Source organism: Candidatus Neomarinimicrobiota bacterium, from assembly GCA_012964825.1.
GTDB lineage: Bacteria > Fidelibacterota > Marinisomatia > Marinisomatales > S15-B10 > UBA2125.
This window is the reverse complement of the sequence record DTTI01000076.1, coordinates 1-57,671: the sequence shown is the minus strand read 5'-3', so window position 1 is coordinate 57,671 and position 57,671 is coordinate 1. Positions and strand designations below refer to the sequence as shown.

Genomic DNA, 57,671 nt, shown 5'->3' with positions numbered 1-57,671 from the left:
GAAGTGGAAGCGCTTTTGACAGAGGCAAATCTTATAAAGGAGCAGATGCCTCATTACAATGTTCTCTTGAGAGATGACAAGTCATTTCCATATATCAGAATTACTAATGAGCCATATCCACAGGTTTTCATTACCAGAAAACTTATTCATGACAGTTCGAAATACTTTGGCCCCTTTACCGATGTTAGAGACCTCCGTCGGACCTTAAAAGTTCTTCACAAGATATTTCCCATTCGGAGTTGCGACTATAAACTAAACAGCGCAACAATCTTAGCGAAACGGTATTCGATCTGCCTCGACTACCATATCAAGAAATGCCAAGGTCCATGTGAAGGGCTGGTAACTGAAGAAGCCTATCAGGAGATGATCTGCAACGTTATCCGGTTCCTGCACGGTCAGACGTCTGGCATACGAAAAAGCCTGAAAGAGCGGATGGATTTGGCGGCCAGCAATAGGCGTTACGAAGAGGCGGCCGTTTACAGGGATCAGTTGCAATCGATAGAGGCTTATACAAAACGGCAGAACAAGGCGACCGCTTCCTTTGAGGACCGGGATGTAATAGCTATTGCCGATGAAGGTAATGACGCCTGCGGTGTGGTTGTCCGCATTCGCGGCGGCAGGATTGTGGGACGGGAAAAAGTATTTCTCATGGGTGTGGATGATGAGACCATGGAGCGGATGGTTTCCGATTTTATCCGACAATTCTACCTCATCACCCATTTCGTCCCCGGTGAGATCGTGGTGCCGGCCAGGCCGGAAGACGAGGAGACTCTCACTAGCTGGCTCGAATCGAAACGGGAAAAGCGATTAAAATTTGTTGTGCCTCAAAGGGGTGAAAAAGCGAGGCTACTAAGAATTACTCGTCAGAACGCTGACCTACTACTTAGCGAACAACTTAGAAAACGAAAACGTCGAAGGGAGTTAATTCCGAAAATGGTGAGCCAGTTGCAGGAAGACCTCCATCTTGCTGTGCCTCCGCGGAAAATTGAGGCATTTGACATTTCAAACATTCAGGGGAAGCATCCGGTGGGGAGTATGGTCAGTTTTGTGGATGGGAACCCAAAAAAGAGTGATTACCGAAAGTTCAAGATCAAAACTATTGAAGGTGTTGACGACTTCGCCATGATGCGGGAAGTGGTCCACCGGCGCTACTCACGGCTAAAGAGTGAGCAAACTGCTTTTCCGGATCTTATTCTAATCGACGGTGGGAAGGGGCAACTTAGTATGGCTGTGAGTGCACTAAAGGAACTGGGTCTAAGCTACATACCGGTGGCTGCTTTGGCGAAACGGCTGGAAGAGGTGTTCCTGCCGGACTATTCTGACCCTCAGTCCGTTTCGAAGGCCTCACCGGGACTTATTCTACTAAGGCGAATTCGTGATGAGGCACACCGGTTCGCTGTCTCTTTTCATCGACAGCGGCGTTCAAAATCGGCTACCAAATCACTATTTGACGATGTAAAAGGGGTGGGTCCGATCACCCGAAAAAAGCTTTACGACAAGTTTCAGGATCTGGAAACAATAGCTCAGGCTTCACCCTCAGAAATCAAGAACAAAATAGGCGTGGCACTGCCATTGGCAACAAAGATCATCAAGACAGCTCGACGAGAAATGGCGATTGAATTATAGATCATGACGCAAAGAAAATTCCCCAGATATCTGTACCAACATCTGAGGACGACCCTAGGCAGAGAGCCTTCTGATGAGGAGCAGTCACTGCTTCTAAGGTGGGCCGAATTTGATAGGCAGCGAAGATTTGCTCAGATTCTGACCACAAGCGAAGAGATCGGTGCGCCAATCTCTTTTTCCAACTTATTCAGGTCGAAAGGTTCAGTCACTCTTAATGCCTTAGAAGAGGTCATGGGCCGAGCTGTCAATGATCTGATTGCATCGGGAGTAACTCCACATATGACATCACTTCTCTGCCGTACCCCAAGGCCAGAGAAGCGTGGCGTTAGGACAACCGTAAGTCGTACTGCGAAGGCAGTGGGAAATGAACCGGTATCCTTTGAGTTTACCGATAATGCTTCTGGTTCAGTCATCGTGGCTGCTTCCAGCGGTGATCAAGTTCCGGAAGAGCCCTCCAAAGGAGCTACCGATGGTGACGCTGTGATTCTATTAGACTCTCCCTCTGGCGAGCGTCTGTTGACTCCCTTGCTTCAGGAGTTAGGAGATGTTGAAGAATGTATTGTCACGGTTCGGGTTGAAGAGGCTGATCTGCCAACGCAAGCTATCAGGCTGGCAAAGCTTTTCCTGATGGGGGTGCACCTCAACAGAAAATCTTCAAAAGTGGTTGGACAAATAGCTTTCATGGTGGTCTTCCGAAATGGTTCTGAAAACAAGATCAGGAAAATGGCACGAAAGCACAATGTTTCGGCATCACTTGTGGGAAGAATATCCGAGGGTAACGTCTTCAGAGTTGCCGGAGCTGACATTTCTTTACCTGTATCCTGTTTCAGTCTGTTTGACAGTGAGGAAGCAGTCCCGTCCGACATCCGAACACCGGATGAGTTGATGCATCAATCCGGTATTACCTTGAATAAGATTAAACAGTCGAAATCTTTCAACTCGGCCCTATTGGTTATCTTAGCTACTGAGGAATGCGTGGTAGCTTCACGACTTGCTGCCGAAGTTCCGGGCAGTTTTATAAGCATATCAGCCAATGATCACTTGGTTTGGCTCGATCCAAAAAGAGGCGCTCAGGCAGCCGTTGCTGCAGCGGTCCGGAGAATTGTGAGTGGGGGTGTAGCTCCCATGCATGCTGCCGTTTCCGTACATCTCCCGGGAAGATTGACTGAGAATGAACAATACCGTTTCCGGGAGATAGCTGAAGGGGTTAGTACAGCTGCAGCCGCTTTTCAGCTGAATGTCAATTCAGCCAGGGTGTGGTTTTCGGAGAATGTTGCCTTACCTCTGTTGACGGTGGCTGTGTCCGGTTGGTCTGATTCGGCAGCGTCGGAACTGACAGCAGGTTTCAAGGACGCCGGTGATTTTATTTTGATGCTCGGAAGTCACCGAGGGGAACTGGGGTGTTCTGTTTACGCTAGACTCAAATTGGGTTCAGCTAATGGGCCGGTGCCTATGGTGGATCTTGCCACGGAGAGACAAATGAGGGAAATTGTTCTGGTGGGTAATAAAGTTGGGCTTATAAAGTCAATAATCCACCTGTCGGCGGGTGGTCTTGCTGCTACGGTTGCTCACGGATTGATCTGTGGTGGGGCGGGCCTCGGCGCAAGGATTCATATGAGTTCCAAGATCAGGAATGATGAACTCCTTTTCGGTGAAACAGAGGGCCTGACAATCATTTCAGTGGCTGAAGAGTCCATCATCGAGATTGAACGGCTATGTATGAATTCCGGTGTGCCATGCACCGCCATCGGGCGGGTTACCGATAACGGAATATTTACGTTTAATGACCTCCTGAAAGTGAAAGTTGAAAAGTTGTTTGAGAGTCAGAAGGAGGGTAGAAAAAAGATTTTTGGCTAGCGTTTCAGTTGATCCTGCATGGCGCTGTGGATGTGGCCGTTTGAAGCCAGCACTTCGCGATTGAACAGCGCAAAGTCACTTCCGTCCGTTTTAGTCACAGAACCACCTGCTTCTTGAACGATGAGTGCCCCCGCCGCCATATCCCACGGGTTCAGCTCATATTCCCAAAAACCGTCCAGCCAACCCCGGGCAACGTGACAGAAGTCCAGAGAGGCGGCTCCCGCTCGGCGGACACCTTGTGTAAGGTCAGTGAAGTTTCTGAACAGGTCCATATTTCGGGACCAGATTTTGTCATGCTCATAGGCGAAACCCGTGGCTAAAAGGCCCCTTTTCAGGGAATCAGTGGTGGAGACAGTAATGGGATCACCATTACAGAAAGCACCTCCGCCGGCTGTGGCACTGTAGACGTCGCCGAAGTGAACATGGTTAATCACCCCGGCAATCGGTTTTTCTTCTTCACAGACTGCAACGGAGACGGCGTAAAAGGGGTAGCCATGAACAAAGTTGGTAGTGCCATCAATGGGATCGATTACCCAGAGAAAACCTGATCCGGTTGGGGTGCCGCCGGCTTCTTCTGTGAGAATCTGATGGTCAGGAAACTCCGCTCTGATGGTTTCAATAATAATCTTTTCTGAAGCGACATCTGCATTTGTTACCAGATCAGTGGTTCCTTTATAGTCGATCTTAAGCGTCTTGTTGGCTTGTTCAGAAATAAAAGAGGCCGCTTTATCAGCGGCCTCTAGTGCTACTTCCAGAAACTTATCTTTATCACTCACCCTTCTTTGTCCTGAAGTGCTAGGTGTTCCTTGTAGGTGAGATGTTTTTTCGAAAAGTATTCCTTGGTCATCTTCCTCAGTGAGGTAGAAAGAATGATGATAGATATCAAATTCGGGAATGTCATAATCCCAAGTGCTGCATCACCGAATGCCCAGATTGCCTCCAATTCAGCGATTGCGCCGATAAAGAAAAATAGTATAAAAAACCATTTATATATTTTCAGAGAGCGACTTCCGAACAGATAATTGGCACTCCGATCCCCGTAATACGACCAACTGATAGCCGTAGATATGGCAAAAAGTAACACCGCCAAGGTGACGATTTTGTCCCCGTATGGGAAAAGCCAGCTTAAACCTTCCTTGAAGGCGAAAGATGTAAGAAGACTACTGTTGAGAAGTTTGTGTCCGTTATATATTCCACTTTCAAGAATCAGCCTGATCGTTTCAGGATCGGATTCAGTCATTCTTACGAAATAGGCTGTATACTTCCATGCTCCTGTTGTTATGATGACCATTCCAGTCAAAGTGCAGATTATCAGGGTGTCGATGAATGGTCCAAGCATTGCTACCGCTCCTTCCCTGATCGGGTATTTCGTCTTTGCGGTAGAGTGTGCGATTGCGGCGCTGCCTTGTCCGGCTTCGTTTGAATAAAGACCTCGCTTAATACCCCACAACATTGTCATCAGAACACCTCCACCTACACCCGCGATTCCAGCAGGTGGATTAAACGCCATGGAGACCACCATTCCAAATCCCTTACCTATCTCTGAGAAGTTCGTAATAAGGATAGCTATGGCAGCCGTGACATAAATAGCAGCCATGATAGGTGCGAGGTAACCGGTTACATTTCCGATACGGCGAATTCCACCAACGATAACCAGACCTATGATGGATGAAAGAACCAGACCGTTGATTACTTGCATTATAGACAATTCAAATCCTGTCCATACTGTGTGTTTCAATGTCAAGAAGTGGGTTTCACCAAGTACTGTTGCCACTTCGGAGTAGATTTGGTCAGAAACAGTAAAAGATTGAATGGCGTTTCCGGTAGCGAAGGAACAAATTACAGCAAAACTGGCGAAAGCTACCGCTAACCACCGCCATTGACGCCCCATTCCGTTCTCAATGGTATACATGGGACCTCCGGCCGTAAGGCCGTCATCTCCAATCTGCCTGTATTTCAGTGCCAGGGAGCATTCCGCGAATTTCAGTGTAGTTCCAAAGAACGCCGTGACCCACATCCAGAAAAGGGCGCCAGGACCTCCGTAGTAGAGAGCAGTTGCAACCCCTGCAATATTTCCGATCCCAACTGTGGCTGATAGGGCTGTTGTGAGGGCTCGGAAATGATTCAGATCACCCTCATCATTGGGGTTGTCATAAACACCACCTGTAACTTTTACGCCATGCCACAAATGTTTGATTTGGGGAAATCCGAGCCAAACAGTAATAAATATTCCGGTGCCTACTAACATAAGTACCATTAGGGGGATGGGTGAAAAAGAGGGAAAAGACCAGACCGCGTCGAACAGCTGAACACCAAAAAAAGCCAGGAGAAAAATAATGATTGAAAATGATATTAATCCCGCTCTCGCTTTTGTCATAGATGATCCCCCGTTCGGTCCGAAACAACAGTTAAATAGATGGCGATGAGTTTACGATACCGTGTGGATTATGGCAAAGGGGAAAGGGGTAGAGAGCTGAGGACGCGAACAACGCGTGTAGCTTACAGATTTTAATTTTCTCTTAGTCTCGTCTTTTGGTGTCTTAGTAACATACAGGTAAATTCGCCGTCGTGAAATCAAACTATATTCGAAATTTCTGTATCATAGCCCATATTGACCATGGCAAGTCAACACTGGCAGACCGCTTTCTGGAAATGACAAACACGCTCTCGAGGCGGGACATGAAAGATCAGGTCTTAGATGACATGGAGTTGGAGAGGGAGCGGGGCATTACCATCAAAAGCCATCCCATTCAAATACATTACCATAATTCGGACAGCCAGGAATATATATTTAATCTCATTGACACACCGGGGCATGTCGATTTCTCCTACGAAGTTTCCCGCTCATTGGCGGCCTGCGAAGGAGCAATTCTGCTAGTGGACGCGGCCCAGGGTGTGGAGGCGCAAACAGTGAGTCACGCTAACAGTGCCATGGAAAATAATCTGGAGCTTATCCCTGTTTTGAATAAAATAGATCTCCCAACATCTAGGCCTGACGAGGTGAAACAGCAACTAATGGATCTCATCGGTTGTTCTGAAGATGAGATTCTCAATGTTAGTGCCAAGACCGGCGAAAATGTGGGTGATCTCTTTACAGCTATTGTTGATAGAATTCCACCGCCTGCTGAAGCCGAAGGAAACGCACCGCGGGCCCTCATTTTTGATTCAAATTTTGATTCCTACCGTGGCGCAATTCCCTATATACGCATGTTTAGTGGTGTTATTGAACCGGGGATGACTGCCCAGTTCATGTCCACAGGAAAACTGAGGGAGATCACTGAGGTGGGTCACTTTGTGCTGAAACGGGTCCCAGCCAAGAAGCTAAAGGCAGGAGACGTTGGTTACATCGTGGCTGGTTTGAAAGAAATTAAGGAATTGCAAGTCGGGGATACCATCACTACCAAAGAGAATCCTGCTGATAAGGCGTTGCCTGGTTACCAGAAAATGAAGTCGATGATATTTTCCGGGCTCTTCCCAATAGTCAGTGACGATTATGAACGGCTTCGTGACTCCATTGAAAAACTTCAACTCAATGACGCTTCACTGGCCTATGAGCCCGAAACATCCACGGCACTGGGGTACGGCTTCCGGTGCGGTTTCCTGGGGATGCTCCACATGGACATTGTTCGGGAGCGGTTGGAACGGGAGTTCGATCTCAGTCTCATTACTACCGTGCCCAATGTGAAGTATGAAATTCTTAAAAACAATGGTGATATTATCGAAATTGACAATCCCACAAAACTTCCGACACCAGGTGAAGTAGAGGAGATCCATGAACCGTATGTGGCGGCGGAGATCATTTCTCCGTCCGAATACATGGGTGGCCTTATGAAGCTTTGCCAGAATAAGCGGGGAACATTTGTGAACACTCATTATTTCTCCGAGCAGCGTGTGCAACTGAAGTATGAACTTCCCCTGTCGGAAATCGTCTTCGATTTCTACGATAAACTAAAATCGGTTTCCCGGGGATATGCTTCGTTCGACTATGAACATATTGGCTTCCGGCCGGGACCTCTGAAGAAACTGGATATTCTCATCAGCGGCGATACGGTGGATGCGCTCTCCATAATTACTGATCGTGATTCAGCTTACAGCAAGGGAAGAGAGTTGTGTAAGAGTTTGAAAGAGGTTATACCCAGACAGATGTTCGAAGTGGTAATTCAGGCGGCCATCGGTTCAAAGATCATTGCCCGAGAGACTGTACGGCCTTTCAAGAAAAATGTGACAGCCAAGTGTTATGGAGGTGATATTACCCGAAAGAGGAAGCTGTGGGCCAAACAGAAGGAGGGTAAGAAGCGGATGAAGCAGATCGGTAAGGTGGAGGTTCCTCAGGAGGCGTTTCTTGCTCTGTTCAAGGTTGACCAGGGAAAGTGAGCGCCATTTATCTATAATTCCGGGCTTCCATCTCACTCATTGATGAAAAATAGCCTCTCTTACTGGTCGCTATCGAGCTCTCCATACTATAGTTTCATTTTTGTTCTGCCTTTCTTCGCCATTTATGAGGTAATGGTACTGTTCTTGAGTCGGGATGAAATGGTGACCCTACGTAACGGTGCCGATGTACTTCTGAGGCAGTTTCTGGCCATGTTCGGCGACTGGGGATTCTATATATTGAGCATTTCTTTCATTGTCATTTTTCTTGTTGTATTCCTCCTCCAGAAAAAAAATTGGCATATCACAGTGGTGAAAAGCGACTATCTCCTCTGCATGCTGGCTGAGGGAATATTCTGGGGATTTATGCTCTACCTGCTCATGCGGTATGTACCGGCACTCTTAATGTTCCCATCAGGGAAAGACCTTATACGGCAGGTGGTACTAGCCATCGGTGCCGGGCTCTATGAAGAATTCGTTTTCCGCGTCGTAGCCATCACAGCCGTATCGCAGCTTTTTAAACTCATATTCATGTGGAAGAAGAATTGGCGGCTAGTCATGTCTGTTATCACCTGCGCCGCCCTCTTTTCAGGGTTTCATTTTGTCGGTCCCTACGGTGATATGTTCGATGTTTCGGTCTTTCTATACCGTCTTTTCGCCGGAACCTTGCTCGGCTCACTATATGTTGTGAGAGGTTTCGGAATTGTTGCATACACCCATATGATTTATGACTTCGTCGTCATATTCGGTTTGACGGTCACAGTGCCATAATTGCTCCCAGTTGGACTGTGCCCCAAGTGGAGGAACTCTCCTTTGCCTTTTCCGTTGATAATCCGTGACAGTGAACCTAAACTCCAACGGATGTGAAAACGCGCTCTAGAACGGTTTTCCTTCTCCTTGCGGGACTTCTTTCGGCATCACAAGCCCAAGACAGTCCCTTTAAAAGTTTCATCGCCGCCATTTGGCCGGAGTACGATCGACCCGGCGTGCTGGTGATCCTGACGGGTGAGATCGCGAATGAGAGATTACCCCTGAATTTAAAATTTCCTTTGCCGGAGGGGGCGGAAGTGGCTATGGCTATTGGTCAAAGCGATACATCTTCCAATCTTTCACCGTTACCAGAGATTCGAGAATCGGGAAGGCGGTGGATCGATACCAGAATTGTTAAACAGGAATTTCAGATTGAGTTCTATTACAATCCATTCAGTGAAGGAGATCGAAGAGAGGGAGAATACATTCTCCAACTGAATTATCCGCTGGAGGAATACCACGTCGCAATTCAGCAACCGCTGGGTGGCGAAAATTTTAGATTCTCGGAAACGGGACTTGACAGCATCAGTGATGACCATGGTCTTTCTTATATGAGGAAGCACATATCACAGCTCCTCCCAGCAGGCACGCCGAAAACGTTCTCATTCTCTTACATCAACAGGACAGGAAGACTGACTGTTGACATCTTACAGGACATGCTGGAAAGGATGCCGCCTCAGAATTTACAGTCAGACACCCCCCAGTCCGGAGTTGTGAATCGGTACAGTCTTCCCACCTACGAACCGTATGCAATTCTCTGCATTGTTGTAGTTCTTATTGGTGTAGTCTTTTGGCAATCAGAAAAAAAGCAAAAAATGTCTACGATTGACATGGGGGAAAATTTCTGCCCCAACTGTGGAGTGAAGATTGACGGCACTACAAATTTCTGTTCAAATTGTGGAAACAAACTGGCATGATACCTTATATCATTGAAATCGGCCCTGTCAAAATCCCGTCCTATGGATTTATGCTCATGGTGGCTTTCATGGTTGATTATTACCTTCTCACAAAGGAATTGAAGCGCCTCGGAAAAGATCCCGAAATGGCCGGGGACGCTGTTTTCTGGGCTGCCATTGGTGGGATTGTCGGTTCCAAGATTTATTATATGGCTGAGAATTTTCGTGCTTTTTCCGCCGATCCCTTGGGAATGATCTTCAGCGGATCTGGCCTTGTATTTTTTGGAGGACTTGCCGGGGGGATGCTGGCGGTGACTCTTTATATAAAGAAAAAGAATGAACCATGGTTAGCATGGGCAGACATGGTTGCTCCACTTTTGATACTGGGATATGCTACAGGTAGAATCGGTTGCCTACTTGTGGGAGACGATTACGGTGTTGCCACTGATTTGCCGTGGGGAATGACTTTCCCGAAAGGTGCACCGCCCACACTGGTGCCTGTTCATCCTACTCAAGTTTATGAAACCCTCATGGGATTTGGCATCTTTGCCATCCTCTGGAAATTGAGAACAGTGTCGTGGCCCCATGGGAGACGGTTTGCACTGTACCTCATGTTGGCGGGAACGGAACGGTTTTTGATTGAGTTTATACGTACTAACAACGAATATCTTTTAGGCCTATCCGGTGCACAAATTATTTCCATATGTATGTTCATTATCGGAATCACTCTCATCAATAAACTGGGAAAAGCCTCGCATGATGATTCCGCCGCGGGAGCGGAAACTTAGACAAAAAAGAATAACAGGTCTCCCCATCAGACAACTCTTTCTGATGCTGCTTGCTACGGCTTCAATGCAAGGTCAGGTGACGCTTAGCAATTGGACGCAAATTCAGATTCCGCCAGAGCTCACCGGCAATCAGTTTTCGCCTACGCGGATGGCGGTGAACTCTTTCGGTGATCTCTATCTACTGGATGAAGAAAGGTCGCTTATTGCTCGGTTGCCGGCTGATGGTGACAATGCCCGAATAGCAGGAGGTTGGGGTGAGACAGATGAACTATTCACCAGCGGCAGCGATCTCACCGCCGCACCGGGACTTGATGTTCTTATTGTGGACAGCGATACTCACCGGCTTCTCAAGTTTGACAGGCAACTGAACTTTTTGGAAGAGCTGGATCTTCTTTCAACAGACAAACCGGTGGAGTTTCCTTCAGCGGTTGCCCGCAATCACGCCGGTGAAGTATTGGTAGCAAGTGACTCCGAAGCCGACCTTACACTTATGAATATAGGTGGAACTGTCATTTCGGTTATGGGTGGAGAGAACTATGGCACAGACAGATTTGTTGATATTAATTCAGTGGCAATCAACTCCACCAATGAGATCGGCCTCATAGATAGTGACAACCGGTTCCTGGTACTGAGTAGGAATGGCCGGATGCTCTGGCGCAGGTCACTGAATATGGAGTTAAAATTTATCGAAACCACCGGAAACGAATGGCTTGTGGGAACTGTCAAGGGTGAATTCTTTATTGTAGGTCAGGATAGTCAAGCTGAAGTAATGCAGGAAAGTTTAACACAGTGGGCCGTCTCCGACATGGCTTTGGCAAATGGAACTGTCTATATTCTTGAAGAGGGTTCAGGCCACATCTTTCAAGCCCAATTGATATATGCTGAATAGAGTACTTTCGTTACTGCTGCTCACTTCACTATCCTTGGGGAGAGCCGATGACAACCGATTAGTCGCTGTTGAGCATTTCATCGAAACGATTACTATTGCTGAAGGTGACTCAACGATTACTTTTTACCAACGGTTTGTCATTGAGGGATCTGTATCAGTCGTGGGCGATTCCATTTCTCTTCCCGACTTCCGACTAGACAGTGTAAACGGAATGTTGATTCTAGAAGGAACTCTTCGGCAAGGTGGTGTTGTAAAGGTTTCCTACGACTATCTCAGGGGCAATATTCCCGTAGCGGTAGAACCTGCAGTCAGTCGGTTGCCTTTACTGGGTATGACTCCTATTAGATCAGCCAAAACCGCTACAATGAACAACACCGCAAAATTTCCCCGTTTACCTCTAGTTGTGGACGGCACCATTTTCCGATCCGTCGGCATTTCCTCGAATTCGGGAACTATTATGAACGGCGGGCTTCAGTTGAACCTTCAAGGAAAACTGAGCGAAGAGATGACCATCAACGGAGTCCTTTCCGATCAAAACACGCCGATTCAGCCGGAAGGTGACACCAGAACCCTTAGTGAGATTGATAAAGTATTTATTGAAGTAAAACACCCAACTGTAATAATTAAAGCTGGTGATATAGATCTAAAACTCCGGAATGGCCGGTATCAGCGACACGATCGCCGCCTTGAAGGGGTGAATTTCTCATCAGGGGGTAAGGAGAGAAATACGTCCGTAGTCGTCGGTTCGGTCCGAGGAAAATTTCGCACAATGGCGTTCAGAGGCGAGGATCAGAACCAAGGACCGTATCGCCTCACCGGAAAGGAAGGCGGTAGACGAATCATGATCACTGCCGGTTCGGAGAAAGTCTGGTTGAATGGTGACAGGTTGAATCGCGGAGAATCTGCTGATTATACCATCGATTATGGTCAGTCTGAACTAACCTTCACACCAAGGCACCTAATCGATAGTAACAGCCGCGTCAACGTGGAGTTTGAGTACGCCGATTTCGGCTTCCAACGGCAAGTGGCCTCCGCTGGAGCCAGCAAGAAATGGGGTGGTGAAAAGGTTGCGGTGGCAATAAGCTGGGTCAGAGAAGCTGACAACATTTCTGGAAACACTTTTTTTCCTCTCACATCTGAGGATCGAACATTGCTTGCTACTTCCGGAGGTTCGTTAATCGTCCGGTCGCTGGCTGTCCCTGATTCATCGGGAGAATATGTTCGTACTGTAAATCCAGATAATCCGGATGATTCTATTTTTATTTACAGTATTACAGGATTTGATGAACAGACGTATAGTGTTGGGTTTCACAATGCGGGTGCTGACGGTCTTTACGCCCGGCGAGTAACAGCGGAAGGACGACTCTATTTTGAGTATATCCCGGAATCAGAACGAAAGCAACATACCGATCTCTACGTGCCGTGGAAAATGCTGTCAGCGCCGCAAATGCAACAGGTGGCAAACATTACAGCAGCCTTCAAATTGGCGGATCAAACAGATTTATCAATTGAAATGGCCGGTTCGGGGCTGAACCCTAACAGACTGGCTCAGGGTGTCACTTCCTCAGGCGGAGTAGCGGGAGAGATATCTATTTCACACAAATCCGAACTTCCGGCACAACTCGGCGCCATTGCCATTAATGCTGAAACACGGGGCGCTGGGAGCGGCTTTATGTCGCTTCAGCGGGAGTCGCCGGTGGAGTTCTGGCGAGAATGGAACCTCCAGAAAAAAAGCTGGGATTCGGCAGTGGCGGGCGGGTTGAAACGGCAAACGACCCAAATCACGTTGTCTCACGATCTTCCGGAAAGGGCCACCACCAGTTTCAGTTTGGGAAGATATGGAGATGTGACTCAAAGGTCAAACAGATGGCAGGTTCGGTCCAGTTACAGTGCCCGGTACTTGAACAAATTGTCTGTCGATTTCACTGATGTTCAGCGAGAAACGGTGGGACTGCCAATTTCCCAATGGTGGCGCGGTCGCATTTATACCAGTCTGTTACCGGGCGACATACATCCTTACTTTCGGCGGGAAGAGGAAATGCGAACTGCTGACATGAAGTTTGACGAATCGTCGGCTGGTATCCAGGTGGAAAAGGGGCGGTTCCACGGAAATCTTGGCATTGTCCAGCGGAACGATTTTCGCGGTGAACTCACCTCTCCAACTTGGCTAGATGAAGGAGAAAGCTGGCTCGGAGAGATAGATTTAAAAGGACGATCTGGAAAAGGTTTAAACACTACCCTTGTCTTGAAGCAGAGGCTAAAGAGCTTCAATGATGGGCGGGATGACCTGAACTACAGACTGGCAAGAGGTTCTGTGAAATACAGTCCGAAAAGAGGAGACACCCAGGGAAGTTTTGATTTCCGGCTGGAAAGGAACCTTTATGAAGAAAAGATTATGGTTTACGATTCGGTGGCGTACGGCATGGGTCAGTTCCGTTACGACAGCGCTACCGGGCTCTATATTGAAGATCCGGCAGGCCACTATGTGGTGTTTCACTTGCCATCGGGGATCAGGACACCTGCCACGCACCTGGTAACGGGGATTCGACTAAGCAAGAAATTCCGAAACTCTCCTAATGCCCTATTGAAAGATGTTACTTGGCGATTTCTGGGATCCACCGATTTCACTGGACAGGAAGCCACAGCTACTGCTGTGTTAACACCCTCACTCAGTGGTGCGGGAATTAACCGTTCCCGGCTCACAGCGCAGACTGATCTCCGCTATGTGCCGAGAAAAACGCGCAGGAGAGTAAGTTTAAAAGCGGCGGGTCAGAGAGAGGTGGTGGCACAGTCCATCCAGGAATTGCGGGACAGGCAAAAGCAGGAGCTGACTTTAAATTGGGAAGAGCCGCTTGGGGAGCTGTTCACTTTGGTTTTGGATATATCGGGACACTTCATAGATCACAACTCATCTATTTTAAGCAGAAAGCGAATGACGGAGGGATGGATCTCTGAGACAGGTGTTAGGTGGCGACGTGACCAGGCGTTGCAGTTGGGGGGTGACTTGATTATTGGGAAGAATATAGGAGAGAGTGCGTCCAAATCGCACGATCTTACCATTACAGGTGTTCAGCTAGAGACACTCATGTTTCCAGGACGTCGTGGCCGCATTGACGGCTCTCTGGGCATGTTTAATGTTTTTCAGAACGGTGAGACACTCTCTTCCCTTCCGCCGGAAGCAGCCCGAGGGATGCAGCTGGGACTGAACCTAAGATCGACCGTCACTGCCGTTTTGAATCTGACAGAGGAACTGACCCTAAATCTCAATACTACCTATCTCCATGATGCCGTCCACCAAAACTTCCTCATGTTTACGGGAGAGGTCCGTGCTTCGTTTTAAACACATCATTGCAGGTCTGTTGTCGTTAATGAAGTTGCTTCATGCCGGAGACAGTCTAATAGTGGAAATAGACAGCAATAAATATGACGTTGCACAACGGATACAAGAAAGTGTTAAATGGTGGGAAGAGAGTGCAGTCACAGAAGGCCGGCTTCAGGCTAGCCTCCATTTGCAATCCATCAGACGAAACGATATTTCAGGATCAATACATCTTGTCTGGAGTAACAGCTATAGTGAAACAGTTTCCATCGATTCTGTAGTTTTTGCCGGCACCGATCAGCTTTCGAATGGAATCCTTGGGAAGATCGGTTCACCGTTTGTTGAGCGTCCGGCATCTGCCACCACTTTGGCTGAGGTCCACTCAAGGCTGACGAATTACTCTTTTCTTGAACTGACTGATACTCCAAGCTACTGGCGGTATGGGGATAAAAAGATAGCCCTTGTTGTACCGGTCCGTTCACGCTTCAACAATAGTTTTTCCGGTATTGTTGGATACCGACCCGATGGTGACGGGAAAGGAAGATTAACTGGGGATCTTTCCATCAGATTAGGCAATCTTTTCGGCTCGGCAACAACTACTGAACTGAATTGGAACAGGAAAGACGAGCGTTCTCAGGATCTGGCGCTTAAAGAGGTAATCCCCTTTTTAGGATCCATCGATTTTGGTGCTCAGTTCGGTTTTTCTCAGTCACTGCAGGACGGTCTTTTTCTAAGACGGCAGGCGGATGTGGCCGTTACCTCGGTCCGATCACGTTTTGGTAACCTATCAGCGGGAATATCTAAAGCCGTTACCACAGCAACGGATCTTGGCGTTGAGAGCGGAATTGAGGGATACAGCATCCGTGCAATTACTCTTCGACAGAAACTGGACAGAAGAAATCATTCCTATTTATCAACCAGTGGTTTTTTACTAGACTCCAGACTGGATATAGGTGATTTACGCAGTGAAGACAACAAGAGTAAACTACTGGCCGTGGTCTCAGCCAAAGGTGAGTGGATAAAGCCTCTAATTGGTTCATGGAGCGGCTCTTTGACAACCTCTGTTGGACGGTCAGCTATTGTTGGCGGTGGGTTGACTCCGGAGGGGGAGCAGTTCCGTTACGGTGGTGCAGCCACTTTACGTGGCTACCGGGAGAAAATGTTCAGATCGGACTGGATGGTGATTCAGCAGTTTGAATTGAGATATCAACAGGGTAACACAGTTTGGCTGTACAGCTTTTTAGACGGAGCGCAACATTCATTCCCGGGGCGGCCACTGGCGGTCGGCATTGGTCTCAGGCAGACCACAGTCTTGGGGCTTCTTACCGTAGAGTATGCCGTAAATAAGGAGAGTAGACCTTCTGAAGGAAAGATTCACATCAGGATTTCGGGCGAGATCAAATGAAAAAAAAGATTCTTGACACTCTCCGGAAGCATTTGGGGAAAACTTTTCGCAAGCGGGAACTGGCCCGGAGCATGGGCGTCAGTAATAATAACTACCGAACTTTTAGTCGTGCCGTGAATGAGCTTCTGAACGATGGGTCTCTCATCAGAGTAAGAGGAGGTGCTCTTGTACTGGCATCTACCGGGGAAAGGCTTCGTGGTACTTTGGCACTTACCAGCCACGGCTACGGCTTTGTCTCAACCGATGAAAGATCAGAGGACATTTTTGTGGGCCGGAAAAACCTTAAAGGAGCTCTGAACGGTGACACCGTTGAGGTGATTGTCCTCCCCGCCACACGACACCACCGGAGTGGAGGAATTATACATCGGGTCGTTGCCAGAAAGGCGGACCAGTTTGTCGGGACGGTGGTGGGTAACAGAGGACATTTTAAGCTTTTGATTGAACCTGTCTCCCCACGAAGGGGAATCGTGCTGGAGACTAAGAAAAGTGACTCAATCTCTGATGGTGATATTGTTCTTGCTAAGGTGACTGACTGGGGTAGCCCACATTCCCCCGTTGTCACCAAACTTGTTGAACGGGTCGGCTCTGTTGAAAATGCTGAAGACGATATGGCCGTAGTTTGTTACAAGTATGATTTAACATCTGAATTTCCCAACCGGGTTGTGAAAGAGAGCAGCAAATGGACAGACCAGGATATAAAGAATGAGATTCCGAACCGGACTGATCTGAGGGATCTGGTAACCCTAACCATTGATCCCTGGGACGCCAGGGATGTGGATGACGCCGTTTCAGTACAGCGGAACGAGAACGGAAATTTTGTCGCCGGTGTGCACATTGCCGATGTCAGTTTTTTTGTATACGAAGGTTCTGAACTGGACCGGGAAGCGCGAAAGCGGGGAAACACCGTCTATTTTGCTGAGGGGACGGTAAGGATGCTCCCGGACAACCTTTCCGCAGAACTGTGCTCACTGCTACCGGATGTAGATAGACTTGCCATGTCTGTTCTTATGGAGCTGGACGGTTCTTTCAACGTAGTGTCAATCAGAGTGGAGAAGTCAGTCATCCAAAGCAAACACCGTTTTACTTACCGGGAAGTGCAAAAAGTGCTGGACGGTGAAAATGCTCCTTTTGCTGAAGAGCTGAGAGAGTTAAATAAAATTGCTAGGAGATTATCCCAAAAACGCCACCAGGCTGGTAGTATCGATTTTGACATACCGGAGCCCATTTTCAAGTTTGTCGGCGGCGGGAAACCCCACGAGATCACACCCAGTGAACGTCTGGAAAGTCACCGCCTTGTGGAAGAATTCATGCTGCTTGCGAACCGGGAGGTTTCAAAAAAGGTCATCAAACGTCGCAAGAGAAAAGATGAATTCATATTTCGGATCCACGATGAGCCTCCGGAGGATGATATGGAACGGTTCGTTGGCGTATTACGTCGTCTCAGTTTGGGGAAAAACATACCTCAGCGCCTAAAGCCTGCCGATTTCAGGGACATCTTGGAAATGGTAGAGGTATCACCTTACCGAGATTTGATAGAGAAACTTGCCCTCCGCACCATGTCCAAAGCGATCTACAGTATCCACAACCGGGGTCATTTCGGTTTGGCTTTTCAAACTTATACTCACTTCACATCTCCTATAAGAAGATACTCGGATATTTTGGTCCACCGTTATCTTAAAAAAAATATTCTAAGAGACAATAGCATTAAAGGAATTTCCAGAGAAACTGCCAGCGCCATAGCCAAAGAGGTTACCGAAGCGGAAATCAAATCAGTAGAAGCAGAGAGGGAATATATTAAACTGAAGCAAATCCGTTGGCTTTCACAGCACATTGGGGAGAAATTCGACTCCATTATTTCTGGAGTAATTTCAGTTGGATTCTTTGTTGAACTGGAAAACACTATGGTGGAAGGTTTTGTGAGCATCGACTCGTTGCAGGATGACACCTACTTTTATGATGAACTGGAATTTGCCATTATTGGTAAGCGTTACGAAGAGAAGTATCAGCTTGGGCGCAATGTGAGGATTCGCGTTCGAAGCGTCAGCCTAGAAAAGCGCCGTGCCGATTTTGACCTCGTAAATTGATGAAGGAGAAGATTATTTTAATAAGGACAGCATTGGCGTTGGCGTTTGTTCTCTCTGGTTGCGATTACAAACCACGGGCGGGCGGTGTTGAGAATCAGCTTCATGTTGTGGTTTCTTTCGAGGATCGGCCTCACGTGAAGGCCGTTATCGACTCCGTTTTTGGCAGGGCTTTTTATACCCCTGCTCCGGAAACCTATTTTGATATCACTTACATCGACCCTTTCGAGTTCAGTTCTGTGAAGCGAAGTCACAATCTGCTGGTGATCTCGGTACTGGGAATCCCTGATACCACCGCCGATAGGATCGCCAGGTCAATGCTTCCCTCAGCTCAGCTAGACCTCGCCGCCGGCGGGAATAATCAGGTCTTCTCCACTCGGGATTATTTTGCCCGCGGCCAGGTTTTTTCACTGGTTGTTGGCAAAGATCCAAATGATCTGATTCGCGGATTACGCGACAGAGGAACGTGGCTTTTTCAACAGTATGACAAGGCTTTCTTAGAGAGACAGAAAGAACACGTTTTCAAACGGCGAGAGGAGAAACAACTTTCCGCTGAACTTTGGGAAAAATACCACTGGCGTCTTCGTATTCAACATGATTATGTCGTGATCAGGGAGGAACCTGAACGGAATTTCGTTTGGATCGGGAGATCATTCCCATACAGGTGGTTCTCTGTAAACTGGATAGATAAACCAAGGTCTAAGGAACTTGATCAGCTGATGGTAACTGAACTGGTAAACGATTTCCCCATGGCTTATTATGATAAGATTCGATTTACCGATGTCTATCAACGAGCTGAGCCTATTGATTTAGGCGAGTGGAAAGCGTGGAGGGTAGAGGGTCTCTGGGAGCATAATGAAGAGGTAAAAGGTGGACCATTTATCTCATATGTCTTTTATGACGGAAAGTCCGATCGGCTGTTTCACATCAATCTTCTTGTTCACAGTCCTGGCCAGAAAAAAATTATATCGCTGCGCCAGATGGAGATCATGGTGCACACATTCTCCACTGAGGCCGGCTGATCCGGCCTGATCCCGTTGTACGTCATGTTCATTGGAGAGGGTACAGCACCGCCCTAAATTTCAATTTGCATGGATCACTGAGGTCCTGGACGAAATAAAAACACAATTATGTCGAAACGTGTTCTCATAACAGGTGCTTTTGGTCAACTGGGTGAAGCTGTCATCCTCGAGCTTCAACCTCATTTTGAACTTTGTGCCACGGGCCGCGTTCTGCCTGATGACGGTTTTCAGTTCTGTCAATATGGTGTCATGAATGTAACGAATAAGGGTCAGGTCAGGGAATTTCTTCAAAATTTTAACCCTGATGTGGTCGTCCATCTTGCTTCCATAACAGATGTTGATGGCTGTGAATTGAACAAGGAAAAAGCGTGGAATGTGAATGTTGGCGGTACTGAAAATATTCTTAATAGTATGCGTGGCTCCGATACCAAAATGGTGTTTATTTCCACAGACTATGTTTTCGAAGGTACTGACGGACCGTATTCAGAAGAAGATATACCTAAGCCTGTCAATTATTACGGCAAGTCGAAGCTGGCAGCGGAAAACAGTCTCCGGGGCGGAGCACAGCCGTGGGTTATTCTCAGGACCAACGTTCTTTATGGAAACTCTTCCCGGACATCGGCCAGCTTTGTCAATTGGGTCGTTAATTCACTTAAGGAAGAAAAAGAGATTAAAGTTGTGAACGATCAGCGGGGAAATCCCACCTGGACGGCTGGCTTGGCGGAGGCCATCAAGCTTTCCATTATTATGAATATTCAGGAGATTCTCAACTATGGCGGGGCGGAATTCATGACGAGATTTGAGTTCGCACTGAGGATTGCCGAGGTCTTTAATCTTGATCCGCTGCTCATTTCTCCCATTTCAACGTCTGAACTGAATCAGCCGGCTTCGCGGCCACTTAACTCAGGACTCTCCACGGTCAAGATCGAGGAAGTGCTGGGGCTTCGCACCTATGGGGTAGACTATTGTCTTCGGAAGGTGAAGGAAGGTATTGTGGTGTGAAAACACTTATTGTGACACCGACATATAACGAGCGGAAAAACATTCGCGAACTTGTGTCTACATTGTTTGTGCTGAATCCCGATTATCACATTCTCGTTGTTGATGACAGTTCTCCAGATGGTACAGCTGAGATTGTGGAGAAATTGCAGGCCGACTATGACACTCTACACCTATTATCGAGAGATGAGAAAGGTGGTCTTGGATCGGCTTATATTGCCGGATTCAACTATGCCTTGGAGCGTGATTACGAAGCTGTTGTACAGATGGATGCAGATATGTCTCACGATCCTAAAGATGTGCCGTTGCTTATTGAGGCCATTGAGAATGCGGACCTCGCAATCGGTAGCAGGTACATATCAGGTATCAATGTGGTCAATTGGCCCCTACATAGGCTCATTATCAGCTACGGGGCAAACATTTACACACGACTCGTTACAAGACTTCCAGTGAGGGATGCCACCGGCGGGTTCAAATGCTGGCGACGGGAAGCGCTGGAAGGCATTGATCTCAACGGCATTCGCTCTCAGGGTTACTCCTTTCAGATTGAGATGACCTACCGAGCTTGGCTCAAAGGTTTTCGGATTACGGAAATCCCTATTATTTTTGTAGACCGCACCATTGGAGAATCGAAAATGACACGTTCCATCATGTTGGAAGCTGCCGTCATGATTCCACGGTTGCGGATCTGGAAACTGTTCGGATGGCACAAATAGGCATATCCCAATGAATCTCACCGTCTCAGTCATAATTGTCAATTACAACGTGAAGGATTACCTGGCGAACTGCCTCAATTCAATCCAAAACTCGAATTATGGCGGTCATGTTGAAATTATCGTCATAGATAACAGTTCCTACGACGGCTCGGTCGCTATGGTAAGAGAAAGATTTCCTGCGGTCAGGCTCATTGAGCATAATTCGAACATGGGCTTTGCCAACGGGGTCAACAGCGGTCTAAAGGAAGCTACGGGAGATTTCATTCTCCTGCTCAATCCGGACACGGTTATTGAAGAAAAAACCCTTTCGGTACTCACCGATTATATGAACTCCCATCCAGAGGTAGGTATTTGCGGCCCTAAAATCCTGAATGCGGACGGTTCTCTTCAGTTGGCATGCAAGCGGAGCTTTCCGATGCCTTGGGTAGCTCTTCCCAAACTCCTTGGTTTGAGCCGATTATTTCCTAAAGGAAAATGGACAGGGCGCTACAACCTTACTTATCTCGATCCTGGCCAATATCATTCTGTTGAAGCTGTGAGCGGTTCTTTCATGATTATGACAAGAGATGTCTTGGAAACGGTGGGTGAACTGGATGAACGATTTTTCATGTTCGGTGAAGATCTTGATTATTGTTACAGAACTATTCAGGCCGGATATGAAATCCATTATGTGCCGGACACACAGATTATACACTATAAGGGAGAAAGTGTGAAAAGCGCCCCCTACGACAGTGTAGGGTGGTTCTACGAAGCCATGGATCTTTTTGTGAACAAACATTTTTCCAAGACGGCGTCACTTCTTACTAGAATTGTCCTAAAGATAGGCATCACCTCCAGGAAAGTCTCCACGCTGTTATCCTCGTCATTGGCACAGATTCTACCGGTGATCCTGGATGTCTGTATGGTGGGGCTGGCGTTTGTGATCGCGATTCCGGTGCGCTTTGGCTCATTGGCGCCAGCTATTGACGCCTATCTTCCAGTGGTGGCTACATACGCAATTTTCTGGGTAGTAGTGGGTGGACTTTTTCAGACCTACTCCCGGTTTGTTCTTGCCTACAATAGAGCTATGCTCTCATCGATTCTAGGTTTCTTACTCAGTGTTGCTTTCACTTATTTTTTCAAACAGATCGCCTATTCCAGGGCCGTACTGCTGGGGGCTTCTGTTTTGATCACACTTTTTATTCCCGGTTGGCGGCTGGTGGCTCATGTTCTGAAATCCCGCGGCTTCCTCAGAAATGTTATGGTAGGGAATTCACCCATTTTTTCTCGGCCGGCGGTGATCGTTGGTGCCGGAGATGAGGGGATAAGAATTGCTCGACGCATAAGCCGCCGTCCGGATACCGGTATCTATATTGTGGGATTTGCCGATCCTAGACCGAAGGAGGTCAGCACATTAAGTAGCTGGGAAAGTACAACGGCCTCCATGGTGGGTTCCACGGATGATCTGGAGTCAATTGTGCAAGCTCAGGGCGTCAGGGAGCTCATCTTTACCTCAGACCGCCTCGATAATGAGAGTATCGTTGCCATGATGGACAGCACGAAGCACTTGCGGCTCACTTACAAGGTGGTTCCGCGGGAACAGGATATTTTGCTGGGCAAGGCATCTGTGGAGGATGTGAGTGATTTTCCTTTCGTCAGTATCGAGTACACCCTTTATCACCGGCTGAATGTAATCTCCAAACGAATCTTCGATGTCGTCTTTTCCGGAATAATGCTGGTTCTTTTCTCACCATTTTTCCTGGCACTTCTCCTGAGATATTTCCGGTGGGAGAAAAAAGAATTCTGGGGTCGGGAAGGGTCCCGATTCACTGCTTGGATGACACCCGCAAAAAACAGGTTTTTCAGAGAGCTACCGCTGCTTCTTAAAATTCTCTCTGGTGAAATGAGCTTTGTGGGCAGTGCTGTGATTCCAACAGTGGGAGACGTCATACACCTGATCTGCAAGCCGGGACTCACGGGGCTAGATCGCATCCGGAAGCTTCACTTAGACAGTGACGAGCGAGCTATTTATGATCACTACTATGTACAAAACCAATCCATGGCTTTTGACGTGGAGATTCTCATAAGAAGCGTCTTTGCACTCTGAATCGATGGCTGGTTTCTATCTCGATTTTGAAAAACCGATCGTTGATCTCGATCAGAAGATTGATGAGATGATTGAAATGAATTCCAAAGACGGAACTGACCTTTCATCAGAAATTGTTCGCTTGAAAGAAAAGCGGAAAAAGCTTATGAAAAAGGTTTATTCCAACCTGAGTCGGTGGCAGAGGGTTCAGCTGGCGAGATACCCCAAAAGGCCCTACACCCTCGATTATATAGAGCGCCTTTCTCCCGGTTTTGTGGAGCTTCATGGCGACAGGTACTTTGCCGATGATCACGCCGTAGTGACAGGAATTGGTAAGATTGATGATTATCACGTGGTTTATGTGGGTCAGCAGAAGGGAAAGAACACGAAAGAGAACCTCGAGAGAAATTTTGGGATGTCCCGGCCGGAGGGTTACCGGAAAGCTCTCCGGATCATGAAATTGGCAGCAAAGTTCAATAGACCAGTCATATGCCTCATTGATACACCTGGAGCCTACCCCGGTATAGGTGCTGAGGAACGGGGCCAGGCGGAAGCTATTGCGAAAAATCTAATGGAGATGGCAGTCCTTCCAGTTCCCATCCTTGTCATTGTCATCGGTGAAGGTGCTAGCGGTGGTGCACTGGGGATGGGTGTGGGAGACAGGCTTATTATGCTGGAAAACACCTGGTTTTCTGTTATTAGTCCTGAAGGTTGCGCCTCTATCCTGTGGCGTGATGCCAGCAAGGCGGAAATGGCAGCCGACGCCATGAAAGTGACCGCCCAGGACCTTCACGAAATGGGCATATGTGATGAGATCATCCCCGAACCAATGGGAGGCGCACACAAAGATTATGATCTCATGGCACAACGGGTGAAAGATGTACTCAAGAAAGAGCTGGATGAACTGACGCAACTGGAAACCTCAGAACTGATCGACAGGCGAATCACAAAGTATGACCGCATCGGGATATGGGAAGAATGATTTCCATCGATCATAAAGTGAGAGTCATTTACGGCCACACCGACATGATGGGGCGTGTTTACTATGGTCGATTCTTTGAATATTTTGAATCTGCCCGGTCACATTTTCTCAGGGAGCTGGGCTTGCCCTACATGGAGATCGAACAATCAGGTGTCTTCATACCCGTCATTGAAAGTCATTGCGAGTACAGATACCCCGCCACCTATGATGACGTTCTGACGGTGAGGACAATCCTGAAAGAAGCACCCCGAGCGACAATGAAAATTCAATATGAAGTATTACTGGACAAAAATGATGAACTCATAGCCATTGGTCACACGGTCCACTCTTTCATGAACGGGAAAGGAAAACCTGTTCGGCCCCCAAAGGCGTTACTTTCCGTTGTGGAGAAAAAACTAAGAAAAAATGAGTAACGAGCTGATCTTTATCCTGCAGACAGGAGTGGGGCTCACCTTCACGCTGGTTGCGTTTCGAATGGGTCTATCTTGGCTTTACGGATACATCGCCGTTTGTATTGTGCTGGCCAATATTTTTGTGACTAAACAGATCACTCTTTTCGGCATCGCAGCCACGGGTGGGAATGTGGTCTACGGCGCAGTTTTTCTGGCCACCGACCTACTTGCGGAACATTACGGGAAGAAAGAAGCAAGACAGGCGGTATTTATCGGATTCTTTTCTGCTGTTTTTTATACCATCATGTCACAAATGATTTTGTATCTGGAAGCAAGTGCCGACGACTGGGGTGCCGCCGCCGGCATGGCTGATATTTTCACCTCGGCGCCAGCCATTATTCTGGCAAGCATGGTGGCCTATCTTATTTCTCAGTTGCACGACATCTGGGCCTTTCACGCCATCAGGGAAAAAACGGCAGGGAAATTCCTTTGGCTGCGGAACAACGGCAGTACCTGGATCAGTCAGCTTATCGATTCTATAGTCTTCTCTCTGTTGGCGTTTTTGGTGTTTCCAGTACTGATGGGCTCTGAAAATGCCTTACCTGTTAACGTGGTAATGGAGATTGTGATCTCCACCTATATGTTGAAAATTCTTGTGGCGGCAATTGATACACCTTTCATCTATTTCAGTTATTCCGTAAAACCGATGGAAATGGCCGCCTCAGCCTGAAACTGATGCCTATAGTGGGAACCAAAAAATCGAAGTGGCCCAAAGGGGCTGAAAAGAACGAAGCTTATATGACGAAACTCTTGGCGCGGTATCATGAGGAGGAGACAGTCCTGAAACTGGGCGGTGGCAAAAAAAATATCGGAAGCCAGCACAAGAAGGGGCGTAAGACTGTCCGGGAGCGGTTAGAGCTTCTTGTTGACAAGGGTAGTCCTGTTTTGGAGTTGGGTATCTACGCCGGTTGGGAGATGTATGGGGAGGTTGGTTCACCCGCTTCTGCAGGGTTGGTACTGGCCATCGGAAAAGTTTCAGGCCGGGAGTGCGTTATCATTGCCAACGATGCTACGGTGAAAGCAGGGGCTTATTTTGAAGTGACCTTGAAGAAGCACCTTCGAGGCCAGAAGATTGCTCTGGAAAACAACCTACCTGTCATTTATCTCGTGGACTCAGCTGGTGTCTTCCTGCCATTGCAGGAAAAAGTTTTTCCCGATGAAGAGCACTTTGGACGGATATTTTATAACAACGCCCGCCTTTCAGCTTTGGGTGTCCCCCAGATCGCCGTCGTCATGGGCCCCTGTGTGGCTGGTGGCGCATATCTGCCGGTCATGTGTGATAAGTTTGTTATGACGGAGGGTTCCAACATGTTTGTGGCCGGACCGGCACTGGTGAAGGCAGCTATCGGTCAGGAAATTGACAAGGAAACACTTGGCGGCGCAACCACCCACAATGCCATCAGTGGATCAGCCGACTATCATGCTAAGAATGATGAAGATGCCATTGAGATCACACGGCGCCTTGTGAAGAATCTTCCGTACTTGGAAATGGGGAAGTTTAATCGGGCGGAACCGGCAGAGCCTCTTCTGCAGGCTGAGGATCTGAACGCCATCGTCCCCGAGATCGGCGGCCCTTATGACATGGAAGAGATTGTAGCCCGGGTGGTGGACGGCAGTGAGTTCGAACCTTACAAGAGTGAGTACGGGAAAACAGTTCTTTGTGGCAATGCGAGGATCGGCGGTTATTCCGTGGGTATTGTGGCCAATCAGAAAACCATAGTTACTTCCGGTACCGGCGAGATGCAGATGGGGGGTGTTCTGTACAGCGATTCTTCTGACAAAGCGGCGAGGTTTATCATGAACTGCAACCAGGACAAGATTCCCCTCATCTTTCTTCAAGATGTTAACGGTTTCATGGTGGGGAAGAAAGCTGAGTGGGGCGGCATTTTGAAGGATGGGGCGAAGATGGTTCAGGCGGTCTCTAACTCAGTGGTGCCGAAGATCACCTTGATCATAGGCGGGAGTTACGGTGCAGGTTATTACGCCATGAGCGGCCGGGCCTACTCTCCAAGGTTCATGTACCTATGGCCTTCTGCCAGTCTGGCCGTCATGGGCGGCAACCAGGCGGCGGAAACGCTGGTGGAAATTCAGTTCTCCAAGCGGAAGGAAGTGGGTGATGAGGAGCGGAACAAACTCATCAATGAAATCAAGGAACGGTACCGGCGCCAGAGCGATCCACGCTACGCTGCCGCCCGGATGTGGACTGACGCCATCATCAAGCCGGCTGATACCAGGCGCGTCCTAATCCATTCTCTGGAATTATGTGAACATCAGTCAAAAATGCCGGCGCCTATGTTCGGTGTGCTTCAGGTGTGATGCGTGACCATCAGCCTACCACTTAATTTTCAAAACATAAATGTCTGACCTGATCCTCATTCTTATCGGTCAAGGTTTTGGGGTGACTCTGTAAACGCCCCTATCAATCAGCTTTGTGGTGCTATCTTTGAACTGGAGAATCACGTCCCCCCGGACCTTCCTGTGGTTAATTTGTGTTTAAGTAGCAGGGCCACAAACCAATAAAAAGTGGCCCGGTTATCTAAAGAGATAGAACAGGTGGTCACCAACGGCCCACCGGGAATAACCGGTTACACCGCTGGTTACCCCAAACCGCAGAAAATTATGGCCAATTGGCTTAAACTGATTCCAAAGGAAGCTGAGGAAGTTACTGTTAGGGTGGAGTAGGTTTGATTACGGCAGCACTCGATCTTTCTTTATCTGTTGCATTTGTGACAGGGGGCAACCGTGGAATTGGGAAGGCGGTTTGCGAAGGTCTTGCCGAAAAGGGAATCCATGTTATGGTCGGATCACGTAGCACATCGGCTGGAGAGAAGACGGTCAATGCTATACGAAATAAGGGAGGTTCAGCAAAAGTTGTAGAGATCGACATACAATCGGTAGAGAGCGTTAATGCCGCGGCACATAAAATTTCTGAGTCCCATAGCACACTGAACATTCTTGTGAACAATGCTGGAATCCTTGCGAGGGAAGACAGGAAGTCTAGGTTTGGCTTCCTGCCTGAAAAGGTACTTAAAAAAACCATGGATGTAAATCTCTTTGGGCCGTTCAGGGTGTGCCAGGCATTCCTGCCGCTCTTACAGCAAGCAGTTTGGGGTCGAATTGTGAATGTGACGAGTGGGATGGGAAATCTGTCCGATCCCATGACAGGCGGTTATACAGCGTACCGTGTCTCAAAATCCGCCTTGAATGCACTGACGGCCAATCTCGCCGCTGAAGTGGAGAACTCAAATATCCTCGTTAACTGTGTGCATCCCGGGTGGGTCCGCACAAGAATGGGCACCATGATCGCTCCGTTAAGTCCTAAGAAGGGAGCGGATAGTATTATCTACGCCGCTACCCTGCCAAGCGGAGGCCCACACGGCAAGTACATCGTGAAACGTCAAGTCCAACCGTTCTGAAGAGGAAAGATGAAAATTAAAGTGAGAAAGCCGACATCAGAAGAGATCCAAACCTTTGGCGATTACCCGGTCTGGGAGTGTGAACCGTCAGAATTTCCGTGGTCCTACAGTTCCACGGAGCAGTGCCTAGTCATTGAGGGGGAAGTGACTGTTGTTACTGAAGAGTGAGAAATAACTTTCGGCCCTGGCGATCTGGTTACTTTCCCGGCAGGGCTCTCCTGTACTTGGACTGTGGCCAAGGCGGTAAAGAAACACTATACCTTCAAAGATTGATTTGAAAACGTGGGTCAGAACCTTCTGCGGATGGAGGTGGATGTGCTGAAAGAGCTGTTGAAATAGAAAATCAATATTAGCTGATTTCCCGACACGATGTGGCTTTGTTCTGATAGCGCCATACAGTTCGTATCAATTCTTTAAATTACTAGATTTCTTTTCATGTTAAGGCTTTACGAAATTGATTTCCTGGTGAAATGTGTATTTGAATTGATGGTTGCCTCCAATGAAGGTACATTGTGGAAAAGTGAGAAGGACGTAGGTCATGGACCAGAAAGTATATAATCTTACTGTCGCTCTTATTTTCACATTGGTAGCGCTCATACATCTCTATCGGTTTGTGACCGGTACAGAACTGATCATGGCCAGCTATTCGTTGCCGCTAACCGCAAGCCTTGGGGCTTTTATTGTGCTAGGTTTTCTCGCGTTCAGGGGCTTCCAGCTAGCAAAATCATGACCCTTCAGTGCGTCTCCTAGCAGAATCTGGTTAACTTCCCAATCATGTCTATGATTAAATCAAAGCTGGATCAGAGGGGCCTCCTCACTATCTCTCTGGACAATCCCCCCGTTAATGCTCTTTCCCATGCTCTGGTTGATGAACTCAACAAGCTGAGCGACGATATTCAGGATGAGAAAGTGAGAATGGTTGTAATTACAGCTGTCGGAGAAAACTTTTGTGCCGGAGCCGATCTTAAAGAGAGAGAAAAGATGGATGAGCAGGAAGTGGAAACATTCGTTGAATATCTGTCTGACACCTTCCAGAGAATTGCCGAGATTCGGGTACCTACACTGGCAGCCATTAACGGAAACTGTCTAGGTGGGGGCATGGAGCTAGCGCTGGCGTGCGATTTGCGGATCATAGCAGAAAATAGCTTCATTGGAATGAAGGAGACATCCGTAGGCGTCATGCCCGGCGCCGGGGGAACCGTGCGACTTCCTAGACTCATAGGAGAAAGCAAGGCGAAACGGTGGATTTTCACAGCCCAATCATTTACGCCGGAAGAGGCACTGGCAGACGGTGTTGTAGACTGGCTGGTTGAAATAGACGAGCTGGAAGATGTGGTTCAGGAGATTTTCGGTCAGATTACTGCTAATGCACCTCTCGCCATTTATGCGGCTAAAAAGTCAATTAATGAAGGGTTAGATCAGTCAGTTAAACTGGCACTTAAAGTAGAACAAAAAGCTTACAAATCCATTATCGATAGTGAGGACAGGCGAGAGGCTCTGAAGGCTTTCAGTGAAAAGCGACGCCCCAAATGGAAAGGGAAATAGGGATTAGAAGTAGTACTTCCTGTTATCGACAATGTCGGCCTTTTCTCTCAATTCCGTGACCCAGGCTCCGAGAGCTTCATTCTCTCTCTGACTTAGGAGAGATTTCCGTAATACATCTTTTTTCACTTCCCAGTCTACCTCGTCCACATCATTCCGGTATTCTAGTTTCAGGATGACGAACGCCCTGGTTGTTTCCACAGGAGGGAGAATCTGTCCCACATCTGCCACAAGCAGGGCGCCGATAACTGACTCGTGGCGGCCAATTTTCTGAAATGAACTACCCAGATTAGCAGAGACAGGGCCAACAAGTTCAATTTTTTCATTTGAGTCGGCGGCTTTTTCGAAAACCAATGTGTTTTCCGATAACTGACTGTTCAGTTCCTCCGCCAGTGATTTAGCAGCGGCCATCTGTTTATCCGTTCTGAGTGTAGTACGTATCTGGCTTTGGACAGTCCCATACTCTTTGGTCCCTTCGGCGATGACGGAGTCGAGTCGCAAGACGGTGAAAAGTTGATCTGATTCAATGAAGTCGCTTACGGTGCCTAATTCATTTGCGAATGCGAATTTTGCCGGTTCCGGGAAATAGCCGATGGGCGGTATGAAAATCCCCTCTTCTGTGAGAGGCTGCATTTTTCGGAGTTCATAATTGTTTCTTTCCACCGCCAGTTCAAAACCATAATCCTCTACATCAAACAAAAACTGTATGGCCGAATTCCTGATTTTTTCCCGAGTTGTGGGTCCCATATCAATCTTGAGAAGGATATGACTTGCCAGTACTTGCTCTTCTTCATTTTCGACCCGGCGGTCTCTCACCTGAATGACGTGTATACCGAAATCGGTTTCCACGGGTCCAACGATATCGCCAGCTTGGGCGGCAAACGTCGCTTCTTCGAATGGTGCCACCATCTGGCCTTTGCCGAACCACCCCAGGTCACCGTCGCGGCTTGTTCCCTCTGATGTGCGGTTGCCGGGATCTTCAGAGAATTCATTGGCCAGTTCGGCAAAGTCATCGCCAGCCTTCAGGCGAGAGAGAATATCCTGAGCGGTCTCTTTTGCCAGCAGAGTATCTTCTGATGATGGAACCTTATTCCATTCCACATAGCTGAGAACACGCTGCTCGTTCTGATGGAACTTATCAGGATTGAGGAAATAGTAATTTTCCATCTCATCGTCTGTGGGGTTGAATTCAGGCTGGTTGAAGCGGCTTGTCCGGACAATGAGGGCGCTTATGGTGTACTCTACATTCTGCAGTATGTATTCATTACGGACATCGCTCTCGGCGACGTGTACGCTTGCCCGGATCTCGTTGAACAGTTTTTGCCGCGGCAGATTTTGTCTCACAAAGTTCTCGATAGGGCGCCATTCGTCACCCTGGGGGTTCTGAAGAGCCAGTTTGTATTTGGTTTCGTCAAAAATGCCGTCCGTCAAAAAGTCTGGAATGGTCCGGAGATCCTGGGGAGGATTGTTCACCAGTTCATAATAAATCTCCTGGTCTGTCACCCTGATATTACGTTTTTCAATTTCCTGATTGATGAGTGATGTTTCCATGAGTTGATTAAAGATTCGGTCCCGCTCAAAATTGAGGCCGCGTTCATCGAGCTCTATTCCCTGAATACGGGCCTGTTCAAGGCTGTGTTCAATCTGATGGAAGAAAAGGTCTGGAGGTATTGCCTCTCCGTTTACAACGGCTATAGCTCTGGATACATCAACTCTCCCAAAAAGCTGGTTCACGATATCGGCACCGCCTACGAGTCCACCGACGGTCATGCTACCGATGAACAAAATCAGCAGAATCCAAAGGATCACGTGCATTCGCGTCCTCATGGTGTTCATCATACCCATAAAATCAGAATCCTTTTAAATTAACTAGAAAAATGCCGCGAAATATACTGAGATTGCCTACTTTCTCCAACTTGTGTTCGGGTTATGCTTAGCCCGTTTCTTCTTCAATAAGTTAACTATTCAAGTGAGTTTGAGATTTTTTAGGAGCATATCGTCACTCAATAAGGACATTGTTCAGTGTTGTGCCTGTCCCCGTCTGGTGGAATTTCGCCAGGCTGTTGCCCAGAAAAAGAGGAAACAGTTTGAAGCGTGGGACTACTGGGGCAAGCCTGTCCCCGGTTACGGGGAACCCGGCGCATCACTGTTGCTCACAGGCCTGGCGCCGGCGGCCCACGGTGGCAACAGAACGGGTCGAGTTTTCACAGGTGACAAGTCAGCCGATTTTCTTGTCCGCTGCCTTCATGAAGTGGGTATTGCAAATCAGCCCAATTCGGATTCTCTGGATGACGGGCTGGAGCTGATGAATGCTTACATGACGCCTGTGCTGAAATGTGTTCCGCCTCAGGACAAACCGAAGCCAGATGAACTGAAAAACTGTGCTCATTTTCTTTCCAACGAACTGATCCTGTTGAAGAATGTAAATTGCATTCTGGCCTTGGGGAAGATTGCTTTCGACGCCTGCCTGAGGTTTTTCCGCACCCAGTATGATTTTTTAATGAAAGATTACCCATTTGGACATGGGAATGAGTATACTCTTCAGAATGGTATTATTCTTGTTGGCTCTTATCATCCTAGTCCCAGAAATGTGAACACAGGCAGACTTACCCATTCTATGATGATTGAATTGCTTGAGCGGGTGAAGGTGATCATCAGGTGAAAAAAACGGTCATTGTGCTTGCCTTTGCAGCATGTTCTTTTCTCCATGGCGGGAATCGTCTCACACTGGAAGACGTAACGGGAAAATCACCCTTTGAGGTGGCTTCTCTAGGGACAATCGTCTGGCAGCCTGGTGAAGATGCATACACATTTCTGAAGCAATCCAATGGTGTCCGGTCCCTCTACAAGGTCGATCTTTTTGCTGGTGATACCACATTATTTCTGGATGGGGAGCGGTTAAAATTCAGCGGTTCACCTGTTGTGGTGACCAACTACAGTTTCAGCGGTAACGGGCAGCGAATACTGATACAGACTGACCATGAAAAGATCTGGCGGCGATCTCACTGGGGTACCTACTGGATTTACGATACAGAAACAGCAAAAATGACTCCCGTTTCTAGAAATAACAAACGCCTTCGCAACGTCAAATTTTCTCCTGATAGTGAGATGGTGGCTTATGTCCGGGAGGATAACAATCTCTACACTTTCGAAATTGACAGACGTCGGGAGAGGAGATTGACCAGGACGGGCACAGATGTGGTGCTCAACGGTCATTTTGGATGGGTCTACGAGGAAGAATTCTCCAAATATGATGCTTACCGGTGGTCGCCAGATAGCAAGAGCATTGCCTACTGGGAAGAAAACCAGTCACGTGTGGCCGTTTTTACACTAATTAATGAGCTCGAACTATATCCCGTGACCACGGAGATCCGTTATCCTAAAGCTGGGCAGACTAATCCCACCATGAGAATCGGTGTGGTGAAGGCCACCGGCGGAGCAACCCGCTGGATGGACATCGGTGACAACCGTGACATGTACTATCCCAGAATCTACTGGCACTCACCGGAGCGCCTTCTTGTGATGCGCATGAGGCGGCTTCAGAATCGGTGGGACCTCCTCATCTGCAACCCCAAATCTGGCAAGAAAAAACAGGGACTTATGGAGATGGACCAGGATGGCTGGGTGAATGTTCACGACAATTACAGGTTTCTGGAAAAAGATGAGTTGGTCTGGATATCTGAGAGATCGGGCTACCAACATTTGCACCGCCACACGCTGAAGGGTGAAGAGCTGGCCCAGATATCAAGCGGGCAGTGGGAAGCGACTCGAATTGTTCACGTAGACGAGGAGGGGGGTGTCGTCCTTTTCATGGCCAATAAGGCATCCGTGGCTGAAAGTCACCTGTACAGCGTCTCGTTCGATGGAACTGGATTGAAACAGTTGACAACAGAGAAAGGGAATCACAGCGTCCAATTTTCCCCATCGGGGCAGTACTTTGTGGATAGTTTTTCCTCTGTCTCTCAGCCCAGAAAAATTCTTTTAAAAAGACGTGACGGCACTGTGGTCCGTATCATAGAGGAAACAGATAAAAGCCAATTTGACGATTATGACTGGTCGGTTCCCCAGTTCGTCACATTCAAAACTCACGATGGAGCCGCAACACTGGACGGTATTGTCACACTGCCTGTGGGATACAATAAAAGGAAAAAGTATCCAATGATCGTGTACGGTTACGGGATGCCAGGGACACAGATCGTCCGAGATAGGTGGGGCGGGCTATGGAATCAGTTCCTTGCACAAGAAGGGTTTATTGTTTTTTCCATGGATGCCCGCGGTATGAGCGGCCGCGGAGAGACGTTCAAGAATCTCAGCTACGGTGACATGAGCCGTTATCTTGCGAAAGATCATGTTGCTGGTATCGATTACATGGTTCGGGAGTGGGGTGCCGATCCAGACAGAGTCGGTGCGTGGGGCTGGAGTGGTGGCGGCTATTTCACCGGACTCATGCTCACCAAGAACGGCGCACAATTCAAGGCCGGCGTTTCGGTGGCACCGGTCATGGACTTCAGACTTTACGACACTATCTATACCGAGCGATCCATGGGGTTGCCTCAGGATAATGAGGCAGGTTACGATTCCACTTCTGTTTTTTCCTACGTGGATAATCTGCAGGGACATCTTCTGGTCATCCACGCCACGGGCGATGACAATGTTCATTCGCAGAACACCACACAGCTTGTGGAGAAGTTTGTTAACGCCAAACAGCCACTGGAGGTGTTCTATTATCCTAACCGTGCTCACGGCATTAGTGGCGGGAACTCCAGGATACACCTCTATACAAAGATGTTCAACCACCTCCGAGAACATCTCCTGGAAGAGTAATCGAGCTTTTTATTTTTTTCAGATGGGGGTGATCAGACGGATTGCAAATGTTTAATAATCTCATTTGCAGCATTATGACCGTTAGTACAGTGGAGACCTCCGCCGGGATGAGTTGCTGCTCCGCATAGAAACAGGTTTCCAATGGGGGTGGAATATTGTGCGCTGTCGATAGTTGGCCGCATAAAGAAGAACTGGTCCAGCATCATTTCGCCCTGGTTTAGGTTTCCCTCCGTCAGTCCATATTTGCTCTCCAGATCTGCGGGAGTCAGTACTTTCTGGTGCTCAATGAGGCTACGGAAGCCGGGAGCGTATTTCTCCAGGACGTCAGTAACTCGGCTACCCAGTTCATGGCGGGCCGATTGCCAGTCCGTGCCGCGAAGGTGGTACGGCGCGTACTGTACAGTGGCGGAGAGAACATGCTTTCCGGCCGGAGCGAACGACTTTTCCCTGAGGGAAGGGACGGTGAACTCCATCCACGGCTCCTCAGAGATACGGCCGTATTTGGAAGCGTCCGATGCTTTTTCGATATAACTGAGTGACGGACTGACCGATACTATGCCTTTCAGTGATTCCTTATGGAGGCCAACAAAATTCGGCAATTCTTTCAGGGCAAAATGAACCCGCGCCGTGGCACCGCGCATTTTAATATTTTTGATCCGCCGGGAGAACTGAGGTGACAGCCGGTCGTTGCCTACAAGTCCTTGAAAGGTTGTCTTTGGATCGAGGGCAGAGACGACACAATCTGATTCAACTTCCTCACCGTTTACCAAGGTGACACCGAGAGCGGCGCCGTCGTTCACGGAGATGCTTTTTGCTTCAGATCCAATGAGCATCTCAACGCCAACACTTGTAGCGGATGACTCAAGTGCCGCAGCCAGTTGTTTCGTACCTCCATCAATGAAATTTACTGACCGGACGGATCCTCCGGTCCCTATGTGGTTGTGGAGAAAGACGAAAGCTGTCCCCGCGGCCATGGGCCCCTGATTCAGGTGCCGGATGCCAACTGCTGCCATAGTACCCCTGAGAGGTTCTGACTCAAACCATTCATCCAGTAGTTCCAGCATACTCATAGGCAAGGTCCTGAGAAGCTCCACCAGCGCCTTCCGGCCATGCTTGCGGTACGGTGCCAACATGGGCTTCATGGATAGTAGATTGGAGAGATCCAGCTCAGGAATAGGCAGGGGCATCATACCGTAGAGGGGTTCCAGGAAATCGGTAAGCATGGCGATCTTGTTGCAGAATGCGGGCCATTTTTCTGCATCGGATTGAGAGAATTGAGCAATGGATCTGGATGTCTCATATGGGTCTGATGTAATTGTCAGGTTTTTTCCGTTACCATCAGGAGTGATAACACCGGTATTCGGTGAAGCAAACCTGAAGCCGTGGTTTTCAAGATCGAGCTCGAAGACAACTTGGTCATTAATCCATGGCACAGAATCCATAACTGTATTGCATTTAAATCCGGGTACGAATTCTTCCGTTGATGCCAGCCCTGCCACAGTTTCATTTTTTTCCAGCAGAAGGACTTTTCGATTGCTCTTGCCCAGATAGGCAGCGGTAGTGAGGCCGTTCACACCTCCACCCACAACTATTGCGTCGTACCGTTTCAACGCCACTCCTTCAGGATTTTTTTAGCCGCCATCTCGCCGGGGGCGCCTGTGATGCCGCCACCGGGATGAGTGCCAGAACCGCACTGGTAAAGGTTTTGCACTGGTGTTCTGTAGTCAGCCCATTTCACCACGGGACGGAAAAAGAACAGCTGATGCAGAGCCAGTTCGCCGTGGAATATGTTTCCTTCTGTCAGGCCAATTGTCTTTTCCAGATCCCACGGTGTCAGTACCTGTCGATGAAGGATAATGTCCTTGATGTTGGGGGCAAATCTGGCTAATGCATCTACCACAGCATCCCCGAAGGCTTCCCGCTTCTGGTCATCCCAGCCGCCATTAATGTTGTAAGGGGCGTATTGTACAAAACAAGACATGACATGTTTGCCCGGTGGAGCCATATCAGGATCGAGGACGGAAGGCAAAACAATATCGATGTAAGGCCGGCGCGAAAAGTTCCCTTGTTTGGCATCATCAAAGGCTTTTTCGATATAATCGTAATCAGGTGAAATGGAGATGGCACCATTCAGGTGAGGCCCGTTTCCGGGGAGACAGGTGAAATCGGGTAGCCCATCTAGCGCCAGGTTTACTTTACCGGAGGAGCCTTGAATTCTGAAATTTTGAATAGACCGGACGAAATCGTCAGGGAGGTCATTTGACGCCACAAGGTTAAGGAATGTCAGTTTCGGATCGAGACCCGACACAACCACATTTGCCTCAAACTCATGGCCGTTTTCGAGGGCTACGCCCACAGCACGGCCGTTCTTAACCACGATTTGACTTACAGGTGCTTCCGTCATGATATCTGCACCGAAGTGTTCGGCTGACTGGGCAATGGCCATACTGACGGCACCGGTACCTCCCCGCTGGAATCCCCACGCACGGAAGACGCCATCAATGTCACCCATGTAGTGGTGAAGCATAACGTAAGCGGAGCCCGGAGACTTTGGTCCCATAAAGGTGCCGATGATTCCGCTGGCAGACATGGTGGCCTTCAACGGTTCAAACTCAAACCATTCATCCAGAAAATCGGCGGAACTCATGGTCATCAGTTTTGCCAGCTGCTCAAATTTTTCCTGGCCCAGGGAGCGGAAATGCTTACCAAGGTCCAGAAGGGTGGATGCGCCTGACCAGCCCAGTTTGGTAGGGTCAGGGGCTATGGTCTGGAGGATGGGGCGGACTGAGAGACCTATCTGGCTCATGGTCTGTCCGAACCTGTCATAGGCCTCGGCATCGTTGGGAGAGTGGCGATAGAGCTCCCGACGGGTGAGATCGTGGTCGGCCCACCGAATAAGGTAGTCATCCTCAAGGGGTGTAAATGTGCTCTCCAATGGTACCATTTCAAGTCCGAACTTGGGAAGTTGAAGTTCCCGAATGATGTCAGGTTTGAGAAGGCTGACCACATAAGAGCAGACGGAAAACTTGAAACCTGGGAAGATTTCCTCGGTAACGGCAGCACCGCCCAAGACATGACGCCGTTCCAGCACAAGGACTTTCTTACCGCCCCGGGCAAGATAAGCCGCGGCGGTGAGACCGTTGTGGCCTCCGCCAACGACAATGGCGTCATACTTCCGGTTCACGGACATGACCGTTTCCTTTCTGGGTCGAAGAAGGGTGTTTTCACCACCCTGGCTGGTGTTGTTTTTCGGAAGTGCTCAACTTTCACTTCAAACTGAAGGAGTGTCCCTTCCCGAGCGTAATCTGACATCAAATGACAAAGAGCGATATACTTTTTCAGGATGGGCGACCAGCATCCGCTGGTGGCGTAGCCCACCTGTTTATTGCCGCTGTAGATGGGGGTGGAGGTCCGCCACGCCATGCCCGGGAGCTGAGGAGGGAGCCCCACTTTCCGGTAAAGTTTCTCCAGTGGTTCCCATTCGATCTCGATTCCCTTTAATTGCCACTCCGGACTCCGTTCATGCTCCTTCAGGAGCGCCTTTCTGCCGATGAAATCTTTCTTTTTCAGCTTTACTGTCCAACCCAAGCCAAGCTCAAATGGTGACGATTTTCTCAAATCGATAATAGCGTGCTGAGCCGAGATATAGTCAATGTCCAGCAGGATCAGGGAAGCTTCGATGCGTACCATATCTAAAGCGTGAAGTCCCGTAGGTGTAATACCATAGGGTGCGCCAGCTTGCATAAGGCGATCCCAAAGCTTTAGAGCATTCTCATTTGGCGTCCACAGTTCATAGCCTAGATCGCCTGTATAACCTGTTCTGGAGATCATTACGGACATGTCGCCGACTTTGCAGTTCGAGAGCCAGAAGAACTTGAGTGCATCAATATTTTCATTTACAATATTATTCAGTATAACCCGGGAATTGGGTCCCTGAAGGGCCAAAGCGATGGTGGATTCGGAATCTTCCGAGATGTCAACATCCATGCCAGCGGCGTTGTGTGTGAGCCATTCAATGTTTGGTTCAGCACTGGTAAGGCGAAAATGGTTCTCTTCAAGCCTCTGGACCGTGCCGTCATCAATCTGCTTGCCGTCATCATCGCACCATGGTGTGTACATCACCTGATGAACTTTGCATAAGTGAATGTTCCTGGTCACCAGACGGTCAAGTAACCGCTCCGCATCGGGACCTACAATTATATATTTATGTAGGGGTGTAACATCCAAAAGAGCCGCTTTTGTCCGCACTGCGAAATATTCCACATCGTGGGTGAGGTCATAGGAAGTAGCGGAGAGATACCCCGACCATCGACGCCACTCCTGGGACTGATTGAGAACGGAAGTACGTTCGTGAAGGGGCGTCAGTTTCAGTGAGGTTGCGCCACTGAATTGAGTCTGGACGGAGATGCTCATAGGCAATAATTGGCCTGAAAATCTACCAGTTGGAATACCGATTAGCAAAGAGGACTTCGTGGTAGTTGAATTAATATGGAACATAATTTCTCCTCTTTGTACATTCATTTAAGTTTTAAGGAGTCGAAACAATGAGAGTAATCTACAGAGGTGATCTGGACGGCTCTGTCTGCGCCGCCATTTTGATGGATGTGGGCCTTTGCGATACTTTGGAACAGGCCCATCCCAAAGATATGCAGGAGGGGAAAGTAGACATCACTAGTGAGGATATTATTTGTAACCTGCCGTACCATCCTAGCTGCCACATGTGGTTTGATCATCACTCAAGTGAAATAAGCCGTCCAGATATGCCTACGGATTTCACAGGGCTAGTGGATGTGGCGCCTAGTGCAGCGAATCTGGTCTACAAGTACTTTATTGAGGATTATCCCGAACTGAAGAAGTATGAAGGTTTGGTCCACGAAACGGATCTGGTGGATAGCGCCGACCTGACACTGGAGCAGGTGGCCAATCCCCAAGGGACCATTCTGCTCGGATTACTTCTGGATCCTAGAACGGGGCTTGGTCTTCAGCGGGACATGAACATCAGCAACTTCCAATGGGTGTCAAGCGTGCCTGAACTCCTGACCAAGCATTCGGTGGAGGAGATTCTCGCTATGCAGGATACTGCTGAGAGGATTGATCGCTACAACGATATGCATAATATTGCCAGTGAATTCTACAGCGCCAATTCGCGCATGGAGGGAAATGTCATTATGACGGATGTGCGTGGAATGGATGTTCCTCCGGCAAACCGGTTCCTCATCTACACTCTCCCGGAGTTGTCAGATGGCAACATCTCAGTCCGCATAGCGGATGGGAAAAAGGGTGAGTTTGACACTATTTCTGTGGCGCACTCTATCTTTAACAGGACTTCCAATGTTGACTCCGGTGAGTTGTGCAAGTCTTACGGAGGAGGAGGCCACAAAGGCGCTGCTACCTGCCAGCCTAACCTGGAAGACAGTGAAGGTGTTTTACAGGGGATTATAGAGGCGTGTAAAGAGTAGGGTGGCTAACTGCCGGTAATTGTTATAGTGCCGTCCTGCCGTTTCATTGGGAAGCGGAGATAGTCGGCTGAAAGTTCAAGTAGTTCCTTTCCCATGGATTCCAGCAGACCAGACGGCACATCTGATTCTATAAGCAGATAGGGCACTACACTGTATTCGCCAGAGGACAGACTTGAGGAGCTCGCATCCAGGGATATGACCCAGGTCTTAACATTGATTCCAATGGGCTCCTCAGCCATGCGAGCAGATTCGATATCTTCTTTATGAATCACTTCCCCGCTCTTGTTCACGATAAGTAGTCCAGTATAGACCGTCATTCTGTTTATAACAGCGCGTCTCGATTGTACTGTCACTAGTTGGTCCAAAGGGTTCAGTGTAACAGTAACTTCAACCGTTTGATTGATAGGTGGCTCCAGAATAGATGGCATGACAGCTGTGGAGATATGGAGACGTTTTCCCAGGGTCAGAGGTGTTCTCAGTTCACCCTTATCATCTAGCCCGCCTTCCCCGGGGACAAACTGCCCATCAATGACCTTGACAATAGTTCTTTCGTGCTGATAGTTCGCCGCGTATGCGTAAAGAAAGAACTGGCCATTCTGTCCTTCAGAACTTCCTTCAGGGGTGAGGGAGAGGCTGAATTCACCGGTGGTGTCAGTCCAGGTGCCAATGTTTATTTCCTCCAACCAGACATAGATCCCTTCAGGATTTTCACCATCCTCAAGCTCTACACTTCCTTTGATACTGTAATGGTCGGAAACGGAGCCGTTATTATTGAACGGATTCTTGGTGCATGTACACAAAGTGAGCACCGTGATCACAAGTGGAGTCAAATTGATTTTCATATCACAGTTTGAATCCAAATGAGAAATAGATGCGCCTGTCACGAAGGATAAGTCCTTCTAAAATGGTACTTTGATTGCGGAGATTGTATCCGCTGAAATTGGCGAACCCTTCCAGATTTCTCAGCTGAATTGATTTAGTCAAATGGACATCCACATTTGTGTGGGAAGGAAGTGTCACTTCAAAGAGGTGACCTAGATCTTGCCGCATCCAGCCAATCTGTTCACTTTCGCCAAAAGCGTGGACCTGGAGTGACCAGCCCTTATAGTCGACATTCAGATTAGCTGTCATCTTAACTTCTGATTTGAAGGGGAAGGCGGCCTTTTCCGGTATATTGTAACTGGCCAGGGCCAAATCTGCAGAAGTTGATCTGTTGAGCAGGTGAATGGTGCCCTTTATTTCATAACCGCTAATCTTGGCAAAATCAACATTGTCATAGAAAGCTACTGGAATTCCGATGGGATAGCTGATACGCATTTTGTTCTCATAATCGTTTCGAAAAAGGTTTACCGTCATATCGAAAGCATCCAGAGTTTCCGAACCTGTGATCAGTCTCGAGGAATGAAGTCCCAATTCAAAACTTTGATTCTTCTCAGGGTTTAGTGCGGAAAAGGCAGAAGGAGTCCCGTCTAATATTGTGCCGCTGATCTGCTGAAGCAGGGTGGGATATTTGTAACTGGTACCAAAATTGAAGTAAGAACGCAAAGCGAACTTTTCACTGCCGCCGGCCAACGATGTGGAAAATTTCACGATGGTGTTATCCCATGACCTTGTATCAAAGAGGCCTAAATCAGCCAGTTCAGGATTATCAACTCCTCCCCTGAGAACTGCCTCTCCCTGTTTGTCAATAATTCTATCGCGCCGCACACTGACGCTGACATCGGAAAATCGGGTACCTTCATCCCTATCCGACAAATAAAATTTTGTGACAACGGCAGCTCCGATTTTCATGCGGGAGAACAGCGCACTTTCCAACCCAACTTGCTGGATGTCAGAAAAAGAACGGTTATCACGGTAGTCCAAGTCCGACTGCTCCAATTGAAAAACAGAAGTGGTCTCCAATGGTTTAAGTGTGTTCGTTGATCTGAATGAAAACCGGTTGGAACTGCTCTTAAGAAATCTGTCCAAATTCCCGGTTTCGGCAGTAAGATTTTGGTCTTCGCTGATCTGATGCTGACTTACTGTTGCTGAAACTGCCGGAAAGGGGCCCACGGCGCCTGAATAGCGCATGGTCGTTACCATGTTCTCGTTCTCCACGCTATCGTTTAAACGGTGGTCCTTATACGACCGGCGTGAAAATAAAAGTGTGGATGATAACAAATTCCCGAGCTTGCTCGGATTGTTTTCATCCAAAAGATATGTGAACGTTAGATTGTGCTGCTCGGAATTATTCTCAAGGGACTCGCCGCTGTCTCCTCCTTCAAATTGACGAAAAAATGCACCGCGGTTTAGGTTATAGGCGGAGCTGAATTTGTCAAATTTCTTTCCCATGTGGGCAGACCATCTGCCTGACTGATAGGTGCCGAGGTGCTGGCTGAACGAAAGTGTCTTTTCAGGAACCAGTTTCGGAACGATGTTAATGATTCCAGAGAATGCTTCCGTTCCATACAGAACTGAGTTGCTCCCCCGGATCACTTCCAGGTGATCAATATTTTGAAGGTCTACAAGGGCAATATCGAAAATATTATCGAATTCACTGTTCATTCTAACACCGTTATAAAGAATGGCTACCTCATCTGCGTTGCCACCACGTATGTTAACTGTCTTTTTTCCACTGATGTTCTCATTCAGCTGAATGGTATGGTCAGTCCGCAGAAGGTCACCTGCATCTGTATAACCCCTGAGTTCAAAGGCTTTAGATTCAATGACAGAAATGGGCTGGGGAATGTCTTTCTGAATCTCCAAACTTCTCTCCGTTCCGATTACCCCAACTTGCTGCATTGGTATGACCGTGGGCTCCAGTCGGATCACAGTTTGTCTCTTTATCTCGGTGGAGGGAATGGTCTGACGTCTGTAACCCATATATGTAAAGACAACTTCCCTCATCCTGAGAGAATCGGGAATTATAAGTGTAAAACTGCCGTTTGTATTTGATACAACGCCCAAATCACTGTCGGCCACAAATATATTCACACCACTAATGGCTTCTCCTGTAATTCCATTGATTACGGTTCCATCAACAGTAATATTCTGGGCCGCCAGAATTGAGAGAAACAAAGTACAGGAATATAGGGAGGTCTTAAGGCGTATTTGACCACCGTCCATAACTGAAATTATATCATGTCATTTGAAAAGAATACATATCTCAGGAAAAAAAAGAAAACCCCGAAAGCGGGGTTTTCTTCAACTATAGCAGTCTAACTAAAGTTCAGCGGCGCGGACGCGCTTCATTGACGACCAGTTGCCGCCCACTGACATCTTTTTCGTTCAGCTCTTCCATGGCTTTTTTGCCACTTTCATCGGAAGCCATTTCAACGAAGCCGAAACCACGTGAACGACCGGTAAACTTGTCGGTAATGATTTTGGCACTTTGTACCTCGCCATACTCGGCAAATTCATTCCGAAGATCTTCTTCAGACATCTCATAGCTCAGGTTTCCAACATACAGGTTCATTTTAGTCTCCTTAGGATTAGTGATACGTGAAATCTTACAATGAAAAATTTAATCTTTATTTTGAGGAAAGTGCTGTGAGTAGGAAAATTAAGTTCGGGGAGAAGAGAGGGTAGTTACCGTCGAGATATTTCGGAAAGATTCATATTTGCTTTAACTATAACAACCAATGTTACTGAATATATTTGTTAGAATTCAGTGTTTTTTTAAAAGTGGAGCTGATCGGGATCGAACCGACGACCTCGTGAATGCCATTCACGCGCTCTCCCAACTGAGCTACAGCCCCATCATCTTGTTTAACTTAAAGCGGTCTTATTTCTCCGCCAAACGATATAGAATAGAGGATGTTGACATGCTGTTATTGGCAGGGTAAATTTGATTTATGAAGAAAAACCTATTCACAACATGTTTGACTTTTCTATCAATTGGCCTAATTACCTATTCTTGTAGTACCTCCTCTGCAAAGACAGGATCGGCCATGCTGATTGTGACCGGTAACGTTCACAGTCAGCTTGACCCCTGTGGGTGAAAACGCAATCCCACGGGCGGTCTGCCCCGTAAAGCAACATTTATAAGCAATCTCAGGGAAGAAGGTGCTGATCCGGTCATCATAGATGCTGGAGATGTCTTTTTTGACAAGCAGTATCCAACAGAACTTAACGCAGAACAGTCCAAACTGCGTTCAGAAACGCTGATCTCAGGATTCAACATTATCGGTTGTGACGCCCTCAACATGGGTTCCAAGGATTTTGCGGCGGGACTAGAATTTGTTCTTCAGATGGAGCAATTGGCCAACTTCCCGTTTATATCCTCCAACATCACTGATGAGTCAGGGAATCTTCTTTTTGAGCCCTACGTGGTGCTTGACCGGTCGTCCTTCAGCTTTGGTGTTACCGGTGCTACAGTGTCTCTTCCTGTTGAACTGAAAACTGTGGGCTTGGCGGATGTGGAAACTAGCGTCAACAATATTTTGGCGGAACTGGAAGAAAAGAGTGATTTCCAAATCGTCCTGTTCAACGGCACCTATGAAGAGGCAGTGTTTTACCGTCCCAAATTTGCAACAGCTGATTATATGTTCATCAGCGGTGATACGCACAACCCCGTCGGCAAGATGAAAAACCCCGCAACCGGGCCGAGGATGTACCGGCTCGGGAAACAGGGTAAAGCGCTGGCAATGCTCACACTGGCCGTTGAGAATCCTGATATGACGTTATCGGATATCACTGAGCTGAAGCTGAAGGAAGATTTTATCCAACGTCAGCTTGAAAGAATGAATAAGGATGAGCCATCAAAATCTCTGGATGAAATTTACGCGGATCAGCCACCAATGCTGGACCGTATCGTACAGATCAGGGAAGCACTGAAAGAGACACAAGGGAAGCTGGCCGGTGTGGTCAACTCCACCCGGTTCGATTTTCCTGCCATGGGCAGATCTCTCGATGATGAACCGCAGATGCTAGGTATGATCACCAAGACCCTGACAGCGTGTGATCAGTTGGCCAAAGCGTCAAATGGCAAACCCACCGGTTCTTGAACACCAATACATCAATGGGTCAGTCTGCCATAATATTGGCAGTTTCATTTTTATTTTCTTTCGGGTTCAATGCGGTCCGTAATGACGGGCTCCCTCTGATCGCTTCCAAACATATTATAGAGGGCGGGCAGTCCGCTGTAGATTCACTTTTGGCTCAGACAACTCTGCTTTTTCAGCCTGTCATGATTGATCTCGCAATTGCTAAGGCGTTCTATGATCGCGGAGTACTTTTTATCGATGCACGGGACGATAAGGAATTCAGGGAAGGGCATATTGCCGGGTCAAAACTTGCTCCAGCATATCCAGGTGAGATTCTGCGGTGGGTTACGGAAGATGATCCTGTTGTGGCCTACTGTGGCGGGGGGGAGTGCGATCTGAGTATGGACCTCGCCATGGAGCTCATGGGAGAGGATTGGGGATTTGCCCGTGTGTTCGTATTTGACGGCGGGCTTCCCCAGTGGATCGAAGCAGGTTACCCGGTGGAATAGATGGTTTCACTGTTAAAAAACAGCTGGGTCATTTTTGCCTTAAGAATTATTCTCGGCATTGTTTTCCTCTACGCCAGTTTTGAGAAAATTCGTAATCCTGGGAGTTTTGCCGGCAATATTCAAAACTACCAGATGCTGCCATACGGTATTACGAATCTCTTTTCCATTGTTTTGCCATGGGTGGAGCTATATGTAGGCTCCTGCCTAATACTTGGTGTTTTTGTTGATGGTGCGGCTCTTCTTTCCACGGGAATGATGGTTATGTTCATCATTGCGTTGGGTCAGGCAGTGGCCAGGGGTTTGGACATCGATTGCGGTTGTTTCAAACCCGAAGGATCAACAGTTGGTTTAGATACTCTGGCAAGGGATATCGTCTGGCTTGCCATGTCCGTACTCATCTGGCGCCGGGAAGAAAAAACAATGGAGCTTTTTCCGAAATCTGTTTGATCCGGCTTTGGTAAAGAACTAAACTTCTCGTCGCTTTTTTACAATCACTTTTTGCGAGAGTAGCTCAGCTGGTAGAGCCCCACGTTGCCAACGTGGCTGTCGCGGGTTCGAATCCCGTCTCTCGCTCGAAAGTCCCTGTTTAGCAGGCCTTTTTCTTTATATGCGGGTTAAGCCCAGTCTTCGAGACCGTCAGTGAGGTTGGGATCCATCGGTAGGTGAGGTTGAATCTTCGTGAGGTATTTAGTGAAAATGTCCAGGACGTCTGTGTAGTCTTCTTCCTCTACTTCCACCGAGTGTGTCGCCTTACTGTCTTCTGTCACCTCTGTCTCCTGGAACTGATCAATATCAACGATTTTCAAATAAATTTTGGCCATTTCCTCTCCTCTGATTTGCTGTGAGATTACGAAGAATTAGTTAACTGTGTCAACCCGCGCATTGCATTGAATAGGTGTCAGTTTCCCTTTAAATTCGGGCCCATGGCGACGTACCCAAGCGGTCTAAGGGAGCGGTCTGCAAAACCGCGATTCATCGGTTCGAATCCGATCGTCGCCTCTATCTCTCTGTTATCTTCAATCACTTTTCCCGAAATAACGTATCGCCAGTACTGTAATGTCGTCGGACTGTGGTGCTGAACCGGCAAACTCTTTAACACTATCTAAATTCCCGTTAACCATGTCAGTTATGGATCCGTTTGAGTTTTCTTTGAGATAATCCTCTAGTTTTTCATAGGAGTATTCTTCATCCGCTTCATTCATGGCTTCGTTGACGCCGTCTGTATAGAGAAAAATGGACCCACTTTTGGGTACCATAAAGGTGGCTGACTCAAAAGGCATTTCATCCATAACACCAAGTGCGATCCCACCTGTAGTTTCGATCTGCTTTGGTTCTCCATTTTCTGATATAAGGTAAGGGGGATTGTGCCCTGCGTTGGCGTAAGTGACTTCCCCTGTTTCAGTATTCATAATACCATAAAACAGTGTACAGAACATGCTCGATTCATTTTCGTGGCAGAGATCATTGTTTGCTCTAAAGAGGACATCTCCGGGAGTTCTCCTTCGTGACGAGCTTGCTTTAATTTGCGTTTTTGTTAGGGCCATGAACAGAGCCGCCGGAATTCCTTTGCCCGATACATCTCCGATGACGAAACAGAGATGTTTTTTATCTATCAGGAAAAAATCGTAGAAATCACCGCCCACTTCTTTGGCAGGGACAATGCCGGCAAAAAGATCAAAATCTTTCCTGTCGGGGAAAGCCGGGAATGTGCTGGGCAGCATCCCCATCTGGATATCGGCTGCAAGTTTTAGTGACTCCTCAATGCGCTGTTTTTCAAGGAATGCTTCCGTGAGACGTGCCCGAACGATTGCAACACCCGCCTGAGTGCACAGGGCTTCCAGCAATTTTTCATCACTTTCCTCAAAGGTGCCGCCATCTATTTTGTTAAGTACCTGGATAACACCGATCAGTTCACCTTTGCGAGTGGTCATGGGCATGCAAAGAACAGACTTTGTTTTGAAATCGGTCTGTTTGTCGAATTCAGGATTAAAACGGGGATCGTCGTAGGCATCAGGGATGTTTGCAGTCTCAAGTGTTTTGGCCACATCGCCGGCAATTCCTACCCCTGAGGGGAAACGAATAGTGTTTTCATCCATTCCTTCAGCAACTTTGCTCCAAAGTTCATCACTATCAGGATCATAGATGAAAAGTGAACTTCTTTCGGCGTCCATCACTTCAGTTGTTTTGTGGATAATGACTGGCAGGAGGCTGTCAAGATGCATCTCGGCACCCAGGGCACGGGACACGTCAAGAAGGGCATTGAGGTTGCGGACTTCCCGCGAGGCGGTTTCAGGCATTTTAGTTAATGGAGTCGACAGCGGATGCTGTATCTGGTGTAATGGTAAATATCGGTGTAAAACCGGAGATGTCGAACACTTCCTTAATGTGATCATTCATGGCGGCAAGGATAAAATTGCCACCTAAACTCTTTAATTTTTTGGCGGCCATAAGGAAGATACGGAGTCCGGCACTGCTGACGTAATCGATCTTGCTGAGATCAACGATAATGTTTATGTCCGAACGCTCCAAAACTTCCACCAGTTTTTCTTCGAATTCAGTGGAGGTGTTGGTGTCAATCCTGCCGACAGGCTGGACAATGACTGCATTGCCACTTGTAGATTCATTTATATCCATCAGTCTATATCTCCCTCAGTCAATGATTTGGTCAATGAGAGATGATTCTTACCATCTCTGTATTCATAATCGATGTTTGTCATCAGGTGTTTTACCAGAAAAATACCAAGTCCTCCAATGGGCTTGTCTTCCAGGGATTGGGAAGTGTGAGGATTCTCTTTATCAAGAATATTGTAAGGGTTGGCATCATCTATGATAATGATTTTTAGTGATTGATTTTCAAGACTGAACCGTAAATCAATCATATGTGTATCATCATCGTCATAACCGTATTCAACGATATTTGTGACAACTTCATCCAGCGCCAGTTGAACATCGTGGATGACTTTGGTCGGAATCTCGTTGTCCTCGGCATAAGAGTCAAAACGATTCCTAAGGTTACGAATTTCGGGTCGATTGTTGATTATCTGAAGCGAGAGTTCAGCTGTCATAACGGACAATTTAGACAATGTAGGGTGAAAAGGAAATGGAGCGAGTATTTAACTCAACATCTTATTAATTGAAGATGTGATTTGTATCACACACTCTATTAGCTATTTAGTCAAAACCTTGCCAAAGTAGAGTTTAGATGATAATTTTTGATGATTACAAAAATAAATTATCATTAAGGAGAGCAAACCTCATGTCAAATTCACTTTCAGATAATAATGGAAAACAAAAAAATACCGTCGTTGGTTTTGTGATAGCGGTGGCTGTTATCCTTGGCCTTGTTTTTTACAATACTCAATACAGTAGTGATGATCTTTCGGGTACCATTGGCAAAAGAAAAGTCGTTCGTTCCAGTGCCCGAGGGGATGTGGCTTTGAAAGATAATCAAGCGCAATTCAGCAAGATGATGCAAGACACCGATTTCGTCGATATGGTTGAGAGCGAAACATTCCAGAACATGCTGGCCAATCAGGAATTCATGAATCTCCTGGCCAGTGCGGAGTTTCAGAATATGTTAGCCAACCGTGCATTTGCCAATATGCTCGCCAACAGGGAGTTTGCTAATATGCTGGCAAGCCGTGAATTTGCCAATATACTTGCTAACCGTTCGTTTGCAAATATGCTCGCCAACAGGGAGTTTGCTAATATGCTGGCAAGCCGTGAATTTGCCAATATGTTAGCCAGTAAGGAGTTTGCCAGTATGCTAGCCAATCGTGAGTTTGCCAATATGCTGGCCAATAGAGAATTCGCTAGTATGCTCGCCAGTCGTGAGTTTGCCAATATGTTAGCCAGCAGAGAGTTTGCCAGTATGCTTGCTAACAGGGAATTTGCGAATATGATGGCCAACAAGGAATTTGCTAACATTCTTGCCAATCAGGAATTCATGAATATGTTGGCCAGTTCTGAATTCGCCAATATGCTTTCCAATCAGGCTTTCGCCAATATGCTGGCCAATGCTGAGTTCAGGAATATGTTTGCGAACAAGGCATTTGCAAATATGCTTGCTAGTATGGAATTCGCCAATATGATGGCTAATCGAGAGTTTGCTAATGCACTTGCCAGCGCGGAATTTGCCAGTATGCTAGCCAATCGTGAGTTCGCAAATATGCTTATGAACCGCGAGTTTGCCAGTATGCTAGCCAATCGTGAGTTCGCAAATATGCTCATGAACCGTGAGTTCGCCAATATGCTGGCTAACCGAGAGTTCGCTAATGCACTTGCCAGCGCGGAATTTGCCAGTATGCTAGCCAATCGTGAGTTCGCAAATATGCTCATGAATCGTGAATTTGCCAGTATGCTCGCAAGTAGGGAGTTTGCAAACATGCTTATGAACCGCGATTTTGCCAGCATGCTAATGAATGCTGAATTCGCCAACATGCTTCAGAGCAGCGAGTTTCAGAACAGGTTCAGGTAAGCTCAAAACCAGTTAATTGCATAGGGAGGAGATGACTTGTAGTCGTCTCCTCCTTATTTTATTTTCTTACCTTCCTAAGGGGATAACCATATGGTTGTAAGACCACTCATTCGAAAGCTTTCATTTATTTCCATTTTTATTATACCAGTATTAGGGTCAGGGAATTCTCTCTTTAAACCGCCACCACTGAAACACGCTCACGCTCCAGGTCTAAAGGTGATCTATTATCATCCTCTTCATGAATACGCCATACCTCACTTGGCTAATTGTTTTATGAATTCCTTCTCCGTACACCAGAAAAGATTTGGTTATGAGCCCCTCGAGGATGTAGTAATTCTTCTTCAGGATTTCGGTGACTACGGCCACGGAGGTGCTGATGCATTACCGACAAATAACGTCAGCCTCGGCATTGGGCCATTCAGTTATGCGTACGAAACAATGCCCGCATATGACCGCTTTAACTGGCTAATGCATCATGAGCTGGTTCATATCGTAACCACCGATATGTCAACGGGCCGAGACAGAACTTTCAGGAGACTGTTTGGAGGCAAGGTTAGTCCGTCTATTGATAATCCTTTGTCCATTTTATATGGTTATCTCACCACACCACGACGCTATTCACCTAGATGGTATCATGAAGGGATAGCTGTGTTTGTGGAAACCTGGATGTCCGGGGGCTACGGCCGGGTGATGGGGGGTTACGATGAAATGGTCTTCAGAACCAAGGTCCGAGATGGTTCCCATATCTATGATATGGTAGGCTTGGAATCGGAGGGGAAAGCCATCGATTTTCAGGTTGGAGTGAATTCTTATCTTTATGGTACGCGGTTCATGAGTTATATGGCTAACACTCACGGACCGGACAAACTTATGGAGTGGGTAACACGTAAACCCGGTAGTGAACCCAACTTTATTTCACAGTTCAAGTTAGTCTATGATGAAAATATCGATGACGAATGGTCACGCTGGATTGAATCGGAACGAGAGTTTCAAAAGAAAAACCTGCAACTTCTTCGACAATATCCACTAACCGCATATCGTCCAATCTCTAAGATGGCTCTGGGTTCTATCTCACGTGTCTACCATGATAAAGAGACAAACCAGCTCATCGCCGGGGTAAGATATCCCGGAAAGGTAGCCCATGTGGCGGCCATAGACTTAGAGGATGGATCAATCAGTAAGATCCACAATATAGAGGGACCTACACTGTTTACTGTTTTTCATTCAGCTTACGACAAGGGTTCGCGAAGACTTTTCTATACCACCGATAACAACCATTGGCGTGACCTGAATGTGCTCGATTTGAACAGCGGTCTGTCCAGGCGACTGGTAGATGATATTCGGGCGGGTGATTTAGCTTTCAATCCTGATGATGAATCTCTTTGGGGTATGCGTCACTCCGACGGCTACTCTTCTCTTATCAGGTTGGAGCCACCTTATGAGGATTACAAGTCAGTGCATGTTTTCGATTTTGGAAATGATCTGTATGATCTGGATATATCACCCGATGGTCAGCATTTGTCGGGGGCGTATGTAGATGCATGGGGACAACAGTTTTTAGTACGATATGAAATTGATTCTTTGATGGCGGGTCAGGTTCTGCCGGACACTCTTTGGTCAAGTGATATCTCGTCTCCAGCTAATTTTGTCTTTTCACCCGATGGCCGCTATCTCTACGGTTCTACCTTTTATACCGGTGTATCGAACATTTTTCGTTATGATACTGAGCTAGATACAATGGAGGTGATAAGTAACAGCGAGACGGGTTTCTTCAGACCTGTTTCGGTTTCGGATGATTCCGTAGCTGTAATGATGTATACCGGGGATGGCTTTCAGCCGGTGCTTATTGCCGATTCCACAATCAATGATGTGAGTGCGGTGAACTACCTTGGCTTTGAGATTGCTGAAAAATATCCAGAACTTTTGGATTGGGAAACCAGTGCCCCCGACCGAAGTGAGGAAGGGCTGGTATCTTATGACGGTAGTTACAGTCCTTTAGCAAATCTTGGCATATCGTCATTTTATCCTGTTGTGCAAGCGTATAAAGATCAAGCCACTCCGGGTATACGAGTTAACTTTCTTTCGAAGCTTGGATTAGCGGGAGCCAATCTAACCGCCACTGTTACCCCGGATAACTCAATACCGTCGGATGAACGGTACCATCTCAATTTTAATTTTCACTATTTCGAATGGAAGTTGAGTGCTGGGATGAATTCGTCGGACTTTTATGATCTTTTTGGACCGACAAAGCGGAGCAGAAAAGGCAACTCACTGAAACTTTCGTTTGGCAAACAGATTAGCCACGAAAAGCCTATTAATCTCGATCTGAGTCTTTCGGGGTACTGGGGTCTGGAAAGACTGCCCAATTACCAAAATATAGATGCCACATTTGACAGGTTCTTCAATGGAAGTGTCAGTCTGTCGGACAGTAAGACGAGAAAGTCTCTTGGGGCAGTTGATGAGGAGCAAGGTTATCGGTGGGATGCCGGAGCCACTGCAAACCTGGTGAACGGGCAGCTTTTTCCACGAGCACACGCCAACCTGCACACGGGGATTATGTTTATTAAACACGCTCCTTTTTGGTTGAGAACCTCAATTGGTAATTCATTCGCTGACCGGGATGATCCCCAAGCAAACTTTGCTAATTTCTATTTTGGCGGATTTGGTAACAACTGGATCGATTTTCGTGGGGTACAGCGTTTTAGAGATTACTACAGTTTTCCCGGTATGGATCTGAACTACATTGGGGGGACAAACTTTGCACGGATCATGGGAGAGTGGATCCTTCCCCCGTTGAGGTTCCGTCGTTTGGGTTCACCCATGTTCTTTTTTAACTGGGCCAGGACCTCAGTTTTCACATCAGGGATCGTTACGAATTTTGACAGTGAAGATCACAAACAGAGTTTTTCAAATCTTGGGGTTCAATTCGATCTCCGGATGGTACTTTTCTCTCACCTCAAATCGACCCTTTCCCTTGGGTTTGCCAAAGCAAGAGATGAACTCACAGGAAAAACATTTGATGAACTGATGATTTCTCTGCAGATACTGGATTAATTCTTTTGAATCTGTTCATAGAGATTGCCGTATCTCTTTTGCCCTCAGTGGCACTTCTTGTGGTATTTATTCTCATGGACAGTTACAAATTGCTGGGAATTAAGGCGGTTGTAATTGCTATTGCTATCGGGGCACTTTCAGCAATTGTTTCCTATTTCGTCAATACACCCATTGTGGAGAACGGCGGTTTCGACTGGGAAACCTACTCCCGCTATGGCGCGCCCCTGGTTGAAGAATTCTTTAAGGGAGCGATCCTCATTTATCTCATCCGGGCCAACAAGATCGGCTTTAATATAGATGCGGCCATATATGGTTTTGCCCTTGGGGCCGGCTTCGCAATTGTGGAGAACCTTTATTATGTGACCGTTTTGGACCAGGATACAAATCTGGGAATTTTTGTTATCCGCGGTTTTGGCACAGCCATTATGCATGGCGGTACTACCACCCTTTTCGGTATTATTTCAAAAACAATGCTAGACAGGAAAATTTGGGGTGAGTGGGGTGGTTTCATTCCGGGATTTCTGACTGCATCTGTTTTTCACTCTTTTTACAACCATTTCTTTTTTAACCCCATTTTGCTTACTGTTATTACCATGGTGACCTTACCTCTGGTGCTTATGGTCATTTTTAAACGTAGTGAAGCATTCCTGCAAAACTGGCTGGGAGTCGGTTTTGACACTGATCAGGATTTGCTGGATATGGTAAACAAGGGTCATGTGAGCGATACAAACGTTGGACAGTATCTTGAGTCTGTAAAAGGGCGGTTTCCAGGGGAAGTTGTCTTTGACATGATTTGCCTTTTAAGGATTCATTTGGAACTTTCCATGCGGGCAAAAGGAGTATTGATGATGCGTGAAGCTGAAATGGATTCAGAACCAGACCCGGACATCCAGGACAAATTCAATGAGCTTCACTATCTTGAAAAGAGTATTGGGACCTCAGGAATGCTTGCTCTCTCGCCGTTTCTACATCAGTCCAGCCAGGATCTGTGGCAGATCCATATGCTCGATCGCGAAATGAAAGGTTAAAGCCCTGAAATGAAGGTTACTTTAACAAGAGCATCTTTCGGACGGCTGTAAAGTTCGTCGCCCGAATTCGGTAAAGATAAATGCCCCCGCTGATGGTATTCCCGCTATCATCCTTCCCGTCCCAACTGACGGCGTGAAATCCACTGTTAACTCTCTTATTCACAAGAGTCTTCACAGGATGCCCAAGTAGAGTATAAATCACAATTTCAACATCACTGTTCTCAGGCAGTATATAGTTGATTGTTGTACCGCTATTGAAGGGATTGGGATAATTCTGTAGAAGGGAAAATTCTAATGGTTGAAGATTTTCACCGGAAACATCCTGGACTTTGTCACTTAAAGTCAACGTGTAGGGCCCGTTTGAGGCTTGAGTATGGACGATACCATCAGTGGCGGAGATGGTCCAGCTTCCTGATATTTCTGAATTTTCTGACCAATCAATAGCGTCATGAAGTACGCTGTAGGTAATGGTTAGGGAAGTGGTGTTTTTCACGCTTGCCACTTTTACACTATCCAGGCCGTTAGAACCCACCCATAGATAAGTGATGTCATCACCTTCCACATCTGACGAAGCTCTCCACGAGAATTCTAGAGAATCACCGATTAATTGATTGGTGATCTTTACGGAGGCGTTGTTCATAGGTTTCTCCAGATCGAATACAGCTGGAGCATCATTTACAGCCGTTACGGTCAGTTTGAAGGAGGTCGATGAAGTGAGACTACCATCGCTGGCAGTGACAGTAATGGTTGACTCACCATTCCAGTTAGCCGCGGGTACAATACTTAATGTATTGCTTGAAATAGAGGTTGTAACTGATTCTGATGTGGAAGATGTAGCAGAGAAAGTTATAGCATTATTTTCCGCGTCGGTGGCTGAGAGCTCAACCGTGCCGGTCTCATCCTCATTAATGGTAAGATCACTGATGGTGGATATTGTAGGGGCGGTGTTGGTAGATGGCGAAGCATTTTTCCGAGCCAACTGGACGACTTGAAGAATCTCATAGTCTGATTTTTTTTGTACAAAAGCCACAGCTGTCATGTTTTTTTTATCCCAGGTGACCTGTGTCATTTCAGAATCATCTTTGGGGAAATAGCTGTTTTTAGGATAATCACCCCTTAGAGCCCACTGGTAAGTCTTTTTCACTGTATCATCTTTAGCCAGGATAAGTGTATCACCACCAAAGTAGGTATTTACCCAGCCGAGAAATACATCATGATGTTCCGTTTCACCGTTAGAACCGTTATAAGCAATAGAATCCATTGTTACGGCAACGAAAAGACGCAAATCCTGTCCAGAAAGATCCTCATCACTGGAAATGGCAAGTTTTATATTTGCAGTTAGACTGTCAAAGGTTGTCCCTTCCAGAGACATGGTAACAGCAGTCTCCGCGTCCCGCATGGCCGTGGCGTCTGTCTTGTATGCTTCGGTGCTTGTGGATGACACTCCATTAATATAGAGGGTGGGTAGATATCCGGGGCTGTAAGGGGCGTCACTGCTCTCAGAGCCGCCAAATCGATAACATACAGGATCTTCGTCGCACTTAGAAGCAAACTCGGGTGAGCCTATGGCATGGTACATAGGATCTCCCCATCCAATAGCATTGGAATGAAAACGAATCAGTACCCAGTTTCCAGCCAGGTCATCCCCAACGTAGTCACTGTGTGCAGGATCGAGATAATGGTCCAACGCCCGGTTGGCCGTAGGGCAGCCGGGTCAGTTGCTGGCCGTGAGCAGCTCACCAAGGGCACTTTTCTTCACTGCTCCCCCAAGGCTCGAGGCTAATATCGCCAGGACCAGGAGAGATGAATAGAAATGTCTTTTATGGATCATTGGGCTCCTTTTGGTAAAAGCAAGAGGGTTATCTCATGAGGATCATTTTCCGGGTTTGGATATAATCACCCGCATGAATTCGATAAATATACACTCCGGAACTCACAGGATTATTATAATTATCTTTTCCATCCCATAAAACTGAATGAAAACCCGAAGACTGGTTTTCATTTACAACAGTACGGATCTTTTGCCCCATAATGTCATAGATGGTCAATGTTACCTGAGCGTCGCCAGCCAGCTGGTAATTGATGGAAGTAACAGGGTTGAATGGATTCGGGTAGTTTTGGTGAAGATCGAATCTATTAGGGAGTTCCGCATTGTCCGTGAGGGACAATACATTTTCATAAATAGTTAGTTCGTATGGGCCATTGCCTGGTGGTACGCAGTACATACCTGCACAGGCTCCTATACCCCATTCCCCTGTCATTTCCGATTCATCAGTCCAGTGGCTAAGCGCGCTCTGGTCCATAGCAGCATAAATATCAGCATATGCTATTTTGGTTTCTGTTGCGTTTTTTACATAAGGAACCTTCAATGCAGCTAGGCCCCAGGTCCCACTGAACTTATACTCGATGGTGTCACCCTCGGCATCTGTGGAAGCCGTCCATTTGAAGACCAGAGTGTCATTGAATGTTTGATCTGTAATCTTTATTAAAGCACCATTCATCGGCTCTGTGAGATCAAATAGTGATGGTGCATCATCTACAGGATATACGGTTAACTTGAAATTGCGACTAACCTTTAGGGTTCCATCATCTGCAAAAACCGTGATCACAGATTCCCCGTTCCAGTCTTTTTCAGGTTTGAGCTTGATTTTTGCAAGCCACTGGGTACTGGAAATGGAATTGCTCTCCTCCACAGTGGCTTCTACAGCGGATGTGTCAGCAGAGACTGAGAATGTTATATTGTCACCATTAGCGTCCGTAACGATGACATTTACAGTACCGTACCTGTCTTCGGCAAATGCCGTGTCATTTACGGCTGAGATAACAGGTGTATTCCCGACTGCGACAGTTGTGAATGTGGCACTGGTTGCTGAGACTGCATTATTTGAGGCGTCTTCTACCGTGGCGCCTATGGCTACATAGACCTTCTTTTCATTATCAAGGTTGCTATCAGGGGCAAGAGTCACAATCTTCTTATCGGAGTCTATGGTGGCGTCAAAGGGGATGTCAGAACCATTGGCATCTTCATATTTAAATGTGATACTAGCGTCCACATTGTCGTCATCCAAGGCACTGTCATCCACGTTGCGGACGGTTTCACTGAAGGTGAGTGTTACCTCTGTGTCCACTGCCACATCTGTGGCTCCATCCTGTGGATTCATGTTCACGGTGGGGGCGTCAGCATCGGCAGTGGTAAATGTGGCGCAGGTTTCGGCAAGAGCGTTGTTTGAATTGTCTTCAACACCATTGACACAGACATAAACTGTTTGTGAGCTCCCAAGACCGCTGCTGGGTGTTACGGTTATAACCTTTTGGGCGGCATCGACAGAAGTTGTGAAAGCGATGGCGTCACCACTGGCATCGGTTTTTTTCAAGGTGACTACTGAATTATCAAGAGCTGAATCATCGGTCTTCCGCACCGGCTCGTTAAAAGAGATCGTTATGTTAGAACTGGGCGCGATCCCTGTTGCGGCATCCGCCGGAACGATGGTGGCTGTAGGCGCCGTGTTATCCACCGTGGTAAAGGTAATATTTACGGGTTGGATGGCATTATCAGCTTCATCCTCCACAGTGGCGCCTATGGCTACATAGACCCTCTGCTCAGCACTAAAATCATTAGTGGGGTTGATGGTAATAAGGGTTTTGTCACTGTTAATGGTCACAGTTTTGGAGATATCATCTCCGGTAGCATCATTCTTCTTCAGGGTGATAAGAGAGCCCACATTGGTGTCATCCAAGGCAGAGTCATCCACGTTACGGATCTTTTCGTCAAAGGTAATTGTAATTTCACTGTTCACAGCAACGCCAAATTGATTATTATAAGGATTGAACGTTAAGGCCGGTGCCGACTTATCTATTCCTGCACCTCTTCTTACCATCTTTACACCCTGGAGTATTGATGGTTCATTTACAATTTGATTATTAACCTTTGCTAGAGCCGTAAAATCCTGAATAAAGGCAAAAATAACCATGTTGTTTGGGTCCCAGGACGTGCCGGTCGGTGCGTCCTGTAAGGTCCAGGAATAGGTGAGATCTACGGGTGTATCTTGTGCTAAAGTGATTTCCTGCCCGTTTTCGCAACCTGCCTCGCACTCAGAAGTTTTATCTCCTACCCAGCCAA

The 57,671-nt window shown here is 47.4% G+C and carries 45 protein-coding genes, 3 tRNA genes and 1 pseudogene (1 of these 49 running past the window's edge); 33 read left to right on the top strand and 16 right to left on the bottom strand.

Annotated features, from left to right (window positions below; all coding sequences use genetic code 11):
* Positions 1-1,626, top strand: the 3' portion of a protein-coding gene (locus EYO21_07890; protein HIB03721.1) for an excinuclease ABC subunit C. The gene continues 222 nt to the left of window position 1, outside the view; the window shows 1,626 of its 1,848 coding nt (coding positions 223-1,848); its start codon lies off the left edge, out of view; it ends in the stop codon at positions 1,624-1,626.
* Positions 1,627-1,629: 3 nt separating this feature from the next.
* Complete coding sequence (locus EYO21_07885; GenBank protein ID HIB03720.1) at positions 1,630-3,483, top strand: hypothetical protein; 1,854 nt, start codon at positions 1,630-1,632, stop codon at positions 3,481-3,483.
* Here EYO21_07885 and EYO21_07880 read toward each other — a convergent pair.
* Positions 3,480-4,238, bottom strand: a complete 759-nt coding sequence (locus EYO21_07880) for an inositol monophosphatase (protein ID HIB03719.1) — start codon at positions 4,236-4,238, stop codon at positions 3,480-3,482. The two genes, EYO21_07885 and EYO21_07880, sit on opposite strands and share 4 nt — an antisense overlap.
* A gap of 17 nt (positions 4,239-4,255) precedes the next feature.
* Positions 4,256-5,860, bottom strand: a complete 1,605-nt coding sequence (locus tag EYO21_07875) for a sodium:alanine symporter family protein (GenBank protein HIB03718.1) — start codon at positions 5,858-5,860, stop codon at positions 4,256-4,258.
* Between the two features lie 191 nt (positions 5,861-6,051).
* Here EYO21_07875 and lepA point away from each other — a divergent pair, with 191 nt between their 5' ends.
* The 20 genes and pseudogenes from lepA to EYO21_07775 all read left to right on the top strand — a co-directional run bounded on the left by lepA (position 6,052) and on the right by EYO21_07775 (position 29,239).
* Positions 6,052-7,857 (top strand): elongation factor 4, encoded by a 1,806-nt coding sequence (lepA, locus tag EYO21_07870; protein HIB03717.1) that lies wholly within the window; start codon positions 6,052-6,054, stop codon positions 7,855-7,857.
* Between the two features lie 42 nt (positions 7,858-7,899).
* The gene (locus EYO21_07865) at positions 7,900-8,625 is read left to right on the top strand and encodes a CPBP family intramembrane metalloprotease (protein HIB03716.1); all 726 of its coding nucleotides are present in this window, start codon (positions 7,900-7,902) and stop codon (positions 8,623-8,625) included.
* Positions 8,626-8,717: 92 nt separating this feature from the next.
* Positions 8,718-9,581, top strand: a complete 864-nt coding sequence (locus EYO21_07860) for a zinc ribbon domain-containing protein (protein HIB03715.1) — start codon at positions 8,718-8,720, stop codon at positions 9,579-9,581.
* Positions 9,578-10,348: a prolipoprotein diacylglyceryl transferase gene (locus tag EYO21_07855; protein ID HIB03714.1), complete on the top strand. Its 771-nt coding sequence runs from the start codon at positions 9,578-9,580 to the stop codon at positions 10,346-10,348. The genes EYO21_07860 and EYO21_07855 overlap by 4 nt, the downstream gene beginning before the upstream one ends.
* Entirely contained in the window at positions 10,317-11,237 is a 921-nt protein-coding gene (locus tag EYO21_07850) for a hypothetical protein (GenBank protein ID HIB03713.1), read from the top strand. Before EYO21_07855 ends, EYO21_07850 begins: the two co-directional genes overlap by 32 nt.
* Positions 11,227-14,577: a hypothetical protein gene (locus EYO21_07845; protein HIB03712.1), complete on the top strand. Its 3,351-nt coding sequence runs from the start codon at positions 11,227-11,229 to the stop codon at positions 14,575-14,577. Before EYO21_07850 ends, EYO21_07845 begins: the two co-directional genes overlap by 11 nt.
* Complete coding sequence (locus EYO21_07840; protein HIB03711.1) at positions 14,519-15,961, top strand: hypothetical protein; 1,443 nt, start codon at positions 14,519-14,521, stop codon at positions 15,959-15,961. The genes EYO21_07845 and EYO21_07840 overlap by 59 nt, the downstream gene beginning before the upstream one ends.
* On the top strand, positions 15,958-18,045 hold the full coding sequence (gene rnr / locus EYO21_07835) for a ribonuclease R (protein HIB03710.1): 2,088 nt from the start codon (positions 15,958-15,960) through the stop codon (positions 18,043-18,045). The genes EYO21_07840 and rnr overlap by 4 nt, the downstream gene beginning before the upstream one ends.
* Complete coding sequence (locus EYO21_07830) at positions 18,045-19,064, top strand: DUF4837 family protein (GenBank protein ID HIB03709.1); 1,020 nt, start codon at positions 18,045-18,047, stop codon at positions 19,062-19,064. The genes rnr and EYO21_07830 overlap by 1 nt, the downstream gene beginning before the upstream one ends.
* 108 nt (positions 19,065-19,172) lie before the next feature.
* Entirely contained in the window at positions 19,173-20,066 is an 894-nt protein-coding gene (locus EYO21_07825; protein ID HIB03708.1) for an SDR family oxidoreductase, read from the top strand.
* Complete coding sequence (locus EYO21_07820; GenBank protein ID HIB03707.1) at positions 20,063-20,779, top strand: polyprenol monophosphomannose synthase; 717 nt, start codon at positions 20,063-20,065, stop codon at positions 20,777-20,779. The genes EYO21_07825 and EYO21_07820 overlap by 4 nt, the downstream gene beginning before the upstream one ends.
* Before the next feature lie 10 nt (positions 20,780-20,789).
* The gene (locus EYO21_07815) at positions 20,790-22,865 is read left to right on the top strand and encodes a glycosyltransferase (GenBank protein ID HIB03706.1); all 2,076 of its coding nucleotides are present in this window, start codon (positions 20,790-20,792) and stop codon (positions 22,863-22,865) included.
* A gap of 4 nt (positions 22,866-22,869) precedes the next feature.
* A complete protein-coding gene (locus tag EYO21_07810) occupies positions 22,870-23,826 on the top strand; it encodes an acetyl-CoA carboxylase carboxyltransferase subunit alpha (GenBank protein HIB03705.1) in 957 nt (318 codons plus the stop codon).
* Entirely contained in the window at positions 23,814-24,239 is a 426-nt protein-coding gene (locus tag EYO21_07805) for an acyl-CoA thioesterase (GenBank protein HIB03704.1), read from the top strand. Before EYO21_07810 ends, EYO21_07805 begins: the two co-directional genes overlap by 13 nt.
* Positions 24,232-24,948: a VUT family protein gene (locus EYO21_07800; GenBank protein HIB03703.1), complete on the top strand. Its 717-nt coding sequence runs from the start codon at positions 24,232-24,234 to the stop codon at positions 24,946-24,948. The genes EYO21_07805 and EYO21_07800 overlap by 8 nt, the downstream gene beginning before the upstream one ends.
* 68 nt (positions 24,949-25,016) lie before the next feature.
* A complete protein-coding gene (locus EYO21_07795) occupies positions 25,017-26,594 on the top strand; it encodes an acyl-CoA carboxylase subunit beta (protein ID HIB03702.1) in 1,578 nt (525 codons plus the stop codon).
* 368 nt (positions 26,595-26,962) lie between these two features.
* Positions 26,963-27,694: an SDR family NAD(P)-dependent oxidoreductase gene (locus EYO21_07790; GenBank protein ID HIB03701.1), complete on the top strand. Its 732-nt coding sequence runs from the start codon at positions 26,963-26,965 to the stop codon at positions 27,692-27,694.
* Between the two features lie 9 nt (positions 27,695-27,703).
* Positions 27,704-27,967, top strand: a pseudogene (locus tag EYO21_07785) (DUF861 domain-containing protein).
* A 265-nt stretch (positions 27,968-28,232) separates the two neighbouring features.
* A complete protein-coding gene (locus EYO21_07780; GenBank protein ID HIB03700.1) occupies positions 28,233-28,424 on the top strand; it encodes a hypothetical protein in 192 nt (63 codons plus the stop codon).
* A 44-nt stretch (positions 28,425-28,468) separates the two neighbouring features.
* Complete coding sequence (locus EYO21_07775) at positions 28,469-29,239, top strand: enoyl-CoA hydratase (GenBank protein ID HIB03699.1); 771 nt, start codon at positions 28,469-28,471, stop codon at positions 29,237-29,239.
* A 3-nt stretch (positions 29,240-29,242) separates the two neighbouring features.
* On the opposite strand, the gene EYO21_07770 is transcribed toward EYO21_07775, so the two are convergent.
* Positions 29,243-31,081 carry a hypothetical protein gene (locus EYO21_07770; protein HIB03698.1) on the bottom strand — a complete coding sequence of 613 codons (1,839 nt, stop codon included), beginning with the start codon at positions 31,079-31,081 and terminating at the stop codon, positions 29,243-29,245.
* Positions 31,082-31,205: 124 nt separating this feature from the next.
* On the opposite strand from EYO21_07770, the gene EYO21_07765 reads away from it, so the two are divergent.
* Positions 31,206-31,898, top strand: coding sequence for a uracil-DNA glycosylase (locus EYO21_07765; GenBank protein HIB03697.1), 693 nt, complete (start codon positions 31,206-31,208; stop codon positions 31,896-31,898).
* A complete protein-coding gene (locus tag EYO21_07760; GenBank protein HIB03696.1) occupies positions 31,895-34,060 on the top strand; it encodes a S9 family peptidase in 2,166 nt (721 codons plus the stop codon). The genes EYO21_07765 and EYO21_07760 overlap by 4 nt, the downstream gene beginning before the upstream one ends.
* Before the next feature lie 32 nt (positions 34,061-34,092).
* Here EYO21_07760 and EYO21_07755 read toward each other — a convergent pair whose 3' ends face one another.
* From EYO21_07755 to EYO21_07745, 3 genes are read right to left on the bottom strand one after another with little or no spacing between them, the layout of a single operon-like run.
* The gene (locus EYO21_07755) at positions 34,093-35,676 is read right to left on the bottom strand and encodes an NAD(P)/FAD-dependent oxidoreductase (protein HIB03695.1); all 1,584 of its coding nucleotides are present in this window, start codon (positions 35,674-35,676) and stop codon (positions 34,093-34,095) included.
* On the bottom strand, positions 35,667-37,250 hold the full coding sequence (locus EYO21_07750) for an NAD(P)/FAD-dependent oxidoreductase (protein ID HIB03694.1): 1,584 nt from the start codon (positions 37,248-37,250) through the stop codon (positions 35,667-35,669). Before EYO21_07750 ends, EYO21_07755 begins: the two co-directional genes overlap by 10 nt.
* A complete protein-coding gene (locus tag EYO21_07745) occupies positions 37,241-38,473 on the bottom strand; it encodes an aminomethyl transferase family protein (protein HIB03693.1) in 1,233 nt (410 codons plus the stop codon). The genes EYO21_07750 and EYO21_07745 overlap by 10 nt, the downstream gene beginning before the upstream one ends.
* A 131-nt stretch (positions 38,474-38,604) precedes the next feature.
* Between EYO21_07745 and EYO21_07740 the strand changes: the two genes are divergently transcribed.
* Positions 38,605-39,519: an exopolyphosphatase gene (locus tag EYO21_07740; protein ID HIB03692.1), complete on the top strand. Its 915-nt coding sequence runs from the start codon at positions 38,605-38,607 to the stop codon at positions 39,517-39,519.
* A gap of 5 nt (positions 39,520-39,524) precedes the next feature.
* Here the strand turns inward: EYO21_07740 and EYO21_07735 are convergent, their stop codons facing one another.
* From EYO21_07735 to EYO21_07720, 4 genes are all read right to left on the bottom strand, one after another.
* Positions 39,525-40,361, bottom strand: coding sequence for a hypothetical protein (locus EYO21_07735; protein HIB03691.1), 837 nt, complete (start codon positions 40,359-40,361; stop codon positions 39,525-39,527).
* 1 nt (position 40,362) lies between these two features.
* The gene (locus tag EYO21_07730) at positions 40,363-42,624 is read right to left on the bottom strand and encodes a TonB-dependent receptor (protein ID HIB03690.1); all 2,262 of its coding nucleotides are present in this window, start codon (positions 42,622-42,624) and stop codon (positions 40,363-40,365) included.
* Between the two features lie 103 nt (positions 42,625-42,727).
* Entirely contained in the window at positions 42,728-42,973 is a 246-nt protein-coding gene (locus EYO21_07725; protein ID HIB03689.1) for an RNA-binding protein, read from the bottom strand.
* A 210-nt stretch (positions 42,974-43,183) separates the two neighbouring features.
* Positions 43,184-43,256: transfer RNA gene (locus tag EYO21_07720), tRNA-Ala, on the bottom strand.
* A 447-nt stretch (positions 43,257-43,703) separates the two neighbouring features.
* Between EYO21_07720 and EYO21_07715 the strand changes: the two genes are divergently transcribed.
* From EYO21_07715 to EYO21_07700, 4 genes are all read left to right on the top strand, one after another.
* Positions 43,704-44,504 carry a hypothetical protein gene (locus tag EYO21_07715; protein HIB03688.1) on the top strand — a complete coding sequence of 267 codons (801 nt, stop codon included), beginning with the start codon at positions 43,704-43,706 and terminating at the stop codon, positions 44,502-44,504.
* Complete coding sequence (locus tag EYO21_07710) at positions 44,501-44,992, top strand: rhodanese-like domain-containing protein (protein HIB03687.1); 492 nt, start codon at positions 44,501-44,503, stop codon at positions 44,990-44,992. The genes EYO21_07715 and EYO21_07710 overlap by 4 nt, the downstream gene beginning before the upstream one ends.
* Positions 44,993-45,439, top strand: a complete 447-nt coding sequence (locus EYO21_07705) for a DoxX family membrane protein (GenBank protein ID HIB03686.1) — start codon at positions 44,993-44,995, stop codon at positions 45,437-45,439.
* 53 nt (positions 45,440-45,492) lie between these two features.
* Positions 45,493-45,568 (top strand) — tRNA-Gly (locus tag EYO21_07700).
* A 38-nt stretch (positions 45,569-45,606) separates the two neighbouring features.
* On the opposite strand, the gene EYO21_07695 is transcribed toward EYO21_07700, so the two are convergent.
* Complete coding sequence (locus EYO21_07695; GenBank protein HIB03685.1) at positions 45,607-45,813, bottom strand: hypothetical protein; 207 nt, start codon at positions 45,811-45,813, stop codon at positions 45,607-45,609.
* Positions 45,814-45,917: 104 nt separating this feature from the next.
* Here EYO21_07695 and EYO21_07690 point away from each other — a divergent pair.
* Positions 45,918-45,994: transfer RNA gene (locus EYO21_07690), tRNA-Cys, on the top strand.
* A gap of 14 nt (positions 45,995-46,008) precedes the next feature.
* On the opposite strand, the gene EYO21_07685 is transcribed toward EYO21_07690, so the two are convergent.
* Genes EYO21_07685 through EYO21_07675 form a run of 3 tightly spaced genes read right to left on the bottom strand, consistent with a single transcriptional unit; the run spans position 46,009 to position 48,057 of the window.
* Positions 46,009-47,385 (bottom strand): GAF domain-containing protein, encoded by a 1,377-nt coding sequence (locus EYO21_07685; GenBank protein ID HIB03684.1) that lies wholly within the window; start codon positions 47,383-47,385, stop codon positions 46,009-46,011.
* Complete coding sequence (locus EYO21_07680; protein ID HIB03683.1) at positions 47,291-47,626, bottom strand: anti-sigma factor antagonist; 336 nt, start codon at positions 47,624-47,626, stop codon at positions 47,291-47,293. The genes EYO21_07685 and EYO21_07680 overlap by 95 nt, the downstream gene beginning before the upstream one ends.
* Positions 47,626-48,057 (bottom strand): ATP-binding protein, encoded by a 432-nt coding sequence (locus EYO21_07675; GenBank protein HIB03682.1) that lies wholly within the window; start codon positions 48,055-48,057, stop codon positions 47,626-47,628. Before EYO21_07675 ends, EYO21_07680 begins: the two co-directional genes overlap by 1 nt.
* A 191-nt stretch (positions 48,058-48,248) precedes the next feature.
* Here EYO21_07675 and EYO21_07670 point away from each other — a divergent pair, with 191 nt between their 5' ends.
* The 3 genes from EYO21_07670 to EYO21_07660 all read left to right on the top strand — a co-directional run bounded on the left by EYO21_07670 (position 48,249) and on the right by EYO21_07660 (position 53,551).
* The gene (locus EYO21_07670; protein ID HIB03681.1) at positions 48,249-49,469 is read left to right on the top strand and encodes a hypothetical protein; all 1,221 of its coding nucleotides are present in this window, start codon (positions 48,249-48,251) and stop codon (positions 49,467-49,469) included.
* Positions 49,470-49,559: 90 nt separating this feature from the next.
* The gene (locus tag EYO21_07665; GenBank protein HIB03680.1) at positions 49,560-52,523 is read left to right on the top strand and encodes a hypothetical protein; all 2,964 of its coding nucleotides are present in this window, start codon (positions 49,560-49,562) and stop codon (positions 52,521-52,523) included.
* 5 nt (positions 52,524-52,528) lie between these two features.
* On the top strand, positions 52,529-53,551 hold the full coding sequence (locus EYO21_07660) for a PrsW family intramembrane metalloprotease (GenBank protein HIB03679.1): 1,023 nt from the start codon (positions 52,529-52,531) through the stop codon (positions 53,549-53,551).
* A 16-nt stretch (positions 53,552-53,567) separates the two neighbouring features.
* On the opposite strand, the gene EYO21_07655 is transcribed toward EYO21_07660, so the two are convergent.
* Positions 53,568-55,238 carry a T9SS type A sorting domain-containing protein gene (locus EYO21_07655; GenBank protein ID HIB03678.1) on the bottom strand — a complete coding sequence of 557 codons (1,671 nt, stop codon included), beginning with the start codon at positions 55,236-55,238 and terminating at the stop codon, positions 53,568-53,570.
* Between the two features lie 172 nt (positions 55,239-55,410).
* Positions 55,411-57,671: T9SS type A sorting domain-containing protein (locus EYO21_07650; GenBank protein HIB03677.1), on the bottom strand; the 2,261-nt coding region annotated here is incomplete at its 5' end.

Excerpts from the sequence above, each read along its gene's own strand:
- EYO21_07815 (HIB03706.1), top strand. The coding sequence starts at position 20,790 with ATGAATCTCACCGTCTCAGTCATAATTGTCAATTACAACGTGAAGGAT.
- EYO21_07685 (HIB03684.1), bottom strand. The coding sequence starts at position 47,385 with ATGATCACATTAAGGAAGTGTTCGACATCTCCGGTTTTACACCGATAT.
- EYO21_07865 (HIB03716.1), top strand. The coding sequence starts at position 7,900 with ATGAAAAATAGCCTCTCTTACTGGTCGCTATCGAGCTCTCCATACTAT.
- EYO21_07695 (HIB03685.1), bottom strand. The coding sequence starts at position 45,813 with ATGGCCAAAATTTATTTGAAAATCGTTGATATTGATCAGTTCCAGGAG.
- EYO21_07725 (HIB03689.1), bottom strand. The coding sequence starts at position 42,973 with ATGAACCTGTATGTTGGAAACCTGAGCTATGAGATGTCTGAAGAAGAT.
- EYO21_07715 (HIB03688.1), top strand. The coding sequence starts at position 43,704 with ATGGGTTCCAAGGATTTTGCGGCGGGACTAGAATTTGTTCTTCAGATG.
- EYO21_07845 (HIB03712.1), top strand. The coding sequence starts at position 11,227 with ATGCTGAATAGAGTACTTTCGTTACTGCTGCTCACTTCACTATCCTTG.
- EYO21_07750 (HIB03694.1), bottom strand. The coding sequence starts at position 37,250 with ATGTCCGTGAACCGGAAGTATGACGCCATTGTCGTTGGCGGAGGCCAC.
- EYO21_07855 (HIB03714.1), top strand. The coding sequence starts at position 9,578 with ATGATACCTTATATCATTGAAATCGGCCCTGTCAAAATCCCGTCCTAT.
- EYO21_07745 (HIB03693.1), bottom strand. The coding sequence starts at position 38,473 with ATGAGCATCTCCGTCCAGACTCAATTCAGTGGCGCAACCTCACTGAAA.
- EYO21_07730 (HIB03690.1), bottom strand. The coding sequence starts at position 42,624 with ATGGACGGTGGTCAAATACGCCTTAAGACCTCCCTATATTCCTGTACT.
- EYO21_07795 (HIB03702.1), top strand. The coding sequence starts at position 25,017 with ATGACGAAACTCTTGGCGCGGTATCATGAGGAGGAGACAGTCCTGAAA.
- EYO21_07885 (HIB03720.1), top strand. The coding sequence starts at position 1,630 with ATGACGCAAAGAAAATTCCCCAGATATCTGTACCAACATCTGAGGACG.
- EYO21_07825 (HIB03708.1), top strand. The coding sequence starts at position 19,173 with ATGTCGAAACGTGTTCTCATAACAGGTGCTTTTGGTCAACTGGGTGAA.
- EYO21_07735 (HIB03691.1), bottom strand. The coding sequence starts at position 40,361 with ATGAAAATCAATTTGACTCCACTTGTGATCACGGTGCTCACTTTGTGT.
- EYO21_07850 (HIB03713.1), top strand. The coding sequence starts at position 10,317 with ATGATGATTCCGCCGCGGGAGCGGAAACTTAGACAAAAAAGAATAACA.
- EYO21_07705 (HIB03686.1), top strand. The coding sequence starts at position 44,993 with ATGGTTTCACTGTTAAAAAACAGCTGGGTCATTTTTGCCTTAAGAATT.
- rnr (HIB03710.1), top strand. The coding sequence starts at position 15,958 with ATGAAAAAAAAGATTCTTGACACTCTCCGGAAGCATTTGGGGAAAACT.
- EYO21_07775 (HIB03699.1), top strand. The coding sequence starts at position 28,469 with ATGTCTATGATTAAATCAAAGCTGGATCAGAGGGGCCTCCTCACTATC.
- EYO21_07810 (HIB03705.1), top strand. The coding sequence starts at position 22,870 with ATGGCTGGTTTCTATCTCGATTTTGAAAAACCGATCGTTGATCTCGAT.
- EYO21_07780 (HIB03700.1), top strand. The coding sequence starts at position 28,233 with ATGGACCAGAAAGTATATAATCTTACTGTCGCTCTTATTTTCACATTG.
- EYO21_07840 (HIB03711.1), top strand. The coding sequence starts at position 14,519 with ATGATGCCGTCCACCAAAACTTCCTCATGTTTACGGGAGAGGTCCGTG.
- EYO21_07670 (HIB03681.1), top strand. The coding sequence starts at position 48,249 with ATGTCAAATTCACTTTCAGATAATAATGGAAAACAAAAAAATACCGTC.
- EYO21_07770 (HIB03698.1), bottom strand. The coding sequence starts at position 31,081 with ATGGGTATGATGAACACCATGAGGACGCGAATGCACGTGATCCTTTGG.
- EYO21_07740 (HIB03692.1), top strand. The coding sequence starts at position 38,605 with ATGAGAGTAATCTACAGAGGTGATCTGGACGGCTCTGTCTGCGCCGCC.
- EYO21_07680 (HIB03683.1), bottom strand. The coding sequence starts at position 47,626 with ATGGATATAAATGAATCTACAAGTGGCAATGCAGTCATTGTCCAGCCT.
- EYO21_07800 (HIB03703.1), top strand. The coding sequence starts at position 24,232 with ATGAGTAACGAGCTGATCTTTATCCTGCAGACAGGAGTGGGGCTCACC.
- EYO21_07830 (HIB03709.1), top strand. The coding sequence starts at position 18,045 with ATGAAGGAGAAGATTATTTTAATAAGGACAGCATTGGCGTTGGCGTTT.
- EYO21_07875 (HIB03718.1), bottom strand. The coding sequence starts at position 5,860 with ATGACAAAAGCGAGAGCGGGATTAATATCATTTTCAATCATTATTTTT.
- EYO21_07675 (HIB03682.1), bottom strand. The coding sequence starts at position 48,057 with ATGACAGCTGAACTCTCGCTTCAGATAATCAACAATCGACCCGAAATT.
- EYO21_07665 (HIB03680.1), top strand. The coding sequence starts at position 49,560 with ATGGTTGTAAGACCACTCATTCGAAAGCTTTCATTTATTTCCATTTTT.
- EYO21_07805 (HIB03704.1), top strand. The coding sequence starts at position 23,814 with ATGGGAAGAATGATTTCCATCGATCATAAAGTGAGAGTCATTTACGGC.